This is a genomic window from Rubrivivax albus (assembly GCF_004016515.1).
In the GTDB taxonomy this organism is placed as follows: Bacteria; Pseudomonadota; Gammaproteobacteria; order Burkholderiales; family Burkholderiaceae_C; genus Rubrivivax; species Rubrivivax albus.
The window spans coordinates 223102-279445 of record NZ_SACT01000006.1 but is presented as its reverse complement, the minus strand read 5'-3'; the positions used below and the strand labels follow the sequence as shown (position 1 = coordinate 279445).

The following is a 56344-nucleotide window of genomic DNA, read 5'->3' as shown; positions in this document are numbered from 1 at the left end:
ACCCGGCCGAACCCGGCAACCCGGCGGCCGCCGCGCCGGCCGACGCCCCGCTGGCCGAGCGCCTGCGCCCGGCGCAGCTGTCGGACGTGATCGGCCAGCGCCACCTGCTGGCCCCCGGCAAGCCGCTGCACGCGGCGCTGGCCGCAGGCCGGCTGCACTCGATGATCCTCTGGGGCCCGCCGGGCGTGGGCAAGACCACGCTGGCGCGCCTGGTGGCCCAGGCCAGCGACGCGCAATTCATCGTGCTCAGCGCCGTGCTGGCCGGCGTGAAGGAGATCCGCGACGCGGTGCAGCGCGCCGAACTGGCGCGGGCCCAGGGCAGCCGCACCGTGGTCTTCGTCGACGAGGTGCACCGCTTCAACAAGGCCCAGCAGGACGCCTTCCTGCCGCACGTCGAAAGCGGCCTGTTCCTGTTCATCGGCGCCACCACCGAGAACCCGTCCTTCGAGGTCAACTCGGCGCTGCTGTCGCGGGCCACCGTGCATGTGCTGAAGTCGCTGGAGGCCGATGACCTGGTGCTGCTGCTGGACCGCGCGCGTGCGCTGATGCAGGCGCCGCCGCTGACGGACGCGGCCCGTACGCGGCTGATCGCGTTCGCGGATGGCGACGCGCGCCGGCTGCTCAACGCCTACGAGAACCTGGTGTCGCTGGCCGGTGAACGGGCCGAGCTGGACGAGCCGCTGCTCGAATCGGCGCTCGGCGAGATGCTGCGCCGCTACGACAAGGGCGGCGACCAGTTCTACGACGCGATCAGTGCCCTGCACAAGAGCGTTCGCGGCAGCGACCCCGACGCCGCGCTGTACTGGCTGGCGCGCATGCTCGACGGCGGCGTGGATCCGCGCTACGTGGCGCGCCGTGTGCTGCGCATGGCCAGCGAGGACATCGGCCTGGCCGACCCGCGCGGCCTGCAACTGGCGTTGCAGGCGGCCGAGGTCTACGAACGCCTGGGCTCGCCCGAAGGCGAGCTGGCGCTGGCGCAGGCCGTGGTCTACCTGGCCGTGGCCCCCAAGTCGAATGCCGTCTACACCGCCTGGAACGCCATGCGGGCCTTCGTGAAGCAGGACGGCACCCGCCCGGTGCCGACGCACCTGCGCAACGCGCCGACGCGGCTGATGAAGGACCTGGGCTTCGGCGCCGGCTACCGCTACGCCCACGACGAGACCGACGGCTACGCCGCCGGCGAGAACTACTGGCCCGAGGGGCTGGCCCCGCAGCGCGTCTACCAGCCGGTGTCTCGTGGACTGGAGCAGCGCATCGCCGAGAAGCTGGCCGACCTGCGCGCCCGCGACGACGAAGCGAACAACCGCGGCTGATCCGGCCCGCCCGCCGACGATTGTTCGGGTCGCGGCGGGAAACTCCCCGAAAGTCCCCGTGCGGTGCAAACCTACAATGCGCCCGGCCCGTGCGAGGCCGGCTTCTTGCTACGGGTTCCGTGCGCAAGGTGCGACAACCCGGAGACCCCCGAATGGACATCTTCATCCAGCAGCTCATCAACGGGCTGGTGCTCGGCAGCATGTATGCCCTGGTGGCCCTGGGCTACACGATGGTGTACGGCATCATCGGCCTGATCAACTTCGCCCACGGCGAGGTGATGATGGTCGGCGCGCTGACCAGCTGGACCGTGATCTCCGTGTTGGCCGCCAGCGGCATGCCTGGCTGGCTGCTGATCCTCATCGGCACGCTGTGCGCCATCGTCGTCTGTTCGGTGCTGAACTTCAGCATCGAGAAGGTGGCCTACCGGCCGCTGCGCAACGCCCCGCGCCTGGCGCCGCTGATCACCGCCATGGGCATGAGCCTGATGCTGCAGACGCTGGCGATGATCACCTGGAAGCCCAACCCCAAGCCGTATCCGCTGCTGCTGCCCACCGAGCCCATCGAGATCGCCGGCGCCGTGATCAGCGTGACGCAGGTGCTGATCCTGGCCACCACCGCCATCGTGCTGGCCGGCCTGAGCTACATGGTCAGTCGCACCAAGCTGGGCCGCGCGATGCGGGCCACCGCCGAGAACCCGCGCGTGGCCGCGCTGATGGGCGTTCGCCCCGACATGGTGATCTCCGCCACCTTCGTCATCGGCGCGGCGCTGGCCGCCGTGGCCGGCGTGATGTGGGCCGCCAACTACGGCACCGTGCAGCACAGCATGGGCTTCCTGCCCGGCCTGAAGGCCTTCACGGCGGCGGTGCTGGGCGGCATCGGCAACCTGCCGGGCGCCGTGGTTGGTGCGCTGCTGCTGGGCCTGGTGGAGGTCTTCGGCGCCGGCTACCTGGGGCCGCTGACCGGCGGCGTGCTGGGCAGCCACTACGCCGACATCTTCGCCTTCGTGGCGCTGATCCTGGTGCTCACGCTGCGGCCCTCGGGCCTGCTGGGCGAGCGTGTGGCCGACCGCGCCTGATGGGGAGAGCACCATGGTGAAGAACAACAAGCTCGTCGTCTTCTTCCTGGCCGCCATCGCGCTGATCGCGCTGCCGCTGTTCGTGCAGCAGCTCGGCGCCGGCCCGGTGCGCATCATGGCGCTGGCGCTGCTGTACGTGCTGCTGGCGCTGGGCCTGAACATCGTGGTCGGCTACGCCGGCCTGCTGGACCTGGGTTACGTGGCCTTCTACGCCGTGGGCGCCTACATGTTCGCGCTGATGGCCAGCCCGCACCTGTTCGAGACCTTCCCGTGGATCGCGCAGATGCTGCCCAACGGTCTGCACACGCCGATCTGGATCATCGTGCCGTTGGCGGCCTTCCTCGCCGCCATCGCCGGCGTGCTGCTGGGCACGCCGGTGCTCAAGCTGCGCGGCGACTACCTGGCCATCGTCACGTTGGGCTTCGGCGAGATCATCCGCGTGTTCATGAACAACCTGGAGCACCCGGTCAACATCACCAACGGTCCGCGCGGCCTGGACCGCATCGACTCGATGCGCATCTTCGGCTTCGACTTCGGCAAGGGCATCGAGATCGGCGGCTTCGCGATCCCGTCGGTGACGCTGTACTACTACCTGTTCCTGGTGCTGGTGGTGGTCAGCGTGGTCGTCTGCCACCGGCTGGAGGTCTCGCGCATCGGCCGCGCCTGGATGGCCATCCGCGAGGACGAGATCGCGGCCAAGGCCATGGGCATCAACACCCGCAACATGAAGCTGCTGGCCTTCGGCATGGGGGCCACCTTCGGCGGCGTGTCGGGCGCGATGTTCGCGGCCTTCCAGGGGTTCGTTTCGCCGGAGTCGTTCAGCCTGATGGAGAGCATCATGATCGTGGCCATGGTGGTGCTCGGCGGCATCGGCCACCTGCCCGGCGTCATCCTCGGCGCGGTGCTGCTGGCCGCGTTGCCGGAGATCCTGCGCTACGTGGCCGGCCCGCTGCAGCAGATGACCGACGGCCGCCTGGATGCCGCCATCCTGCGGCAGTTGCTGATCGCCACCGCGATGATCACCATCATGCTGCTGCGCCCGCGCGGCCTGTGGCCGAGCCCCGAGCACGGCAAGGCCGCGCCCACGCCCACCCGCTGAAGACGGAGACCGACCATGAGCGACACCGTGCTTCGCGTCCAGGGCGTCAGCAAGCGCTTCGGCGGCCTGCAGGCCCTGTCCGACGTCGGCATCACCATCCACAAGGGCCAGGTCTACGGCCTGATCGGCCCCAACGGCGCCGGCAAGACCACGTTCTTCAACGTCATCACCGGCCTCTACACGCCCGACAGCGGCAGCTTCGAACTGGGCGGCACGCCGTACCGGCCCGAGGCGGTGCACCAGGTGGCCAAGCAGGGCATCGCGCGAACCTTCCAGAACATCCGCCTGTTCGCCGAGATGACGGCGCTGGAGAACGTGATGGTCGGCCGCCACGTGCGCACGCATTCCGGCTTGGTGGGCGCGATCTTCCGCACTGCGTCGTTCAAGGCCGAGGAGGCCGCGATCACGCAGCGGGCGCAGGAACTGCTGGACTACGTGGGCATCGGCCACTACGCCGAGTACAAGGCGCGCACGCTGAGCTACGGTGACCAGCGCCGCCTGGAGATCGCCCGCGCGCTGGCCACCGACCCCAAGCTGATCGCGCTGGACGAACCCGCCGCGGGCATGAACGCCACCGAGAAGGTGGTGCTGCGCGAACTGATCGACCGCATCCGCAACGACGGCCGCACCATCCTGCTCATCGAGCACGACGTGAAGCTGGTGATGGGCCTGTGCGACCGCGTGACCGTGCTCGACTACGGCAAGGCGATCGCCGAGGGCACGCCGGCGGAGGTGCAGCGCAACGAACAGGTGATCGAGGCCTACCTCGGCGCCGGACACAAGGCAACGGCATGACGACAACGCTGCTCAAGGTCACCGGCCTGAAGGTCGCCTACGGCGGCATCCAGGCCGTCAAGGGCGTGGACTTCGAGGTCCGCGAGGGCGAGCTCGTCAGCCTGATCGGCGCCAACGGCGCCGGCAAGACGACGACGCTCAAGGCCATCACCGGCGTGCAGCCGGTGGCCGCCGGCGAGATTGAGTACCTGGGCCAGGCCATCGGGGGCCGCGGCGCCTGGGACCTGGTCAAGCAGGGCCTGGTGATGGTGCCGGAAGGCCGTGGCGTGTTCGCGCGCATGACCATCGTCGAGAACCTGCAGATGGGCGCCTACACGCGCACCGACACCAGCGAGCTCGACGCCGACATCGACAAGGTCTTCGCGATCTTCCCGCGCCTGAAGGAGCGGGCCAAGCAGCTGGCCGGCACGATGTCCGGCGGCGAGCAGCAGATGCTGGCCATGGGCCGGGCGCTGATGGCGCGGCCTAAGGTGCTGCTGCTGGACGAGCCGTCGATGGGCCTGTCGCCGATCATGGTCGACAAGATCTTCGAGGTCGTCAACGACATCCACCAGCGCGGCACCACCGTGATGCTGGTGGAGCAGAACGCCAGCCGCGCGCTGGCCCTGGCCAACCGCGGCTACGTGATGGACTCGGGCGAGGTCACGATGAGCGGCGACGCGAAGGCGCTGCTGAACGACCCGAAGGTGCGCGCCGCCTACCTGGGCGAGTAGCCCGTCGTCTGCCGGCGGCGAGGCGTGCCCGCGCCGGGGCAGCTCGCGTACGCCGGCCGTTGCCACGTGGTGCGCCGGGCTGTGCCCGGCGGCGCCGGTTGATGCCGGCTTGCGACTGCTTTCATCTGGCACACACCGCTCACGCTTGAGGTCAGCAGTGCGCCGCCCGGTGGCCGATCTCCTGGCGTGATCGGCCCATCCCGGGCCGGCGCCTGCCCGGATCGCCGCGTCCATGTTCCAGTCTTCTCTCCGCCTCTGGCCGCGCCTGTGCTGCGCGGCCGCCCTCCTGGTCACGTCCGGCCTGCCGGCCACCGCCACGGCAGCGACTGCAGGCCGGCAGGTCATCGCCGTGTCCGCCGCGACCACCGCCAGCGCCAACATCCTGACCGTCGGTCTGAAGCTGCCTGGTCACCCGCACACGGTCGACATCTACCGCCCTGCCGGCGCCACACGCGCCATCGTTTTCCTGCACGCGCATGGCGGGCGCAGCTGGCAGCTCGCCTACGATCTGGGCATCAACCGCAAGTACCGCCCTGCCAGCGACCGCAACGTCGACTGGGCGACGCTGGAGCGTCTGGGCGTGATCGCGATCTTTCCGCAGGGCCAGGTGCCCTCCGGCAGCACGCTGCCGACCTGGAGCAACCAGGTCTTCGATTCGGGCCAGGACGACGTGGCCTTCCTGGCCGCGCTGTCGATGCATGCGCGCAGCGCCTGGGGCGCCCGTTCGGTGGCAGTCGCCGGCCACTCCGCCGGCGGCACGATGACGGCGCGGATGTGGTGCGAAGGCACGCCGGCCTACGACGCCTTCTTCTCGATCGCCGGGCCGATGCCGTCGCCGGATTACCCCTTGTATGGGGCCACCTGCACGCCGCTGGCACCGGCGCCCTACGCCGTCGTCATCGGTGACCGGGACAGCAAGCTCGGCCTCTTCGCTGCCGGGGTGACGGAGCCGTCGCCCGAGCAACTGGCCGCCGGCCTGACCGACACCATCCTGGTCTCGGAGTGGACACGGCACGCCGACCGTGGCGAAGTCGTCTGTGGCGACATGAGCACGCTGGGCGCGGCCCAGGCCACGCCCAAGGGCACCCTGTGGTCGGTCTGCGGTGGCGCGCTGCGCTACACCGTGGTCCCCGGGGCCGACCATCCCATCGCGTCGATCGAGCAGCAGGCCGGCCTTCGCCTGCTCGACTGGGTGAACGACTTCGCCGAAGCCGCGGCGCCTACGCCGACAGCGGCTGCAGCAGCAGCCGTTCGATGAACGACGCCCGTTCCTGGCGCTGCGCCTCGCCGCCCTGCGGCGCCAGCAGCGAGGCCGCCACCTCGTAGCTGTAGAGCAGCTGGGCACGCGCACGGGCTTCCGCGATGCCGAAGCCCAACGCCGAGAACACCTGCGCGATGTAGCCGATGCGCGCGGCGTCGGCCTCGTCGACGAAAGCCCGCGCCATGGCGTCCCGGCGGGCCCAGGCGCGGATGGCCAGCTCGATGCGCGCCGCACGCACGGCACTGCGGCCACGGAAGGGCAGGGAGAGCAGGTCGCGCAGCTGTTCGCGCGGGTCGTCGTGGGCGCGCTCCAGGCGCGCCGTCAGCTGTTCGGTGGCGCGCGCCCGCCAGGCCTGCAGCACCGCGCGCAGCAGGTCCTCCCGGTCCTTGAAGTGCCAGTAGAAGCTGCCGCGCGTGACGTTCAGCTGCTTGGCCAGCACGTCCACCCGCACATGGTCGATGCCCTGGTCCACCAGCACCTCGGTGGCGGCCTCCGTCCAGCGTTCGGGAGTCAGGGCGGTGCGGGCGCGGTCGATGTCGGTGGGCATTGAATGGAGCATGTCGCCATGCAGTGATGTATGGAGCCAGGGGAAACCCGAATTTTCATGCAGAAAAGTGCGTCTACGATGCCGCTCCAAACACATACACATGTGTATGGACTGGTGGTGGAGACCCGCATGACCGGCAGCTTCCTCGACGATCCGGCGCTCATCGCGCCGCCGCGCACGGTGCGCATCCCGTTCGACGACGGCAGCTTCGTGCTGCGTTCGCCCGAGCCGTTGAAGCCCTATGCCCGTTGCATCGGCGAGTGGCTGGACCACTGGGCCGCCGTGACGCCCGACGCACCGGCCTTCAGTGAGCGCGCCGTGGACGGCCCGCACGACGCACCCTGGCGCCGCCTGACGTGGCGCCAGGCGCGCGAGCAGGTGGGCCGGGTCGCGCAGAGCCTGCTGGGCCTGAAGCTGCTGCCGCAGGCGCCGGTGGTGGTGCTGTCGGACAACGCCATCGACCACCTGCTGCTGATGCTGGCAGCCATGCACGTGGGCCGCGCGGTCTGCACCGTCTCCAGTGCCTACTGCCGCCTGACCAAGGACCACAGCAAGATCCACGGCATCCTGAACACGCTGGGCCCGGCGCTGGTGTACGCGTCCGACGCCAAGGTCTACGGCCCGGCCATTGCTAGCGCCGGCCTGCACGCCGTCACCGTCTTCAGCCAGGGCGCGGAGGACTTTCCCGGCGCGCTGAGCTTCGACAGCCTGCTGCGGACCGCCGAAGGGCCGGCCGTGCAGGCCGCGTTCGAGACCATCACGCCCGACACGCACGCCAAGTACCTGCTGACGTCCGGCTCCACCGGGCACCCCAAGGTGGTGATCAACACCCACCGCATGCTGTGTGCCAACCAGCAGATGATCGCCCAGGCCTGGCGTTTCCTGGACACCGAGAAGCCGGTGCTGGTGGACTGGCTGCCCTGGAGCCACACCTTCGGCGGCAACCACAACCTGAACATGGTGCTGCGCAACGGCGGCCACCTGGTGATCGACGAGGGGCGCCCGGCACCGGGCCTGATCGACAAGTCGGCACGCAACCTGGCCGAGATCCAGCCCACGATCTACTTCAACGTGCCGCGCGGCCTGGACCTGCTGCTGCCGATCCTGGAGGCAGACGACGCGATGGCCCGCCGCTTCTTCGAGCGGTTGCGGGTGGTGTTCTACGCGGGCGCCGCGCTGCCCCAGGCCACGTGGGACCGGCTGCAGGCCCTGGCCCGCAAGGTGCGTGGTTCGGAGATCTGGCTGACGACCTCCTGGGGCTCGACCGAAACCTCGCCGGCCATCACCAGCGCGCACTGGCGGCTGGAGAAGGCCGGCGTCATCGGCTTGCCGCTGCCGGGCACCGAGCTGAAGTTCATTCCGAACGGGGGCAAGCTCGAGATGCGCGTGCGCGGCGTCAACATCTTCCCCGGCTACCGTGACGCGCCGGAACTCACCGCCAAGGCCTTCGACGCCGAGGGCTACTACTGCATCGGCGACGCCGGCCTGCTGGCCGACGGGGCGCACCCGGAGCAGGGCGTGGTCTTCGACGGCCGCGTGGCCGAGGACTTCAAGCTCACCACCGGCACCTGGGTCAGCGTGGGCACGCTGCGCGTGCGCGTGGTCTCGGCGCTGGCGCCGTACGCGCAGGACGTGGTGATCACCGGGCACGACCGCGACGAGGTCGGCGTGCTGGTGTTCCCGTCGCCCGCCGCGGCCCAGCTGTCGCCAGAGGCACTGGCCGACACGGTCGCCACCGCACTGCGCGGCATGAAGGCCGCCGGCGGTGGCTCGTCGCAGGTGCCCACGCGCGCGCTGATCCTGGCCGAGCCGCCGAGTACCGACGCCGGCGAGATCACCGACAAGGGATACATCAACCAGCGTGCCGTGCTGGCACGGCGTGCCGAACAGGTGCAGCAGCTCTACGCCGGCGGCCCCGGCGTCATCCGACCATGAACGTTTCGTACGACCTGCTGAGTGTCAGCATCGACGCCGGCATCGCCCACCTGCGGTTGAACCGGCCGAGCAAGCGCAACGCCATCAACAACACCCTGGTCCGCGAGCTGCAGACCGCGTTCGTCAACCTGCCGGACGACGCCCGCGTGGCCGTGATCAGCGGCGAGGGCGAGCACTTCTGCGCCGGGCTGGACCTGTCGGAGGTCACCGAGCAGAGCGTGGCCGAGGGCATCCACCACTCGCGCGGCTGGCACGCGGCCTTCGACCAGATCCAGTACGGCCGCGTGCCGGTGATCGCCGTGCTGCACGGCGCGGTGGTCGGAGGCGGGCTGGAACTGGCCGCCACCGCCCATCTGCGCGTGGCCGAACCCAGCACCTTCTACGGGTTGCCGGAAGGCCAGCGCGGCATCTTCGTCGGCGGCAGCGGTTCGGTGCGCATCCCGCGCCTGATGGGCGTGGCGCGCATGACCGACATGATGCTCACCGGCCGCGTGTTCGACGCGGCCGAGGGTCAGGCCGCCGGCCTGTCGAACTACCTGGTGGGCGAGGGTGAAGGCCTGGCCAAGGCCATGGCGCTGGCGGCACGCATCGCCAGCAACGCGCCACTGTCCAACTACGCCATCGTGCAGGCGCTGCCGCGCATCGCCGAGATGGCGCCGGCCGAGGGCCTGTTCGTCGAGAGCCTGATGTCGGCCATCGCGCAGGGCGACGACGCGGCCAAGCAACGCGTGCGCGACTTCCTGGAAAAGCGCGCCGGCAAGGTGGGGAAATCGTCATGAGCCGAGGCCTGTACCAATCCTTCGACGACGTCTGGATGCTCGACGGCGTGCGCACGCCGATGGTCGACTACTGCGGCGCCTTCGCCGACGCGAACCCGATCGACCTGGGCATCAAGGCCGCGAAGGCGGTGCTCGCGCGCAGCGGCGTGGCCGCCAGCGACATCGACTCGGTGATCGCCGGCAACATGGCACCCGGCGGCTTCGACCAGTTCTACGTGCCGCGCCACATCGGCCTCTATGCCGGGGTGCCCGTGGACGTGCCGGCCATCATGGTGCAGCGCATCTGCGGCACCGGCTTCGAGCTGTTCCGCCAGGCGGCCGAGCAGATCGGCAGCGGCGCCGTGCAGCGCGCGCTGGTGGTGGGCACCGAGTCGATGACGCGCAACCCCATCGCGGCCTTCGAGCACCGCCAGGGCTTCAAGCTCGGCCAGTTGCCGCAGTTCAGGGACTACATGTGGGAGGCGCTGACCGACCCTGCCGCGGCGATCTCGATGATCCAGACCGCCGAGAACCTGGCGCAGAAGTACGGCATCACGCGAGCCGACGTGGACGCCTTCGCGTCGATGTCCTTCGCCCGCGCGGTGGCGGCGCAGGAGAGCGGCTTCCTGGCTGGCGAGATCGTGCCGGTGGAGAACGAGACCTTCGCGCTCGAGGGCTACAAGCCGCGGCGGCTGAAGTTGGCCGGCAAGGCGCCCGTGGCCGATCGGGATACCCATCCGCGCCTGTCGCCTCCGGAGGTGCTGGCCAAACTGCGTGCGGTGTTCGACGGTGGCGTTCAGACCGGCGGCAACAGCTCGGCGCTGACCGATGCGGCGGCGGCGGCCGTCGTGGCCTCCGGCGACGCCATGCGCGCCTGGGGCGCCAGGCCGCTGGGCCGCATCGCCGCTGCGGCCGCTGTCGGCGTGCCGCCGGAGATCATGGGCATCGGCCCGGCGCCGGCGATCAGGCGGCTGCTGGAAGGCGCTGGCCTGCAGCTGTCCGACATCGCCCGCTTCGAGATCAACGAGGCGCAGGGCGCGCAGACGCTGGCCGTGCAGCGTGAACTGGGCCTGGACCTGGACAAGCTCAACGTGCACGGCGGTGCCATCGCGCTGGGCCATCCGCTGGCCGCCACCGGCGTGCGCCTGACGATTACCGTCGCGCGCCAACTCAAGGAAATCGGTGCCCGCTGGGGCGTATCGTCCGCCTGCGTCGGCGGCGGCCAGGGCATTGCGCTGCTGATCGAGAACCCCGACGCGCGCTGACATTCAGGAGAACCAGAGCATGAAGATCGAAGGACAGGTGGCCCTGGTCACCGGCGGCGGCAGTGGTCTGGGCGCCGCGACGGCCGTGGCGCTGGCGCAGGCGGGTGCCAAGGTGGCGGTGCTGGACGTCGGTGCCGACAAGGCGCAGGCGGTGGCGCAGCAGATCGGCGGCCTGGCGCTGACCGGCGACATCACCGACACCGCCAGCGTCGAGGCGGCGCTGGACGCGGTGGAGAAGGCCTGGGGCACGCCGCGCATCGTGATGAACATCGCCGGCATCGGCACCGCCAAGCGCGTGTTGAACCGCGACGGCACGCCCAGCCCGCTGGACGGCTTCGAGCGCGTGATCCGCGTCAACCTGCTGGGCACCTACAACGTGCTGCGGCTGGCGGCGGCGCGCATCGCGAAGCTGGACCCGCTGGAGGACGGCGAGCGCGGCGTGATGCTGATGACGGCCTCGGTGGCCGCCTACGACGGCCAGGTCGGCCAGCAGGCCTATTCCGCCAGCAAGGGCGGCATCGTCGGCATGACGCTGCCGCTGGCGCGCGACCTGGCGCAGTTCGGCATCCGCGTGGCCACCATCGCGCCGGGGCTGTTCTCGACGCCGCTGATGAAGGAGCTGCCGGAGGAGGTGCAGGCCTCGCTGGCGAACTCGATCCCGTTCCCGAAGCGCCTGGGGCATCCGGAGGAGTTCGCGGCGCTGGCGGCGCACATCGTGACCAACACGCACCTGAACGGCGAGGTGATCCGCCTGGACGGCGCGCTGCGCATGGCGCCCCGCTGAGCACGTCGCGATGAGCAAGTCCCACATCCACCGCGTCACCATCCGCTTCGGCGACTGCGACCCGGCCGGCATCGTCTTCTTCCCCAATTTCCTGAAGTGGATGGACGAGGCCTCGCTGGCCTTCTTCATGGCCCATGGCGTCGAACCCTGGCGCGTGCTGGAGAAGACGCGCGGCATCGTCGGCACGCCGCTGCTGGAGATCCAGACCACCTTCGTCAAGAGCGCCACCTACGGCGAGACCATCGAGGTACACACCACGGTGGAGGAGTGGAACGCCAAGACCTTCAAGCACCGCCACGTGGTCAAGCGCGGCGACGACCTGATCTGCGAAGGCACCGAACTGCGTGTCTTCGTGCAGCGCGACGCCGAGAACCGCGACCGCCTGCGCTCGATCCCGATTCCCGAGGACATCAAGGCGCTGTGCCAGTGAGCCTCATCCACCCCCGAGGAGACGACCCCGTGAAACTGCTGAAGAAGACCCTGGCTGCTGCGGCGGCGCTGCTGGCGACCTCCGCCTTCGCCGACGTGAACATCGGCGTGACCCTGTCGCTCACCGGTCCGGCCTCGGGCCTGGGCATCCCGGTGGGCAACCAGTTCAAGCTGTTCCCGAAGGAGATCGCCGGCGAGAAGATCAACCTGATCGTGCTCGACGACGCGTCCGACCCGGGCAAGGGCGTGACCAACGCGCGCCGCTTCGTCACCGACGACAAGGTCGACATCCTGTTCGGCGGCTCGATCACCGTGGTGTCGGCCGCGGTGGCGCCGGTGGCGCTGGAGAGCAAGACGCCGCAGCTGTCGATCGCGCCGGTGGGCGTGCCGCCCGACCAGGAGCGCTGGGTCTACCGCCTGCCACAGGGCGCCAACGTGATGGCTTTCCCCATCATCGAGCACATGAAGAAGAACGGCGTGAAGACGCTGGGCTTCCTGGGCTACAACGACGGCTACGGCGAGCTCTGGCTCAAGCAGATGAACGCCGACCTGGGCGCCGCCGGCATCACCCTGGTGACCACCGAGCGCTTCGCCCGCACCGACACCAGCGTCACGCCGCAGGCGCTGAAGCTGGTCTCGGCCAACCCGGACGCCATCCTCGTCGTGGCCTCCGGCTCCGGCGCGGCGATGCCGCACAAGGGCCTGATCGAGCGCGGCTACAAGGGCAAGATCTACCAGACCCACGCCGCGGCGACGCCCGACCTGGTGCGCATCGGCGGCAAGGACGTCGAAGGCGGCTACGTGGTCAGCGGCCCGGCCGTGGTGGCCGAGCAGCTGCCGGCTAACCACCCGTCCAAGGCGGTGGCGGTGGACTTCGTGACCAAGTTCGAGGCCGCCTACGGCGCGGGTTCGCGCAACCAGTTCGCGGGACACGCCTACGACGCGCAGATCGTGATGGAGAAGGTGCTGCCGGTGGCGCTGAAGAAGGCCAAGCCGGGCACGCCTGAGTTCCGTGCTGCGCTGCGTGATGCCATCGAGACCATGGGCCGCACGATCTTCTCGCACGGCGTGATGAACTGGACGGCCACCGACCACTGGGGCTACACCAACGAGACGGGTGTGCTGCTGCAGGTCAAGGGCGGCAAGTTCGTCGTCGTGCAGTAAGGCCACGGGCAGCGCACGATGGACGCGACGATCGCCAGCATCCTGGCCCTGGACGGCCTGACCAACGGCGCCATCTACGCGCTGCTGGCCCTGGCCACGGTGCTGGTGTTCGCCGTCACGCGGGTGATCTTCATCCCGCAGGGCGAGTTCGTCGCCTTCGGGGCGCTGACCCTGGCGCTGCTGCAGACCGGGCAGGTGCCGGGCACCGTGTGGTTCCTGCTGGTGCTGGCGGCGGCCGTGGTGCTGCAGGACCTGGCCACCGGCCTGCGCCACCGCCAGCCCCTGGGCCGGCTGGCCGTGCAGGCTGGGCGCACGCTGGCCTACCCGGTGGCCGTGAGCGCGCTGACCTGGTGGGTGGCTCCGATGCAGTTGCCGCTGCTGGCGCAGGCCGCGCTGACGGTGGCGCTGGTCACGCCCTTCGGCGCGCTGCTGTACCGCCTGGCCTACGAGTCGCTGGCCGACGCCACCGTGCTCGTGCTGCTGATCGTCTCCGTCGGCGTGCACTTCGCGCTGCTGGGGCTGGGCCTGTTCTTCTTCGGTGCCGAGGGCTTCCGCAACCCCAGCTTCTGGGACGCGCGTTTCTCGCTGGGCGCGCTCACGCTGTCGGGGCAGACGGTGATCATCTTCGCCGCGTCGCTGGCGCTCATCGGCAGCCTGTGGCTGTTCTTCGAGAAGAGCCTGACGGGCAAGGCCCTGAGGGCCACCGCGGTCAACCGGCTCGGCGCACGGCTGATGGGCATCTCCAGCAGCAGCGCCGGGCGCCTGTCGTTCACGATGGCGGCCTTCATCGGCGCGCTGTCGGGCCTGCTGATCGGGCCCACCACCACGGTGTTCTACGACAGCGGCTTCCTCATCGGCCTGAAGGGCTTCGTCGCCGCCGTGTTCGCCGGCCTGGCCAGCTACCCGCTGGCGATGGTCGGTGCGCTGGGCGTGGGGCTGCTGGAGGCCTTCGGCAGCTTCTGGTCCAGCCCGTACAAGGAAGTCATCGTGTTCTCGGCCATCCTGCCGATCCTGCTGTGGCGCAGCCTGCGCGACCCGCACGGCGAGGAATACTGATCATGCAGCGCTGGACCTTCCCCGCCTTCGCGGCGGTCATGATGCTGTTGCCGCTGGCCCCGGTGCCGGACTTCTGGATCACGCAGAGCATCTACATCGGCCTGTATGCGCTGGTGGCGCTGGGCCTGGTGCTGCTCACCGGTGTGGCCGGGCTCACGTCCTTCGGGCAGGCGGCCTTCGTCGGCATCGGCGGTTACGCCGCGGCGTACCTCGCCACGCAGACCGGGCTGCCGCCGCTGGTGACGCTGGCCGTCGGCGTGGGGCTGGCCGTGCTGACGGCGCTGCTGCTGGGCGCGCTGACGCTGCGCATGTCCGGCCACTACCTGCCGCTGGCCACCATCGCCTGGGGCCTGGCACTGAACTACGCCATGGCCAACACCGAGGCGCTGGGCAAGTACGACGGGCTGCTCGGCATTCCGGCGATGAGCTTCTTCGGCGTGGACCTGGGCACCGGGCGCGGCCTGCACCCGCTGGTGTGGGCCATCGCGCTGCTCGCGGCACTGGGCGTGATCCGCCTGCTGGATTCGCGGCCCGGGCGGGCCATCCGCGCGCTCAAGCACGGTTCGACGATGGCCGAGGCCATGGGCATCTCCACCTTCCGCTACAAGCTCACCGCCTTCGTGCTGGCGGCGGTGCTGGCGGCTGTGTCGGGCTGGCTGTTCGCGCACTTCCAGCGCAGCGTGAGCCCGTCCCCCTTCGGCATCAACAAGGGCATCGAGTATCTGTTCATGGCCGTGCTCGGTGGCGTCGGCCATGTCTGGGGCGCCTTCCTGGGCTCGGCCATCGTCCGCCTGGTGGAGGACGAACTGCAGGTGCTGCTGCCGCAGCTGCTGGGCACCAGCGGCAGCTTCGAGATCATCGTCTTCGGCATCGTGCTGGTGGTGGTGCTGAAGTTCGCGCCCGATGGGCTGTGGAGCTTCTTCGCGCGCTGGGCCCCCACGGTCACCCGGCCGCGTGACTGGGCCGATGCAGCCCCGCTGCCGCAACGTCAGCGGCCGGCGGCCGGCGAACGGCTGCTGGAAGTGGACGCCGTGCGCAAGCAGTTCGGCGGGCTGGTGGCGGTCAATGACGTGAGCTTCGCCGTCGACGCCGGGCAGATCGTCGCGCTGATCGGCCCCAACGGCGCCGGCAAGTCCACCACCTTCAACCTCGTCACCGGCGTGCTGCCGCTGACCGCCGGCGCGGTGCGCTGGCGCGGCCAGGCCATCGGCGGGATGCCGTCGCGCGCCATCGCGCGGCTGGGCATCTCGCGCACCTTCCAGCACGTGAAGATGATCCCGGAGATGACGGTGCTGGAGAACGTGGCCCTGGGTGGCTACGGTCGCACGAAGGCCGGCGTGCTGCAGGCCATGCTGCGGCTGGACCGTGCCGAGGAGCGTCGTCTGTTCGCCGAGGCCGAGCGCCAGCTGGCGCGCATCGGCATGGCCGCGCAGATGCACGAACTGGCCGGCAACCTGGCACTGGGCCCGCAGCGGCTGATGGAGATCGCCCGGGCGCTGGCCACCGACCCGGCGCTGCTACTGCTGGACGAGCCGGCCGCCGGCCTGCGCCACCACGAGAAACACGCGCTGGCCGAGGTGCTGCGCCAGCTCAAGGCCGAGGGCATGAGCCTGCTGCTGGTGGAGCACGACATGGACTTCGTGATGGGCCTGGCCGACCGCGTGGTGGTGATGGAGTTCGGCACCCGGCTGATCGAGGGCACGCCGGCCGAGGTGCAGGCCAGCCCCGAGGTCCGCGCCGCCTACCTGGGGACGGAACACTGATGGCACGGCTCCTCGACGTCAGCGACCTGCACGCCGGCTACGGCCGTGCCGAGGTGCTCACCGGCCTGAACTTCCACCTCGACGAGCGCCAGGTGATCAGCGTCATCGGCCCCAATGGCGCCGGCAAGTCCACCACGCTGGCGGCGCTGATGGGCATCCTGCCGTCCCGAGGGCGCATCGTGTTCGACGGCCAGGACCTGGCCGGCAGCACGCTGGAGGACCGCGTGATGCTGGGCATGGCCCTGGTGCCCGAGAAGCGCGAGCTCTTCGGCACCATGCCGGTGGAGGACAACCTGGTGCTCGGCGGCTACCGCGCGATGAAGCAGAAGGTGCCGCACTGGAAACGCGAGATCGAGCGCGTCTACACGCTCTTTCCGCGCCTGAAGGAGCGCCGCGTGCAGCTGGCCGGCACGCTGTCGGGCGGTGAGCGCCAGATGCTGGCCGTGGGCCGGGCGCTGATGTCGGCCCCGCGGCTGCTGATGCTCGACGAACCCAGCCTGGGCCTGGCACCGCTGATCGTGCGCGACATCTTCGCCACCATCGAGCGCCTGCGGGCCGAAGGCACCAGCATCCTGCTCATCGAGCAGAACGCACGCGCCGCGCTGGCGGTGTCGGACCACGGCTACGTGCTGGAGACCGGTGCCATCGTGCTCGATGGCCCGGCGCAGCAGCTGGCCGCCGACACGCGCGTCATCGACACCTATCTCGGCAGTCAGAAGTCATGAGTCTCTTTTCCTACGCCGCCCCGCTGGACGAGATGCGCTTCGTCATCGAGCGTGTGCTCAAGGCACCGGCGCAGTGGGCCGCCATCCCCGCCTTCACCGACCTGGACGCCGACACGGCCGCCGAAGTGCTGGCCCAGGCGGCACGCTTCACCAGCGAGGTGCTGCAGCCGCTCAACGGCCCGGGTGACCGCCAGGGATGCCGCATCGTCGACGGGCGCGTGAAGACGCCCGATGGCTTTCCCGGCGCCTGGCAGCAGTTCGTCGAAGGCGGCTGGCCGGCCCTGGCCTGCGACCCCGACTGGGGCGGTCAGGGGCTGCCGCAACTGCTCAACGCCGCGCTGTTCGAGATGCTGGTGGCGGCCAACCACGGCTGGACCATGTACCCCGGGCTGCTGCACGGTGCCTACGAGACGATCAAGGCGCATGGCAGCGATGCGCTCAAGCAGCGTTACCTGCCCAAGCTGGTCAGCGGTGAATGGCTGGCCGCGATGGGCCTCACCGAACCGCAGGCCGGCAGCGACCTGGGGCTGGTGCGCACCAAGGCCGAACCACGCGGCGACGGCAGCGTGGCCGTCACCGGCGGCAAGATCTTCATCTCCGGTGGCGACCACGACCTCACCGACAACATCGTGCATCTGGTGCTGTGCCGCCTGCAGGACCCGTCGAACCCGGCGCCACCGGGCACCAAGGGCCTGTCGCTGGCCCTGGTGCCCACCGTGCTGCCCGACGGCACGCGCAACACGATGGCGGCCGACGGCCTCGAGCACAAGATGGGCATCCACGGCAGCGCCACCTGCGTGATGCGCTACGAGGGCGCCACCGGCTGGCTGGTTGGCGAGCCGCACCGCGGCCTGCCGGCGATGTTCCTGATGATGAACGCGGCGCGACTGCACGTGGCGCTGCAGGGCCTGGGCCACCTGGACATGGCCACGCAGAACGCCGAGCGCTACGCCGCCGAGCGCGTGCAGTTCAAGGGCCCGATCGCGCGGCAGCCGGCGATGCAGCGCACGCTGGGCCGGCTGCGCGCCGTGTCCGACGGCCTGCGCGTGGTGATGTACCGGGCCGCGATGCGGCTGGACGAGGCGGAACACCATCCTGACGCCGCGGTGCGCGAAGCCGCTGCGGCCGAGGCCTCGATCCTCACGCCGGTGCTCAAGGCCTTCGGCACCCAGCAGGGCTTCCAGGGCGCCAGCGACGCGCTGCAGGTCTGGGGTGGCTACGGTTACGTGGCCGAGTACGGCATCGAGCAGACGGTGCGCGACGCGCGCATCGCGATGATCTACGAGGGCACCAACGAGATCCAGGCCATCGACCTCGTGCAGCGCAAGCTGCTGGGCGGGGCGGCGCCGGCGTTCGAGCGTCTGCTCGACGGGCTGCTCGCCGGCGCCGACGACGGTGAGGCCGGCAGGGCTCTGCGTGCGCAGGCGACGATGGCACGCGAAACCCTGGCCGCCGTCCGCAGTGCCGCCGGCGGCGACGCCGAGGCGCCACTGCGTGCTGCCGACGACGTGCTGGCCGGCGTGGGCCACCTGCTGCTGGCCTGGGCATGGACGGCGATCCTGCAGGCCGCGCCGGATGATGCCGCGCGCCACCTGGTGGTGCACGCGGGCCTGCTGCACAGCGCCCCCGAGGCCGAGATGCACTGGCGGCGCGCGCAGCGGGCCCTGGCGCAGGCGCCGGCAACGGCCTGACCGCGCGGCGCCGCCCTGTCGTCGTCAGGCCCCCGACCAGAGGTCCTGCGCGCGCGCATAGGCCGCATCGCCGCACCGGCGGCCCAGGTCCAGGCCGACGACGTTGCCCTCGTAGAAGTGGATGCCGCCGTACAGGCGTGATTCACCGGCCTCCTGGGCCGCGGCGGTGAAGGTGGGCCACGACATCACGATGCCGCCGACCTGTTCGCCCGGCTCGGCACGCAACGGTCCGGGCTGCGTGTAGCTGGCGCCGAAGACGTCGCTGCCGGTGAAGCGCCTGAGCACCACGGCGGCGGCCATCGAGAAGGCGCTGTGGCCGGAGGTGAACTCGGCGAACGGCGGCGTCGGGAAGTTGTCGGCCTGGAAGGGCCGCCACGACTCGCCGAGGATGGACTGCGTGCCCAGCCCCGGCCCGCCCCAGGCCTGCACGCGCTGGCCGCGGAACAGGTGCCGGATGGCCGTGACGGGACGCACGTAGTCGTAGTGCCGCTTGCAGTCCCAGGTGGCGATGCTGGCGTCCATGATCGCGTTGGCCAGCGCGAAGTACAGCTTCACCGCGGCCGACAGGTCCAGGCCGTCGCGCTGCACGACGAAGTCGGCGAACGTGGTCCAGTGCCCGGGCGGCAGTTCGGAGCGCGGGCCGTCTGCCCAGTACTCGGCGATCACCTTCTGCGTGGGCGTCAGGTTGGCCTGCACGTCCAGCACGTGCCGCGCCTGGTCCAGGAAGCCCTGCGACAGCACCGACTGTGGCGCCCCGGGCCGAAGCGCGCTGCCGCTGGACAGCGAGAACGGCTTCACCTGCCCCCAGTGCGGTGCGATGAAGCCGGGTGTGCGCATCTCGTCGGCGGCGTTCAGGTACGACAGCGGCTGCCAGCGGCCCGGCTCGGCGATCACGTCGGCGCGCGCCGGGATCATCACCGCCATCGGCGGATTGACCGGTGCGTAACCCGTGGTGTCGGCGTACAGGCCCGTCTGGTTGGCGCCGTCGGTGTGGCGGAAGGCCAGCACGGCGTCCACCGCCACGTTGGCCAGGCCCACCGGTTGCGCCAGCGTGTGGCTGGTGTCGCCGTAGGCGATGCCCTCGGCGGCCAGCAGGTCGGTGAGCCGAGCCACGTAGCGCGCCTGGAAGGGTGCCTCGAACGCAGCCGGCGGGAACTGGTCGACCAGGCCGCGGTAGGCGGCCTGGCTGACGGCCTTGCGGCGGTTGGCTTCGGTGCGCTGCGCCGGCGGGCGGCGCAGCGAGGCCGGGTTGTGCGCGAACTTGGCCGTGCCGTCGTACGCGGCCCAGGCCTCGTAGATGCCCGTGTAGATGACACCGAGCGAGCGGGCCACCTGGGGCGGCCCGCCGCGCGAGCGGTGGGGGTTGCTCTCCGGCAGATGGCCGAGCTCGCGGATCGCTTCAAGCGCGATCTCGTTCCAGGACAGAAGCAGGTTCATACGGAATCCTCTGGTGGGCGCCGTTCGTGGCGCGCCGCCATTGGATGCCTTGTCCCTGCGCCGCGAATCCCCCGGCAGAAGGTCCCCGCGCCGGCAGCCTAGGGAGCTGCCGAGCGCTGCAGGCTGCGCGGTCAGCCCACCCGCGCGCCAGTGGCCTTGACGATGCCCTCGTACTTCGCCAGCTCCGCCTTCACGAAGGCGGCGAACTCGTCGGGCGTGGTCGGCGCAGGCTCGGCCATCATCGGCGCCAGCTTGGCCTTGACGTCGTCGCTGCGCAGCGCGGCGGTGAAGGCCGCGTTGAGCGCCTGCACGCGCGCGGCCGGCACGCCGGCGGGGCCGAAGAGGCCGAACCACGTGTCCACGGCCACCGCGGGCAGGCCGGCCTCGGCCATGGTCGGCAGGTCCGGCATGGCGCCGGCCCGCCGCGCGGTGGTCACCGCCAGCGCCTTGAGCTTGCCGGCGCGGATGTTGCCGGCAGCGGAGGCGAGGTTGTCGAAGCTGAAGTCGATCTGTCCAGCCAGCAGCGCCAGCTGCATCGGTGCAGCGCCGGCGTAGGGAATGTGCACGGCAAAGACGCCGGCGCTGGACTTGAAGAGTTCGCCCGCCAGGTGGCCGGCGCTGCCGTTGCCACCGGAACCATAGTTCAGACGCGCCGGGTTGGCCTTGGCGTAGGCCACGAGGTCGGCCACGCTGGCGATGTTCAGCCGGCCGGCGGCCTCGGCGTTCATCACCAGCACGTTGGGCACCTGGGCCACGCGGGTGATGGGCGTGAAGTCCTGGATCGGGTCGAAGGGGATCTTGGCGTACAGCCAGGGGTTGATGGCATGCGTGGCGACAGCGCCCATCACGATGGTCTGGCCGTCGGCCGCGGCACGCGCCACCTGGCCCACGCCCAGGTTGCCGCCGGCGCCCGGCTTGTTCTCGACGATCACCGTGCCCAGGCTGTCCTTCACCGCGTCGGCCAGCATGCGGGCGATGCGGTCCAGCGGTCCACCGGGCGCGTACGGCACGACGAGTTTCAGCGTCCCGCTGCCCTGGGCCCAGGCGGGCAGGGCGAGCGTGGCGGCGGTGGTGGCGGCAGCGCCGATGAGGTGGCGGCGGGACAGCGTCATGCAGGGTCTCCTTGTTTGTCGAGTTCTGAGGTGAAGGCGTCGGCGAAGAACTGGTCTTCGGGCAGGCCGCAGGCCGCGATGAAGTCGCGCTGGGCCGAGTCCACGACCACCGGCGCGCCGCAGGCGTAGACCTGGTGGCCGGACAGGTCGGGGAAGTCGGCCATCACCGCTCGGTGCACGAAGCCGGTGCGGCCGGCCCAGGCGTCTTCGGGCAGCGCGTCGCTGACCACCGGTTCGTAGGTGAGCCAGGGCAGCTCGGCGGCCTTGTCGCGGCACCAGGCGTCCATGTACAGGTCCTGCGGGCGCCGGCCGCCCCAGTACAGGGCCACCGGCCGGGCATTGCCCTTCATCTGCAGGTGCTCGACCAGCGCCTTGATCGGCGCGAAGCCGGTGCCGCTGGCCAGGAAGACCATCGGCCGTGCGCTGTCCTCGCGCAGGAAGAAGCTGCCGAACGGGCCTTCCATGCGCAGGATGTCGCGCACCTTCATCGCGCCGAACACGTGGTCGGTGAACTTGCCGCCGGGCATGTGGCGGATGTGCAGTTCGATGGCCGGCGGGTTGCCCAGCGCGTGCGGGGCATTGGCCATGCTGTAGCTGCGCCGTGCGCCGCCCTGCAGGATGAACTCCACGTACTGCCCGGCGTGGTACTGCAGGTTCTGGTTGGCCGGCAGCTGCAGCTTGAGCACCATCACGTCGGGCGCCGCCTGCGTCAGTTCGAGCACGCGGCTGGGCAGCTTGAGCACCGGGAACTGGCCCGCACCCGGCACGCTGCGCGCCTCGACCACGCAGTCGGTCTGCGGCGTGGCGCAACAGGTCAGGATGAAGCCTTGCTCTTCCTCCTGCAGCGACAGCGCCTTGAGCTGGTGGGCCCCGTGGATCACGCGGCCCTCGAGCAGCCGGCTCTTGCAGGAGCCGCAGGCGCCGTCGCGGCAGCCGTAGGGCAGGCCCACGCCCTGGCGGATGGCGGCGGCGAGCATGGGTTCGTCGCGCTCGACGGCGAACGACACGTCGGCGGGCTGGATGTTGACCTGGAAACTCATCGGGGCGGCGCTCGTAAACTCAGCCTGAATTGTGCCCTCCGCGATGAAGTCCCCTCCGATGTTGCTGGTCGTCGGCTGCGGCGACGTCGGCCTGCGCCTGCTGCCCTGGGTGGCGGGGCGCTGGCGGGTGAGGGTGCTCACCTCGTCGCCGGCGCGCGTGCCGGCCCTGCGGGCCGCCGGTGTCGTGCCGCTGGTGGGCAACCTGGACGACGCGGCGACGCTGGGGCGCCTGGGTGGCCTGGCCGATGCCGTGGTGCACCTGGCGCCGCCGCCGGGGCAGGGCGTGCGGGACGTCCGCTCGCGGCATCTGGGCCGTGCGCTGCTGCGCGGCGGGCGCGTGCGGCGGCTCGTCTACGTCAGCACCACCGGTGTCTACGGCGATGCGGGTGGTGCCTGGATTGACGAGACATCTCCCGTCGCGCCGGCCACGGCCCGCGCCCAGCGGCGGGTCGATGCGGAAGCCTACTGGCGCTGGTTCGGCCGTTGCAGTGGCGCGCGGGTGAGCATCCTGCGGGCGCCCGGCATCTATGCCCTCGACCGGGATGGTGGCGACCCGCGGGAACGCGTCCGCCGTGGCGCACCGGTGCTGAACGCCAAGGACGACGTCTACACCAACCACATCCATGCCGACGACCTGGCACGGGCCTGCATGGCGGCGTTGTACCGGGGCGGCCCGCAGCGCGTGTTCAACGCCTGCGACCACACCAGCCTGAAGATGGGCGACTACTTCGACACCGTGGCCGACCGCTTCGGCCTGCCCCGGCCGCCGCGGCTGTCGCGGGCGGAGGCGCAGGCGACGCTGTCGCCGATGACGCTGTCGTTCATGTCGGAGTCCCGCCGCATCGGCAACCGCCGGCTGACGGAGGAACTGCGCCTGCGGCTGCGCTACCCGACGCTGGACGACGGCCTGGCGACCGCTTAGCGACGGCGTGAGCCGAACGGCGGCTGTCGCCGCCAGTAGCGGATCATCAGCCAGCCGCCGACCATGCCGCCCAGGTGGGCGAAGTGCGCGACGCCGCTGCTGCCCATCAGGCCCAGGCCCAGTTCCAGCGCGCCGAACACCATCACGAAGGTGCGTGCCTTCATCGGGATCGGCGGGAACAGCGGCATGATCACCCGGTTGGGGAACAGCATGCCGAAGGCCAGCAGCAGCGCGAACAGGCCGCCCGAGGCACCCACCGTGGGGTAGCGCGAGCCGGCCAGGTACGTGATCAGCAGTTGCGCCACCGCGGCAGCCAGCACGCCCGCCAGCAGGAACTGCAGGTAGCGCTTGGGCCCCCACAGGCGTTCGAGCTCGGAGCCGAACATCCACAGGCCCAGCATGTTGAAGAACAGGTGGCCCATGCCGCCGTGCAGAAAGCCGTAGCTCACCACCTGCCAGGGCAGGAAGCGCCCGCTGGCCACCGGCCACAGGGCGAAGAAGGCGTCGAGCAGGGGCGTGAAGAGCTGCAGGCAGAACACCGCCGTGCAGATCAGCATGAGGTTGCGGGTGACCGGTGGGATCGGCGGCATTGGGTCAGAATGGCGGTGCTGGTGCCCGGGAACGGACTCGAACCGTTACGCCTTGCGGCGGGGGATTTTGAATCCCCTGCGTCTACCGATTTCGCCACCCGGGCCGTGGGTTGCTGCCGACGGCAACACGCGAAGGCGCCGATGATAACTGCAGGAGAACCGCCCCGATGTCCGCCTCACGCCCCGCCTACCCGACGCTCGAGGAGGTGATCGGCCGCACGCCGCTGGTGCGCCTGCAGCGTGTGCCCGGCGAGGCCAACGCCGCACGCGGCAACGTGATCCTGGGCAAGCTCGAAGGCAACAACCCGGCCGGCTCGGTGAAGGATCGGCCGGCCATCAGCATGATCAAGCGCGCCGAGGAGCGCGGCGAGATCAAGCCCGGCGACACGCTGATCGAGGCCACCAGCGGCAACACCGGCATAGCGCTGGCCATGGCCGCGGCCATCCGCGGCTACCGCATGCTGCTGGTGATGCCGGAGGACCTGTCCATCGAACGCGCGCAGACCATGAAGGCCTTCGGGGCCGAGCTCATCCTCACCCCGCGCAGCGGCGGCATGGAGTACGCGCGCGACCTCGCCGAGCAGATGCAGAAGGACGGCAAGGGCCGCGTGCTGGACCAGTTCGCCAACGGCGACAACCCGCGCGTGCACGAGGAGACCACCGGCCCCGAGATCTGGCAGGACACGGCCGGGCAGGTGACGCACTTCGTCAGCGCCATGGGCACCACCGGCACCATCACCGGCGTGTCGCACCACCTGAAGGCGCAGAACCCGGCGGTGCGCATCGTCGGCGCCCAGCCCAGCGAGGGCTCGCGCATCCCCGGCATCCGCAAGTGGCCGGAGGCCTACCTGCCGAAGATCCACGACCCGAAGGCGGTGGACGAACTGGTCTACGTCAGCCAGGCCGACGCCGAGACCATGGCGCGCCGGCTGGCGGCCGAGGAGGGCCTGTTCTGCGGCATCTCCGCCGCCGGGGCCTGCTGGGTGGCACTGCAGATCGCGCAGCGGGTGGAGAACGCCACCATCGTCTTCATCGTCTGCGACCGCGGCGACCGCTACCTGTCCACCGGCGTGTTCCCGGCATGACGGCCTTCAGGTTCTGCCCGGCCTGCGCGACGCCGCTGGCCGAGATCTCGCAGGCCGAGGACGGCGGCGACAAGGTCCGCCTGCGCTGCCCGGCCTGTGGCTGGACGCACTGGAACAACCCGGTGCCGGTGCTGGCGGCGATCGTGGAATGCGTGGACCAGGGCGGCCGCGTGCTGCTGGCGCGCAATGCCGCCTGGACGCACCGCATGTTCGCGCTGATCACCGGCTTCATGGAGGCGGGCGAATCGCCGGAGGACGGCATCCGCCGCGAGGTGGCCGAGGAGACGGCGCTGGAGGCGCTGGACACCACGCTGGTGGCCGTGCACGAGTTCCTGCGCATGAACCAAGTGATCATCACCTTCCACGTGCGCGCCCGCGGGGAAGTCCGCTTGTCGCCGGAACTGGCGGAGTACAAGCTGTTTGCCCCGGAGGACATCCGCTGCTGGCGCGCCGGCACCGGGCTGGCGCTGGCACAGTGGCTGCGGTCGCGCGGCCATGAGCCGCAGTTCATCGACCTGCCGCCGCGGGCCTAGGAACCTAGAATCGACCCATCATGCAAGCCGACAAAGAGCTCGACACCCGCGGTCTGAACTGCCCGCTGCCCATCCTGAAGGCCAAGAAGGCTCTGGCGGAGATGGGCAGTGGCGAAACGCTGAAGGTCGTGTCCACCGACCCCGGCTCGATGCGTGACTTCAAGGCCTTTGCGCGCCAGACCGGCAACGAACTGCTCGACCAGCAGGCCCAGGGCAGCGACTTCATCCATGTCCTGAAGCGCCGCTGAGCGACGCTTCAGGCGGGGCACGGCGTCAGAGCGCCAGGCCCTTCAGGAAATCGCGGAAGCCCGGGCCCAGTTGCGGGTGGGCCAGTGCGAGTTCCACGTTGGCCTCCAGGAAACCTTCCTTGCTGCCGCAGTCGTAGCGGCGGCCCTCGTAGCGGTAGGCGAAGACCTTCTCCCGGCGCAGCAGCGACGCGATGCCGTCGGTGAGCTGGATCTCGCCGCCCACCCCCCGCGGTTGGGTGGCGATCTCGTGGAACACGCCAGGCGTCAGGATGTAGCGCCCGGCCACGCCCAGCCGCGACGGTGTGGCTTCAGGCGTCGGCTTCTCGACGATGCGCGAGACATCCACCAGGCGGTCGTTGACCTCGGTGCCGGCGACGATGCCGTAGCGACGCGTGTGCTCCGCGGGCACCTCCTGAACCGCCAAGATGCTGGCGCGCCATTCGCCGTACTGCTCCACCATCTGCTGCAGCACAGGGGGCTGCCCGACCATCAGGTCGTCGGCCAGCAGCACGGCAAACGGCTCGTCACCCACCAGGCGCTGGCCGCACAGCACCGCGTGGCCCAGGCCCAGGGCCTGCGCCTGGCGCACGTAGATGCATTCCATGTCGTCGGGCTTGACGCTGCGCACCACCTCCAGCAGGTCGTGCTTGCCCGACTGCTCCAGCGCCACCTCGAGCTCGAACGTCATGTCGAAGTGGTCCTCGATCGGGCGCTTGTGGCGGCCGGTGACGAAGATCATCTCGCGCACGCCGGCGGCGTAGGCCTCCTCCACCGCGTACTGGATCAGGGGCTTGTCGACCACCGGCAGCATCTCCTTGGGCTGCGCCTTGGTGGCCGGCAGGAAGCGGGTGCCGAGGCCGGCGACGGGGAATATTGCCTTCTTGACGTACATCTTCTTACATAGAATGGTGGCACAAGAACTTGCGGCCGATTCTGGCACGCGGGTCTGCCAGGAGTGCGTTAGAAACTCCCCATCACCGCCTTCATGGACCTGCTCATCGTCGAGCCTTTGGAACCGGACGTGGTTCAGTGGCTCGAGGCGCGCTACCCGGTGCGACTGGCCCCGGAGCTGGCGCGCGAACCCCTGGGGCTGCGCCGCGCGCTGTTCCAGGTGCGCGCCATGATCATTCCGCCGTCGGTCGCGGTCGACGAGGCGGCGCTGAAGGCCGCCCCCCATCTGCGCGCCATCGGCCGCCTGTCGGCAGGGGTGGAGAACATCGACCTGGACGCCTGTGCACGGGCCAACGTGGAGGTGGTGCGCCCGACGCACGCGGCGGCCACCGCCGAGGCCGAGTTCGCCATCGGCGCGTTGTTGCAGATGCTGCGCCGGGTGCCTGTGGTCAATGCCGAAGGCCTGCTGGTCGGACGCGAACTGGGCGGTGCCCGCATCGGCCTGGTGGGCATGACGCCGGCGGCCAAGCCGCTGGCGACGCTGCTCAAGGCTTTCGGCGCCGACGTGATCGGCTACGACCCGGGGCTGCACGCCTCCGACCCGTTGTGGGGCCAGTGGGGCGTGCGGCCGGTGCCGCTGCGCACGCTGATGGAGCAGAGCGACGGCGTGTGCATGCTGCTGGCCTTCTTCACGCGCTACCGCGGCCTGGTGGGCGAGCGCTACCTGGCGGACTGCAAGCCCAACCAGGTGCTGGTGAGCCTGACGCACTCCAGCATCTTCGAGGAAGCCGCGCTGGCCGAGGCGCTGGACAGCGGCCGCATGGCTGCGGCCTGGCTGGACAGCCTGGAGCCTGGCGCGCTGGACCCCGGGCGCCCGCTGCACGGTGCCGAGACCCTGCAGGTCACGCCGCGCGTGGCCAGCACCACGCGTGAGTCGCGCCGACGCAGCGCCTGGTCGGTGGCGCGGCGGATCGACGAGATCCTGGCCGACACCAACCCGGCGCCGGTGTTCAGGCCGACGTGGGAAGGCGACGTCGCTGATCTTGCAGACGACTGAGCGTCTGCCCGAACTCCGCGGCGCGCTGCCGCTCCTGCTCCACCACCGCCGCCGGCGCGCGCTGCACGAAGCTGGCGTTGGCCAGCTTGGCCTCGGCCTTGGCGATCTCGGCCTGCAGGCGGGCGATCTCCTTGCCCAGGCGCTCGCGTTCGGCGGCCACGTCGATCTCCACGTGCAGGGCCATGCGCAGGTCGCCGGCCACCGTGACCGGCGCGGCGGCCGTGGCCGTGGCGAACGCGGCGTCGTCGGTGAAGTGGCGCACTTCCGACAGGCGCGCCAGCGCCTTGAGCACCGGCGTGGCCGACGCGACGAACCCGGCATCCCCGGCCACCAGCATTGGCACGCGTTCGCCGGGTGAGAGGTTCATCTCGCTGCGCAGGTTGCGGCAGGCGCCGGTGACGGCCTTCAGCCGCGCCATCCAGGCGTCGGCCACCGGGTCCACCTTGGCCAGCTGCGCCTCAGGGTAGGGCGCGGTCGCCACCGTCCGGTCATCGTCCGCCGCCTTGCGGCCGGCGACCACAGCCACCGTGTCCCACAGCTCGGCGGTGATGAAGGGCGCCACCGGGTGCAGCAGGCGCAGCACCGTCTCCAGCGTGCGGATCAGCGTGCGGCGGGTGGCGCGCTGCTCGGCCTCGGAACCATTCGCGATCTGCACCTTGGCGATCTCCAGGTACCAGTCGCAGTACTCGTCCCAGACGAAGCCGTAGATGGCGTTGGCCACGTTGTCCAGCCGGTAGTCGGCAAAGCCCTGCGCCACCGCGGCTTCCACGCGCTGCAGCTCGCCGGTGATCCAGCGGTCGGCAGGGGAGAAGTGCAGGTAGCCGGCCATCGGGCCGCCGGGCTCGCACTCGGCCTTGGTGTGGTCCTTCAGTCCGCAGTCCTGCCCCTGGCAGTTCATAAGCACGAAGCGCGTGGCGTTCCAGAGCTTGTTGCAGAAGTTGCGGTAGCCCTCGCAGCGCTTGCTGTCGAAGTTCAGGCTGCGGCCAAGCGACGCCATGGCCGCGAAGGTGAAGCGCAGCGCGTCGGCGCCGTAGCCAGGGATGCCGTTCGGGAACTCCTTCTCCGTCGCGGCGCGTACCTTGGGTGCAGTCTCCGGCTTGCGCAGGCCCACCACGCGCTTGTCCAGCAGGGGCTTGAGCGCGATGCCGTCGATCAGGTCCACCGGGTCGAGCACGTTGCCCTCGGACTTGCTCATCTTGTGGCCGTGCGCGTCCAGCACCAGGCCGTGGATGTAGACGTGGCGGAACGGCACCTGCCCGGTGAAGTGCTTGGTCATCATGATCATCCGGGCGACCCAGAAGAAGATGATGTCGTAGCCGGTGACGAGCACGGAACTCGGCAGGAACAGGTCCTGCTCCAGCGTCTTGGCGGGCCAGCCCAGGGTGGAGAAGGGGACCAGGGCCGACGAGTACCAGGTGTCGAGCACGTCCTCGTCGCGCGTCAGCGCGCGGGTGTAGCCGGCGGCCGTGGCCTTGGCGCGGGCCTCGGCCTCGCTGCGTGCCACGAAGAGTTCACCGCCCGTGCCGTACCAGGCCGGGATCTGGTGACCCCACCAGAGCTGGCGGCTGATGCACCAGTCCTGGATGTTCTTCATCCACTGGTGGTAGGTGTTGATCCAGTTCTCGGGCACGAAGGTCACGTCGCCCGAGTCCACCGCCTCGATGGCTTCCTGCGCGATCGACTTGCCGTTGGCGCCCGGCTTGCTCATCGCCACGAACCACTGGTCGGTGAGCATGGGCTCCACCACCTGGCCGGTGCGCGCGCAACGCGGCACCATCAGCCTGTGCTTCTTCGTCTCCACCAGCAGGCCCAGGGCCTCGAGATCGGCCACCACCTGCTTGCGCGCGACAAAGCGGTCCAGGCCGCGGTAGGCCTCGGGCGCGTGGTCGTTGATGGTGGCGTCCAGTGCCAGCACGCCGATGGCCGGCAGGCCGTGGCGCTGGCCCACGGCATAGTCGTTGGCGTCGTGCGCCGGCGTCACCTTGACCACGCCGGTGCCGAATTCACGGTCCACGTAGTCGTCGGCGATCACCGGGATCTCGCGGCCCACCAGGGGCAGCGTCACCGTCTTGCCCACCAGGGCGGTGTAACGCTCGTCCTCCGGGTGCACCATCACCGCGACGTCGCCGAGCATGGTCTCCGGCCGGGTGGTGGCCACCACGACACTGCCGCTGCCATCGGTCAGCGGGTAGCGGATGTGCCAGAGGAAACCGTCCTCCTCCTCGCTCTCGACCTCCAGGTCGGAGACGGCCGACTTCAGCGCCGGGTCCCAGCTCACCAGCCGCTTGCCGCGGTAGATCAGGCCCTCCTCGTACAGCCGCACGAAGGTCTCGACGACCACGGTCGAGAGCTTGTCGTCCATCGTGAAGTACTCGTGCGCCCAGCTCACCGAGTCGCCCATGCGGCGCATCTGGCTGGTGATGGTGGCGCCGGAGCTTTCCTTCCAGTCCCAGACCTGGGCGACGAAGTTCTTGCGCCCCAGGTCGTGCCGGCTCAGGCCCTGCTCCTGCAGCTGGCGTTCGACCACGATCTGGGTGGCGATGCCCGCATGGTCAGTGCCAGGCACCCACAGCGTGTTGCAGCCCTTCATGCGGTGGTAGCGCGTCAGCGCGTCCATCACCGTCTGGTTGAAGGCATGGCCCATGTGCAGCGTGCCGGTGACGTTGGGCGGCGGCAGCTGGATACAGAAAGACGGCCTGGCCGGGTCCAGCGTCGGCGCGTAGATGCCGCTGGCCTCCCACAGCGGGGCCCAGCGGGCCTCGATGGCGGCGGGTTCGAAGGACTTGGCGAGTTCGGTCATGTCAGTACCGCCCGGCCGTCCGAAGGGACTGACGCGCCCCTCGGGGGCAGCGAACGAAGTGAGCTTGGGGCATTTTCATGGCTGGGGCACAGGAGGGTCGTGACGGGGCACCTCGTGGGCACCCTGTCAACGGGAACGGCAGGCCGGGGGTTGCAGGCATCATTGTAGGAGGCCGCCCCTTGCCGGGCCGGCCTATGGAACCTCTGCTCGGAGACCTGCCCGATGAAGATCCGCCACCTGGCTGCCCTGTGTGCCTCGGCCGTGTTGCTCGCCGCCTGCGGTGGCGACAGCGACGGCACGCCGCCCCCGCTGACCTGCAGCGTGCCCGACCAGAACGCCTGGCTGCGCGACTACTTCGACACCTGGTACCTCTGGTACGCGCTGGCACCGCGGCCTGCGCCCACCGGCTTCGACACCGTGCAGGCCTACTTCGACGCCTCGCTGTTCGGCGGCAACGCCGACTTCCCGTCCGACCGCTACAGCTCCTTCGGCCCCACGGCGGACTTCGAGCGCTTCTTCGGCGACGGCATCACCCGCGGTTACGGCCTGTTCGTGGCCGGTGTCGAGGTCGAGGGCCGGCCCGACCTGCCGCTGCGCATCCGCTACATCGAGCCGCAGTCCGACGCTGCCACGAAGGGCCTGGTGCGTGGTGAGCAGATCCTGTCGATCAATGGCCGGCCGGCGTCGGAGATCATCGCTGCCGACGACTACGACGTGCTGGTGCCCGACAACGTGGGCGACCAGCTGCAGCTGGTGGTGCGCGGCGCTGGCGGCGACCGCAGCGTGACCCTGCTGGCGCGGGACTATGCGCTGACGCCGGTGACCGGCGCGCGGGTCGTGGATTCGCCGCTGGGCCGCAAGGTGGGCTACGTGGTGATCAAGGACATGATCAACCAGGTCGACGCACCGCTGGACAGCGCCTTCGCGCAGTTCCGCGCCCAGGGCGTGTCCGAGGTGGTCCTGGACCTGCGCTACAACGGCGGCGGCTTCGTGCGGACCGGGGCCACGGTGGCCTCCTACGTGGGCGGTGCCCGCACCAGCAACCAGACCTACGTCAGCCTGCTCTACAGCGACCAGCGTTCATCGTCCAACCAGACGGTACGCTTCACCGCCCCGGCCAACGCCGTGGGCCTGAGCCGCGTCTACGTGCTCAGCGGCCCGCGCACCTGCTCGGCCAGCGAGCAGGTCATCAACGGCCTGCGCGGCGCGGGCATCGAGGTGGTGCAGATCGGCGACGTCACCTGCGGCAAACCGGTGGGCTTCAACCCGCAGAACGGGGGCTGCGGCCAGACCTACAGCGTGGTCACCTTCGAATCGGTGAACGCGCGCAACGAGGGCCGCTACTTCGACGGCCTGGCGCCGCAGTGCGACGTGGCCGACGACCTCGACAACCCGCTGGGGTCGACGGCCGAGGGCATGCTCTCGGCCGCGCTGACGCACGCCGATTTCGGTGCCTGCCCGGCGGGTGCCCGGCGTGCGCAGCCGTTGTCGGCCACGCGACCCGACGGCACGCCGCGGCGCCTGAAGATCGAGCCGGGCGAGTTCCAGGGCATGTTCACGCGCTGACGTCAGCCGGCCGCGACCACGCGGTCCTTGCCGGCCCGCTTGGCCTCGTACAGCCGCCGGTCGGCCAGCGCCAGCAGCGCGGCCGGGTCGGCGCAGCCCTCGGCTGCGGCCACGCCGATCGACAGGCTCACCCGCAGGGCGGGATGCTCGGCCGCCCAGTCGTGCGCCGCCACCGCCGCGCGCGCGGTTTCGCAGGCGCGCCGAGCGGCGTCGAGGTCGGCCTCCAGGAACACGAGGCAGAACTCCTCGCCGCCGTAGCGGGCCACGAGGTCGATGTCACGGCAGGTGGCGCGCAGCAGCGCGGCGGTGCGCTGCAGCACGAGGTCGCCGGTGGCGTGGCCCAGGCGATCGTTGATCTGCTTGAAGTTGTCCAGATCACACATCGCCAGCGCCAGTGGGTGGCCCAGGCGCTGGCTGCGGGCGAACTCCGCGGCAAGGTGCTCGTCCAGCGCGCGGCGGTTGGCCAGCCCGGACAGCGGATCGGTGCGCGACTGCGCCGCCAGCCGCTCGAGCAGGCGTGACTTCTCGACGTCGGCCGCCAGCAGCGCGTCGTGCAGCGCCTGCAGGCGGTCGTGCGCCTGCGCCAGCTCGCCGTGGCGCAGGCGGTAGACCTCGGCCTCGTGGCGCGCCTGGGCCAGATCGGCCTGCACCGTCAGCGCCTGGATGCGGCGTGCGGCCTCGTCGTCCAGCCGGCGGCGGTCCAGCGCATGGAAGGCCTGGTGGTGCGCCAGGGCGGCAGCAAAGTCGCCGCGCTCGGCCGCCAGGGTGGACAGCGACAGCCGCACGTTGGCTTCGGTGTCGATGCGCTGCAGCCGCTGGGCGGCGTCCAGCGCGCGCTGCAGTTCGGCGTTGGCCTCGTCGAGCCGGCCTCGGCCGCGCAGCACCTCGGCGCGCATCCAGCGGGCGTTGGCCTCGTGGGCGTTGCGAGCCTTCGGGTCCAGCGCGCCGAGTGCGGCGTCGACCTCGGCCTGGGCCTCGTCCAGCCGACCCAGGCGCCACAGCGGCTCGGCCAGGTTGGTCTGCACCAGCGGCAGCGACACGGCCTCAGGCCGGCCGGCCATCAGGGCCTGGGCGCGCCGCAGCGAGACCACCGCCTCCTCCAGCCGCCCCAGGTTCTTCAGGTTGATGCCGATGTTGTTGAGGATGCTGATGCTCGCGCCGATGCGACCACCGGCTTCGTGCAGCTGCAGCACCTCGCGGTAGTTGGCCAGGCCGCCGTCGGTATCGCCGGCCTTGGACCGGGCCACGCCGCAGGAGTGCAGGGCGTCGGCCAGCAGTGATTCGTCGCCAGCGCTGCGCGCCGACGCCGCGGCACGGACGGCCCAGGCCAGCGCGTCGTCGAGCGCATGCAGCTGGTCGTGCACGATGGACAGTGCCCGTTCGACCTTCGCCCGCAGTGCATGGTCCTGCGCGTCTGCCAGGGCCAGCGCCGTGCGCAGCGTGTCGACCCCGCGTCGGGCGTCGCCGGCGTGGCCCTGGGACAGGCCCAGGATCCGCAGCACCTGCGCGCGCCAGGCCGGCGGCGCATCGGCCTGGGCATCGAGCAGCCCGAGCGCGCGTTCGGCGCCGGCGAGTGCCGCACTGGGGTCACCGATCAGACGGTCGGTGGCGGACGCGAGCAGCGCGGCAATCGCCTCGGGCAGCGGGGGCGGCACCGCGTCGGCAGTGGCCATCACATGAACAGGTGCTCGCCGGCGTTCTCGCCGCCCAGGATCACGTAGTTGACCTTCTTCAGGTCGGCCAGCACGGTGCCGCCGGCGTAGCTGATGCTGCTCTGCAGGTCCTCGCGCATCTCGCGCAGCGTGTCGGCCAGGTGGCCCTTGATCGGCTCGAGGATGCGCTTGCCCTCCACGTGCTTGTACTCGCCCTTGTTGAAGTCCGACGCCGAGCCGTAGTACTCCTTGTAGCGCTGGCCGTCGACCTCCACCGTCTGCCCCGGGCTCTCCTCGTGGCCGGCAAACAGGCTGCCGATCATCACCATCGTGGCGCCGAAGCGCACGCTCTTGGCGATGTCGCCGTGGTGGCGGATGCCACCGTCGGCGATGATGGGCTTGGTGGCCACGCGCGAGCACCATTTCAGCGCACTGAGCTGCCAGCCGCCGGTGCCGAAGCCGGTCTTGAGCTTGGTGATGCAGACCTTTCCCGGGCCCACGCCCACCTTGGTGGCGTCGGCGCCCCAGTTCTCGAGGTCGATCACGGCCTCTGGCGTGGCCACGTTTCCGGCGATGACGAAGGTCTGCGGCAGCTTGGCCTTGATGTGCTCGATGGTGCGGCGCACGCTGTCGGCATGGCCGTGGGCGATGTCGATGGTGATGTAGTCGGCGCCCAGGCCTTCGGCCGCCAGCCGGTCGATGACGTCGAAGTCGGCCGGCTTGACGCCGGAGCTGATCGACACGAACAGCCCCTGCTCGCGCATGCGGCGCGCGAAGGCCACGTTGTCGAGGTCGAAGCGGTGCATCACGTAGAAGTGGCCGCTGCGCGCCAGCATCTGCGCGATCGGCTCGTCGAGCACCGTCTTCATGTTGCTAGGCACCACCGGCAGCGCGAAGCGCCGGCCGCCGAAGACGATGGACGTGTCGCACGCGCTGCGGCTGTCCACCCGGCACTTGCGCGGCAGCAGCAGGATGTTGTCGTAGTCGAAGATCTCCATCGCGGCACGCTCCGGGCAAAAAAAACCGGCCAAGACGACATGTCCGGGCCGGTGCCGCATTTTACGCCGCACGAGTCATTCGGCCTCAAGAGACGCCCTGGTCTGCCGACAAATGACGGAGCGGGCCGGCGCCTGGTCAGCCTGTGAAACCTCTACTGCGCCTCGATGAGATCAGCCTCCTTCGATGACGACCCGGGCGGGTCGCGCCGCTGGTTCGCGCGCCGACGGCGTGACGATGCGCTCGATGCCCTGGCCAGCAGCGACTGTGGTGTCGTGGTCTGCGACAGCGCGGGCAGGATCACCAGCGCCACCGATGTGGCGGCCCGCCTGCTGGGCGAGGCGCCCTCCGCGCTTCAGGGGCAGTTGTTGTCCAACTGGCTGGTGGGGGATGGCATCCTGTTGCCCACGCAGACCGGGCCCCACTGGCGCATGCTGCGGGGACCACGGGGCAAGGTGTGGTCGGCACTGCTCGTCCATGCAGGCACCTGGAACGGCACCGAGGGTCTCGGTGTCTACCTGATCCAGCCGGGCGCACCCCCGGTCGTGGGCCGATCGTCCGAGACGGCGCGACCAGCCCGCCGCACCGACCCGCTCACCGGTCTGAACGACCGCAGCGCGTTCCAGGACGACCTGGCCTCGGCCATGGCCGGCGCCCGCGCCAGCGGTGTCGCGCTGGCCCTGATGTTCCTGGACCTCGACGACTTCAAGCGCATCAACGACAGCCTGGGGCATGCGGCTGGCGATGCGCTCCTGCGCCACGTGGCCGACACGCTGTGTCTTGCGCTGGGCGAGGGGCGGGCGCATGTCTCGCGCATCGGCGGCGACGAGTTCACGGTCATCGTCCCGGGCATCGGCTGTGCCGAGGACGCGGCCCTGGTGGCGCAGCGGGTGCTCGACGCCTTCGAGCCCACGTTCCGGCTGGGGCGCACCGAACTGCAGGTGTCCACGAGCATCGGCATCGCGCTCTACGACGGCGGGCATGACGACCCCGACCGCCTGCTGCGCGAGACCGACATGGCGATGTACCGGTCCAAGCAGCGGGGCAGGGGCACCTACAGCTTTTTCAGCCCGGAGATGGGTGCGCAGGCGGCAGCCCGCGTCGAGCTCGAGAGCGGCCTGCGTGGTGCGCTCGAACGCGACGAGTTCGTGCTGCACTACCAGCCCAAGGTGTCACTGGAGACCGGCCGGGTGGTCGGCGTGGAGGCCTTGCTGCGCTGGCGCCGCCCGGGGCGCGGTCTGATACCGCCCGACCGGTTCGTCCCGGTGCTCGAAAGCACCCGGCTGATCCTGACTGTCGGTGCCTGGGTGCTGCGAACCGCGTGCGCCGACTTGGTGTCCTGGGACCGCCTGGGGCTGCCGCCGCTGGTGATGGCCGTCAACCTGTCGCCGCGCCAACTCGCGCAGCCCTTTCTGGCGCGGATGGTGGACGACACGGTACGAGAGCACGGCCTGGACCCGGGCCGGTTGGAACTGGAACTCACCGAAAGTCTCCTGCTCGAGGAGCGCACGGGCACGACCGATGTGCTGGACGCCTTTGCGCGCATGGGCGTCCGGGTGGCGATCGACGACTTCGGCACCGGCCACTCGTCGCTCAGCCGGCTCAAGCGGCTCGATGTGGACACGCTGAAGATCGACCGATCCTTCGTGGCGGAACTGCCTCATGACCGGGAAGACCTGGCCATCGCCTCGGCCATCGTCGCCATGGGACGCAGCCTTCAGATGCGTGTCGTGGCCGAAGGCGTGGAGACGCCCGCCCAGGCGCGTTGCCTGGCTCGGCTGGGGTGCCACGAGGCGCAGGGCTGGCTGGTGGGCCGGCCGATGCCCGCGGCGGAACTGGTCGCCTGGCTCCAGGACCGTGATCGGCCCCGGCGGGACGGGTGGGACGGCGACACCGAGCCGATGACGCTGATGTCGCTCGAGACGCTGGGCACCCACGACCTGGAGATCTGAGCAGAACGTGGCGCCCGGGCCGAGGGCTTGGATGGGGCCTCCTAGAATGCCCAGATGAGCATTGCCCCGGCCACCGAAACGCGCCTGTTGCAGGGCCTGAACCCCGAACAGCTGGCCGCGGTGACGCTGGGCCCGGAGCCGGCGCTGATCCTGGCCGGCGCCGGGTCGGGCAAGACCCGGGTGCTGACCACGCGCATCGCCTGGCTGCTGCAGACAGGGCAGGTCTCGCCCGGCGGCGTGATGGCCGTGACCTTCACCAACAAGGCCGCGCGCGAGATGCTCACCCGGCTGTCCGCCATGCTGCCGGTGGCCGTGCGCGGCATGTGGATCGGGACCTTCCATGGCCTGTGCAACCGATTCCTGCGGGCGCACTGGAAGCTTGCCGGCCTGCCGCAGGGCTTCCAGATCCTGGACAGCAGCGACCAGCTCTCGGCCGTCAAGCGCGTGATCAAGGCCATGGGCCTGGACGAGGAGCGCTTCGTGCCCAAGCAGGTCACGTGGTTCATCGCCGGCAGCAAGGAAGAGGGCCTGCGCCCGCGCGACGTGGAGGTGCGCGACGAGCACGGCCGCACCCTGGTGCGCGTGTACGAGGCCTACGAGGCGCAGTGCGAACGCGAGGGCGTGGTCGACTTCGCCGAACTGATGCTGCGCAGCTACGAGCTCATGCGCGACAACGACGCGCTGCGCGAGCATTACCAGCGCCGCTTCCGCCACCTGCTGGTCGACGAGTTCCAGGACACGAACCGGCTGCAGTACGCGTGGCTGAAGATGTTCGCGCCCCCAGGCAGGGAGCAGGCGGTGTTCGCCGTCGGCGACGACGACCAGAGCATCTACGCCTTCCGCGGCGCCCGTGTGGGCAACATGGCCGACTTCGAGCGCGAGTACCGTGTCGAGCGCGTGGTCAAGCTGGAACAGAACTACCGCAGCTTCGGCAACATCCTCGATTCGGCCAACGCGCTGATCGCGCACAACCGGCAGCGCCTGGGCAAGAACCTGCGCACTGACGCCGGCGCCGGCGAGCCCGTGCGCGTGCACGAGGCCACCAGCGACTATGCCGAGGCGCAGTGGCTGCTGGACGAGGCGCAGCAGCTGCATCGCGCCGGCACGGCGCTGGCGGAGATTGCCGTGCTCTACCGCAGCAACGCGCAGAGCCGGGTGATCGAGAGCGCGCTGTTCAATGCCGGCATCCCGTACCGCGTCTACGGCGGCCTGCGCTTCTTCGAGCGTGCCGAAGTCAAGCATGCGCTGGCCTACCTGCGGCTGATCGAGAACGCCAACGACGACACCAGCTTCCTGCGCGTGGTGAACTTCCCCACGCGCGGCATCGGCGCGCGCACCATCGAGCAGCTGCAGGACGCGGCGCGGGCCAGTGGCCGCAGCCTGGCGCAGAGCGTGGGTGCGGTGGCCGGTCGCGGTGGTGTGGCGCTGGCCGGTTTTGTGGCACTGATCGACGGCCTGCGCGAGCGCACCCAGGGCCAGACGCTGCGCGAGATCATCCGCCAGATGCTGGAAGACTCCGGCCTGATCACGTTCTACCGCACCGACCGCGAGGGCCAGGACCGGATCGAGAACCTCGAGGAACTGGTCAACGCCGCCGAGGCCTTCGTCACCCAGGAAGGCTTCGGCAAGGACGCGGTGGCGCTGCCGGTGGACGAACAGGCTCCCGACGCCGCCGCGGGCGTGGTGCCGGATGCCGACACCGGCGAGATCATGAGCCCGCTGGCGGCCTTCCTGACGCACGCCAGCCTGGAGGCCGGCGACAACCAGGCCCAGGCCGGCAGCGACGCCGTGCAGCTGATGACGGTGCACAGCGCCAAGGGGCTGGAGTTCGACGCCGTGTTCATCACCGGCGTCGAGGAGGGCCTGTTCCCGCACGAGAACGCGCTGTCCGACGCCGACGGGCTGGAGGAAGAGCGCCGGCTGATGTACGTGGCGATCACGCGCGCCCGCCAGCGCCTGTACCTGAGCTTCAGCCAGACGCGGCTGCTGCACGGCCAGACGCGCTACAACGTCAAGAGCCGCTTCTTCGACGAGCTGCCGGAAGGCGCGCTGAAGTGGCTCACGCCGCGCCAGCAGGGCTTCGGCAGCGGCTACGCGCGCAGTTACCAGGAGGCCTGGGCGCGCGGCAGCGGGTTGTCGGGCATCGTCGGTGCCGGGCGCGTGGAACCGGCGCCGGTGCCCGCGGCGATGGCGTCCTCACGCAGCAGCCATGGCCTGAAGGTGGGGCAGTCGGTGTTCCACACCAAGTTCGGCGAAGGCGTGCTGCTGACGCTGGAAGGCGAAGGCGACGACGCTCGCGCCCAGGTCAATTTCGGCCGCCACGGCCTGAAGTGGCTGGCGCTGTCGGTGGCGAAGCTGACGCCGATCGAGTGATCCGTCAGCCGGCGTCGGGTGCGGGCGTGCCCGCCTGCCCGAAGCAGTCGTGGAAGCTGAACACCAGCGACACGTAGAACGCGGTGGAGAACATCAGCCCGAACACCAGGGCCATCAGGCCGACGAGCTGCGGCGCCCCCAGCAGCCCGAGCAGCAGCGCCGTGATCAGGCCCGACGCCGCGGCCATGCCGAACCAGGCCAGCGCATAGACCAGGAAGGCGCCCTTGGCGCGCCAGACGGCCAGCGTGCTGGAGAACAGCGACTGCGCCACGCCCTGGCCACCCCAGTACACCAGGGCCGGTGCGTGCCAGAACGGCACCGACAGCAGCCCGGCGGCCAGCAGCGCGAACACGGTGCCGACGAAGACGCCACGGTCGGCGGCCATGGCGTCGATCTCCGGCTGCGAGGCCTCGCCCGTGCCCACCAGCCGCTGCAGTTCACCGAGCTGCCCGCCGGAGACCACATTGGCCAGCAGCAGCACGCCGATGGCCCCCACGCCATAGGCCAGGCACAGCGCCAGCAGCCGGCCACGGCGCTGTGCGTCGCCGCCCAGCGGCTCGACGAACTGGCCCGGGTGCACCGGCCCGCCCTGCAGCGCCGAGGCCGACGCCACCATGAAGCCCAGCGACAGCATCGGCAGCATCGCCATCTGCAGCAGCGGGCCGACCACGGGCACCAGGCCGATCAGCAGGGCGACGAACAGGAACACGAAGAACAGCCCGGCAAAGGCCATCGGCCGCTTGGCGAAGAGGCGGAAGGCGTCGCGCACCCACTGCGCACCGCGGGCAGGATGAGGGGTCTTCAGGGACAGCGGCATGGGTTTCAGCTGGGCGGGTGCCACGGGCGCTCCAGGCGCTCGCGCAGCACACGCTCGAAATGCGTGGGGTCGTGGGGCTTGAGCAGCGCCGCCGGCCGCGGCAGGTGCAGGTCCCACAGGCGGGACAGCCAGAAGCGGAACGCCGCGGCACGCAGCATGGCCGGCATCAGGCGGTGTTCCGCCGGTGTCAGCGGGCGTTCGGCGGCGTAGGCGGCGACGAAGGCGGTGGCGCGGGCTTCGTCCAGGCGGCCGCTGTCGAGGTCGATGCACCAGTCGTTCAGGCACACGGCGATGTCGAACAGCCACGCGTCGGTGCCGGCAAAGAAGAAGTCCAGCAGGCCGGTGAGCTTCTCGTGCGCCGGCAGGCCGTCGAACATCACGTTGTCGCGGAACAGGTCGGCGTGGATCGGGCCGCGCGGCAGGGCCAGGGAGTCGGCCGAGCCGGCCACGGCCTGCTGGAAGGCCAGTTCGTCGCGCAGCAGGGCGGCGTGGTCCGCGCCCAGATACGGCAGGACCGTCGGCACGGTGGCTTCCCACCAGGCCAGCCCGCGCGGGTGGTCCTGCTCGTGGTGGTAGTCCCGCGCGGCCAGGTGCAGGCGCGCCAGCACCGCGCCCACCTGGGTGCAGTGGTGCAGGTCGGGCGCCAGCCGGTGGCTGCCGTCCAGCCGCGTCAGCAGTGCGGCGGGCTTGCCCTGCAGCGTGAACTGCAGTGCGCCGGCCGCGTCGGGCTGCGGGTCGGGCACCGGGATGCCGCGCGCGGCCAGGTGCTGCATCAGGCCGAGGTAGTACGGCAGTTCGGCGGGCTGCAGGCGCTCGAACAGCGTCAGCACATAGCGGCCGGTCCCCGGGCCACCGTCGGTGTCGACGAACCAGTTGCTGTTCTCGATGCCGCCGCGGATGCCCTCGAAGCGGGTCAGGCGGCCCAGCCCCAACCGGGCCACGAGCGCGCGGGCATCGTCCTCCGGGACGGCGGTGTAGACGGCCATGGTGGCCTCAGAACGAAAAGAGCCGCCAGACGCGCTGGCCGGCGCTGCGCCGGTCCTGGGCGGCGTCGCGGCCGGGGTCGGCCGGCAGGATCTCGTAGGCGGGCGCGCTGGCCGCCTTGGGCTGCACCACCAGGCGCTGGTTGACGCCGCGCACCCGCAGTTCCTCCAGGCGCACGTTGTCGTCTTCCTGCACGCTGCGCTGCACCGCGGGTTCGGGGGCGGCCAGGGCCTCCAGCGGCGCCAGGGCCAGCAGCGCCAGCAAGGTGGCGGTCGTCGCGCGTAGCATGGTCGTGATTCTACGAGCCGCGCCACAATCCCCCGATGGATGCACCCCTGATGCTGCTGGTCGACGGCTCCAGCTACCTGTACCGCGCCTATCACGCGATGCCGGATCTGCGCTCGCCCGACGGTTTTCCCACCGGCGCCATCCACGGCATGGTGGCGATGATGAAGTGGCTGCGTGAGCGCTACCCGGCCGAGCACGCAGCCTGCGTGTTCGACGCCAGCGGCCCGACCTTCCGCGATGACTGGTACCCGGCCTACAAGGCCAACCGCGCGCCGATGCCCGATGACCTGCGCGCGCAGATCGAGCCCATCCACGAGGTGGTGCGCCTGCTCGGCTGGCCGGTGCTGGTGGTGCCCGGCATCGAGGCCGACGACGCCATCGGCACGCTCGCCCGCACGGCGTCGGCCAGCGGCCACCGGGTGATGATCTCCACAGGCGACAAGGACCTGGCGCAGCTGGTCACGCCGCAGGTCAGCCTGATCAACACCATGGCCAAGCCACCGGAGCTGCTGGACGAGGCCGGTGTACAGGCCAAGTTCGGCGTGCCGCCTGACCGCATCGTCGACTACCTGACGCTGATCGGTGACACCGTGGACAACGTGCCCGGCGTCGACAAGGTCGGCCCGAAGACCGCGGTGAAGTGGATCGGCGAGCACGGCAGCCTCGACGGCGTGGTGGCTGCGGCCGACACGATCAAGGGCGTGGCTGGCGAGAACCTGCGCAAGGCGCTCGATTGGCTGCCCACCGGCCGCAAGCTGATCACCGTGGTGACCGATTGCGACCTGGACGGCCACGTGCCGGGCTGGCCGGCGCTGGAGGGACTGGCGCTGGGGCCGGTGCAGCGCGAGGCGCTGCTGGCGTTCTACGACCGCCTCGGATTCCGTACCTGGAAGCGTGAACTCGAGAGCGATCTGGGTGTGGACCCGCAGGCGGCGCCCGCCGCCGAAGCGCCAAAGGTCGAACTCGCACGCGAATACGAGACCATCACGTCGATGGACCGTCTGCAGGCCTGGGTCGATCGACTGATGGCGGCCGACCTGGTTGCGGTGGACACCGAGACCGATTCGCTGGACCCGATGGCGGCGCACATCGTCGGCATCAGCTTCGCGGTCGAGCCGGGCCGCGCCGCCTACGTGCCGACAGGGCACACCGGCCCCGACGCGCCCGAGCAGCTGCCGCTGGCCGACGTGCTGGCGGCCCTGAAGCCCTGGCTGGAGAATGCCAACCGGCCCAAGGTCGGCCAGAACCTGAAGTACGACCTGCACGTCTTCGCCAACCACGGCATCGCGTTGGGTGGCGTGGCGCACGACACCATGCTGGAGAGCTACGTGCTCGAGGCCCACCTGGGCCACAGCCTGGAGAAGCTGGCCGAGCGCCACCTGGGCCGCAAGGGCCTGAGCTACGAGGACCTGTGCGGCAAGGGCGCGCACCAGATCCCGTTCGCGCAGGTGGACGTGGCCACCGCCACCACCTACAGCGGCGAGGACAGCGAGATGGCGCTGCAGGTGCACCAGACGCTGTGGCCACGGCTGCAGGCCGAAGGCCGCCTGGCCACGGTGTACGAGCGCATCGAGATGCCGGCGATGCAGGTGCTGCAGCGCATCGAGCGCCACGGCGTGCTGGTCGACGCCGACGTGCTGGCCGCGCAGAGCCGCGACCTGGCCGAGCGCATGGTGGCGCTGGAACAGCAGGCCTATCAGATCGCCGGCCAGCCCTTCAACCTGGGCAGCCCCAAGCAGATCGGCGAGATCCTGTTCGGCAAGCTGGGTCTGCCGGTGAAGAAGAAGACCGCCAGCGGCGCGCCCAGCACCGACGAGGAGGTGCTGCAGGAACTGGCCGCCGACTACCCGCTGCCGGCGCGCATCCTCGAGCACCGAAGCCTGGCCAAGCTCAAGGGCACCTACACCGACAAGCTGCCGCTGATGGTCAACCCGGCCACCGGCCGCGTGCACACCAACTACGCGCAGGCGGTGGCGGTGACGGGCCGGCTGGCCAGCAACGACCCCAACCTGCAGAACATCCCCATCCGCACCGCCGAGGGCCGTCGGGTGCGCGAGGCCTTCGTGGCACCGGCGGGCCACCGCATCGTCTCGGCCGACTACAGCCAGATCGAGCTTCGCATCATGGCCCACATCAGCAGCGACCCCGGCCTGCTGCGCGCCTTCGCCGAAGGCATCGACGTGCACCGCGCCACCGCCAGCGAGGTCTTCAACGTGCCGCTGGATGCCGTCAGCAGCGAACAGCGCCGCTACGCCAAGGTGATCAACTTCGGCCTCATCTACGGCATGGGCGCCTTCGGGCTGGCCAGCAACCTGGGCATCGAGCAGAAGGCGGCCAAGGACTACATCGAGCGCTACTTCGAGCGCTTTGCCGGCGTGAAGCGCTACATGGCCGAGACCAAGGCCAAGGCGGCGGAGCAGGGCTACGTGGAAACCTTCTTCGGCCGGCGCGTGTGGCTGCCGGAGATCAAGGGCGGCAATGGCCCGCGTCGCGCCGCGGCCGAACGACAGGCCATCAACGCGCCGATGCAGGGCACGGCGGCCGACCTGATCAAGCTGGCGATGGTGGCCGTGCAGGAGGCGCTGGACCGCGAGGGCCGCGCCACGCGGATGATCATGCAGGTGCACGACGAACTGGTCCTCGAGGTGCCCGAGGCAGAGCTGGACTGGGCGCGCGAGGCCGTGCCGCGCCTGATGGCCGGCGTGGCCGAGCTGCAGGTGCCGCTGGTGGCCGAGGTGGGCGTCGGCGCCAACTGGGACGAGGCGCACTGATGCACCGCCTGCCCTGGGTGCCCGTGCTGGCAGGCCTGGCCGTGCTCGGCGGCTGCGCCGTGCCCGAGATGCCCACGCTGTCGGACCCGCCGCCACCGGTGCACCTGAGCGAACGCTTCGAGGCCACGTCGTCGCACGCGCACCGCTACCCGCGCAGCGCCGAGGACGTCTGCGAAGGCGCGCGGCGGGCGCTGCTGAGCCAGGGTTACGTGCTGTCGCGCAACGACCGCGTGGTGCTCGTGGGCAGCAAGTTCTTCCAGCCGGAGAAGGACCGCCACGTCGAACTCAAGCTGCAGGTCACCTGCGTGCCCGACGACGCGGCCGACCGCGCCGCCAGCGCCTACGTCACCGCCTGGGAAGACCAGTACGTGGTGAAGAAGTCCACCTCGTCGTCGAGCCTGGGGGTCAGCGCGATCGGTTCGATCTCGCTGCCGATGGGCTCCAGCGAAGATTCGCTGGTCAAGGTGGGCGTGCAGACCGTGCGCGACCCGGCCTTCTACGACCGCTTCCATGCGCTGATCAAGCTCGTGCTGCCGGCCGAGCGCTGACAAAACCCCAGGAGCCGCCATGCAGACGACGATGATGGACGTGGGCCTGTCGTTGAACGGGCTGCTGGAACGCGCGGGGCGGACGTTCTCTGCGCAGCAGATCGTCTCGCGCCTGCCTGACAAGTCGCTGCGCACCCACACCTATGCGCAGTGGCACCGCCGCACGCGCGCACTGGCCTCGGTGCTGCAGCGGCTGGGCCTGCAGCCCGGCGACGTGGTGGCCACGCTGTGCTGGAACCACCACGTGCACCTGGAGGCCTACTTCGGCATCCCGGCCGCCGGCGGCGTGATGCACACGCTGAACCTGCGCCTGCCGCCGGGCGAGATCGGCGCCATCGCCGCCGACGCCGGCGACCGTTTCCTGATCGTCGACGACATCCTGTGGCCGCTGGCGCAGCAGGTGATGGCGCACCACCGCTTCGAGCGCGTGATCGTGTTCCCGTTCTCCGGGGCGCCGGTGCCGGAGGGTTGCGACGACTACGAGGCGCTGCTGGACGCCGCCGACCCCGACGGCTTCGCCTTCGTGCCGCACGACGAGCACGCGCCGGTGTCGATGTGCCACACCAGCGGCACCACCGGCAGTGCCAAGGGCGTGGTGTATTCGCACCGCTCCACGGTCCTGCATGCGCTGGTGGGCTGCATGGGCGACCACTGGGGCCTGAAGAACACCGACGTGCTGCTGCCGGTGGCGCCTATGTTCCACGCCAATGCCTGGGGCACGCCCTATGGCGCCATCATGGCCGGCACCAGGCTGGTGTTTCCCGGGCCGCACCTGCACGCCGACGACCTGCTGGACCTGATGCAGCTCGAGCCGCCTACGCTGGCCCTGGGGGTGCCGACGATCTGGCTGACGATGATCCAGGCCTACGAACGCGCGCTCACCGAGCAGCCCGGCCGCTGGACGATGCCCCAGGGCCTGCGCTCGCTGGTGGGCGGCGCGGCGGTCCCGGAGTCGCTGATCCGCGCTTTCGACCGCCACGGCGTGTGGCTGCAGCAGGGCTGGGGCATGACCGAGACCTCGCCGTTGGCCACCGTGTCCTACCCGCGGGTCGAGCTCCAGGGCGCCGGTGCCGACGAGCGCTACCGCCGCGCCGCGATGGCCGGCGTGACGGTGCCGCTGGTGGACCTGCGCCTGCGCGACGACGAGGGTGCCGACGTGCCACACGACGGTCGCAGCATGGGCGAGATCCAGGTGCGCGGGCCCTTCATCACCGGTGCCTACCACGGCGTCGGATCGCCGGCCGACAAGTTCACGCCCGACGGCTGGCTGCGCACCGGCGACGTGGCCACGCTGGACGACCTGGGCTTCCTGCGCATCACCGACCGCAGCAAGGACCTGATCAAGTCCGGCGGTGAATGGATCAGCTCGGTGGACCTGGAGAACGCGCTGATGAGCCACCCGGCCGTGGCCGAGGCGGCGGTGATCGCCATCCCCGACGAACGCTGGAGCGAACGGCCGCTGGCCTGCCTGGTGCTGAAGCCGGGCGAAGGTGGCGTCGAGCCGGAGGCGATGCGTGAACACCTGATGGCCGCCGGCTTCGCGAAGTGGCAGTGCCCCGACCGCTACGAGATCATCGACGCCATCCCGCGCACCAGCACCGGCAAGTTCTGGAAGCTCAAGCTGCGCGAGCGCTTCACCCGCTGAATCTTGCCGGGCGCCGTCAGAAGTAGCCTTCCTGCTTCTTGCGTTCCATCGACGCCTGGCCGTCGCGGTCGATCACGCGGCCCTGGCGTTCGCTGGTGCGCGTGAGCAGCATCTCCTGGATGACCTCGGGCAAGGTGGTCGCGCGCGAGTCCATCGCCCCGGTCAGCGGGTAGCAGCCCAGCGTGCGGAAGCGCACCCAGCGCTGCTCGGGCACCTCGCCCGGGCGAAGCGGAAAGCGCTCGTCGTCCACCATCAGCAGCGTGCCGTCGCGCTCCACCACCGGCCGCTCGGCGGCCAGGTACAGCGGCACGATGGGAATCTGCTCCTGGTGGATGTACTGCCAGATGTCGAGTTCGGTCCAGTTGCTGATGGGGAACACGCGCAGCGACTCACCCGGCCGCTTGCGGGCGTTGTACAGCCGCCAGAGCTCGGGCCGCTGGGCCTTGGGGTCCCAGCGGTGCTTTGCGCTGCGCACGCTGAAGATGCGCTCCTTGGCGCGGCTCTTCTCCTCGTCGCGCCGGCCGCCGCCGAAGGCGGCGTCGTAGCCACCGGCTTCCAGCGCCTGCTTCAGGCCCTGGGTGCGCCACAGGTCGGTGTGGATCTCGCTGCCGTGGTCGAAGGGGTTGATGCCCTGGCGCACGGCTTCCGGGTTGTGGTGCACCCGCACCTCGACCCGGTAGCGTTCGGCCACCTGGTCGCGCAGCGTGTACATCTCGCGGAACTCCCAGGTCGAGTCGATGTGCAGCAGCGGGAACGGCGGCGGGGCGGGCCAGAAGGCCTTCTTCGCCAGGTGCAGCATCACGGTCGAATCCTTGCCGATGCTGTAGAGCATCACCGGGTTCTCGCACTCGGCCACCACCTCGCGCAGGATGTGGATGGCCTCGGCCTCCAGGCGCTGCAGGTGGGTCAGCATGCGGGCGCTTCCACCACAGCCTCCCAGCCGCCGCCGGGCCGCCGGCGGTGGAACACGGGGGTCGCGTCGTCGCCCTCGACCGCCAGCAGGTGCAGCCAGCCGTGGTCCACCAGCCGGCGCACCGTCTCGTGCGCAGCGATCACGCCGTCGATCGCGTCGCGCGGCGCCTCGACGAAGACCGACAGCCGCCGCGGCGTGTGGCGCAGTCTCTCGCCGTCGTGCACCGACTGCCAGGGCAGGCCGATGCGAAGGTCGCCGCCGTTGCCCTCGAACACGCCCACGCCACCGCCGACCACGTTGTGCAGCAGCTTGTTGCCGCTGCCCTGGCGCTGCGTGTCGACGCTGGAGGCCAGGTACTGCAGGTTGATCCAGTGCGCCACCACGACCGGCGCGGTCAGGATCAGGGTCAGCACGCTGCGGTCTGGGTCCAGCCTGTGGTCGTAGTCGTGCAGGAAGGTGCGGCCGCCCAGGTCGGCGCCCCGGGTGCGGGCGCGCGGCGCGGCCACGAAGGCGGCGTTGTCGGCCAGGGCCCATTCGGGCCGCGTCTCGGCCCAGTGGTTGGCGCGTTCCTGCAGGGCGCGCTTGAGCGCCGGGGCGCCCATCGCGGGCAGGCCCAGGCCCGGCGCGCGCTCGGCACGCACCGCGTCGCCGGCCGCCGCCAGCGCCTGCTGCAGCGCCGCCAGGTGCGTACGCAGCGCATCCGGCACGCCCGCGGTGTCGTAGAGCGTCACCTCGTCGGTCGTCGTGCCGTGCAGGCCGGCCAGCACGTGGGTGCCGGCGGGGATGTCAATGCCCTCGGCACGCAGCGCGTCGCGCACGGCGGCGTCGTTGAGCAGCGTTGCCAGCGCGCGGGCGTTGACCTCGCCGGTCTGCCCGCCGCAGGCGCCGCAGTCCAGGCCGGCGGCATGCGGGTTGTTGGCGCTCTGGCCGCCGTGGCCGCACAGCAGCACCAGGGGCGCGAAGCCGCCCGTCATGCCCATCGCACGCAGCACGCCGGCGGCCAGGCGGGCCCCCGCCGCGGGGTCGATCTGCAGCGCCGGGCGCAGGGCCGCGGCCTCGTCGGCACGCAGGCCGGCCACCTGCCAGGGCTGCGGCGCGGCCGTCGACGGCAGGCTCTGGCGCAGCAGGTCGGCCGCGTACAGCAGGCCGCAGGATTCGACGAAGCCGAAGCCGTGGGCCGGCGTGCCGCGCCAGCCGTCCCAGGACGCGTCGGCGGCCAGCCGGGCACGGCGGCGCGCCACCAGGGCCTCGCCGAGCGAGCGGTCGGCCGGGCCGTCGTCGATGGTGACCGCCGGCGCCAGCAGCCCCGGCAGCTGGGGCTGCTGCCAGTCGCTGCCCAGCGGCCGGTGGGCGGCCGGCAGGCCGAAGAAGCCGGCGAAACCGCGGGTGTGGATCGTGGGGTCGGCGGCCTCGAGCGCGCGCCGCAGCGGCTCGGAGCGCACGTCGATGCAGAACACGGCCTGCACACGCGGCGCCGGCGGGGCGGCGAGCACGCGCGCCGACTGCGTGATGGCCGCCATCACGTCGCGCTGCGCGATGGCCTCGGATGCGCCCATGCGCGCCCAGCCGGCGGCCTGGCGCGCGCGCTCGGCGGCGATGGCCGCGGGCACCGTGCTCCAGGCGCTGGCCCAGTCGGCCACCTGCGGGCCGGGCAGGGCGTCGGCCAGCAGGGCGTCCCAGGTGGCGCGCATGGCCAGCAGGTCCGTGCGCAGGTCGATGCGCAGGTCATGCGCGTCCTGCTGCGCCAGGCCGGCCTGCCAGTGACGCCAGGCGCAGGCCGAGGCCCAGCCGTTGAGGTCCATCAGCCAGGCGGTCAGGCAGGCGCCGCGGCCGTCCGCCGGCACCTGCAGGCGCTTCAGGGCCGCGTCGATGGCGGCCATGGGCTCGTCGGGCCAGTCGGCCAGCAGCGCCAGTGCTGCGGCGCGCCGCGGCGGCCAGGCCATGCCCCGGTCGTGCGGCAGCTGGCGGCGCCAGCCGGCGTACAGGCCCTCGTCGACGGCGGCGTGCCAGCGCGCCTGGCCGTCGTCGAAGTAGGCGGCGCAGTGCTGGCTGATCTGGTGCACCACGGCGTCGCGGCGGCCGACCAGGTCGGCCAGCAGCGGCCGGCGGGCGGGGGACGCGTCGGGCACCAGGCGCATGCCGGCCAGCACGCCCACCGTGGCGGCCGCCTCGGCGATCGGGCGGTCGGTCCAGCCCCAGTGCGGGTTGACGGCGATGAAGCGGTCCAGCGGCCAGCTTGGCGCGATGCGGCTGCAGGCGTCGGCGACGGCGTCGGCCAGGGTCTGCGCGTGCAGCGCATCCGGGTTCAGGGGGGCGTTCATGCGCGGGCTCCTTCGGTGGCGGGCGACGGTGGCAAGGCGGCCGGGGCCGGTGGAATGGGCCAGCGGGCGAACAGCCACGCACTGACGTGCTCGTCGAGGTGGAAGCCGCCGTAGGCCCAGGGGTGCAGGCGCCGGACCCAGGCGGCGGCAGGGCGCAGCGCGATCAGCGCCTGCAGCACGAACAGGGCGGCCAGGGCCACGGCGACGATGATCACCAGCCCCGCGGGCGCCGCGGCCACCGGCGTGACGACGGCCGAGGCCAGCGCGTGACCGGCCAGCCAGCCCGCGGCCACGCCGAGCGCCGGCGCGACGCGGCCGGCGGCCAGCAGCGGCGACAGCGCGGCGGCCAGCACGGCACCTGCCAGCGCGGCCGCGGGCGTGGGCAGCGTGCCGGTGGCCAGCCCGGTGCCGACCACCGTGGCCACGCTGGCCATGGCCGCCAGGGCCCAGCGCGTGGCCGACGGCGGCGCCGCCGGTGCCGTCAGCCGCAGCGCCTGGCGCCGCTGCGCCACGCCGCCGGCCGACAGGAAGGCGTGCGCCTTGTACAGCGAGTGCGCCACCAGGTGCAGCAGCGCCATTGCCGGCAGCCCGAGCGCGACCTGCAGCAGCATGAAGCCCATCTGCGCCACCGTGGACCAGGCCAGCATCACCTTCACGCTGATGCGCGTGCCCATCACCAGCGTGGCCATCACCACGGTGGCCGTGGCCGCGACGGCCAGCAGCACCTGGGCCGGCATGGCTTCGGCCAGCATCGGCGCGAAGCGGATCAGCACGAAGCCGCCGAGGTTGACGACACCGGCGTGCAGCAGCGCGGAGACCGGTGTCGGGGCCTCCATGACCTGGATCAACCAGCCGTGCAGCGGCATCTGCGCGCACTTCAGCAGCGCGGTGACCACCAGCAGCAGGAGGCCCGCCTGGGCCAGCGGCGGCACGCCCTGGGCGGCGGCGGCGGCCAGCATCGCGTCCAGCGACAGCGTGCCGTAGGCGGCCCCCAGCACCGCGATGGCGCCGAGCAGCGCCGCGTCGGCGATGCGGCCGGCCAGGAACTTCTTGTGCGCGGCCATGCGCGCCGCGGGGCGCTCGGCGTAGAAACGCAGCAGGCGGTGCAGCGTCAGGCTGGTGCCGATCCAGGCCGCGGCCAGCAGCAGCAGGTGGTCGGCCACCAGCACCAGCGACACGGCCGCCAGCGTGGCCGATATCAGCGCCAGGTAGCGGCGCTCGCCGCGCTCGCCCTGCAGGTAGCGGTGCGAGAAGCGCACGATGACCCAGCCGACGAAGCCCACGAGCAGCAGCACGGTGGCGCCGGGGGCATCCAGGCGCAGACCGGCAGAGACCGTGGTGCCCGAAAGCAGCGCCAGCACCAGCAGCAGCGCCCCCAGCCCGGCGCCGACCGCCGACGCGGCTTCGGCGCGCCACCAGGCGGTGTCGCGTGGGCTGCGGTGGGCCGTGAGGGCCGCCACGCCGTGCAGCGCGGCAGGCAGGGCGAGCAAGAGCGCCAGGAGAGGGGAGGGCAGGGATTCGAGCATGGCGGCGATCGTGCGCGATGCCGTTCGGTCTGTAAAATTCAATGTGTCTTAGAAATCGTTAATTAGAATAGAACATGTCTCGCCTGAACTACCTGCACCTGCACGCCTTCTGGGCCGTGGCGCGGGAGGGCCACCTGACGCGCGCGGCCGAGCGCCTGCACGTCTCGCCGTCGGCGCTGTCCACCCAGATCCGCCAGCTCGAGGACCAGTTCGGCCAGCCGCTGTTCGAGCGGCGCCAGCGCCAGCTGCGGCTCACCGAGGCCGGGCAGCTGGCGCTGAGTTACGCCGAGTCCATCTTCAGCGCCGGCCACGAGCTGCTGGCGCTGCTGCGCGAGGGCCAGGGGCCAGGGCGGCAGGTGCTGCGCATCGGCGCCGTGGCCACGCTGTCGCGCAACTTCCAGGACAACCTGCTGCGCCCGCTGGTGCGCCGCGACGATGTGGAGCTGCTGCTGCAGTCCGGCAGCCTGGACGAACTGCTGGGGCGGCTGCAGGTGCACACGCTGGACCTGGTGCTGGCCAACCAGGCCGTGGACGGCACCGGCGACGCGCCGTGGCGTTGCCGGCGCATCGCGCGCCAGCCGGTCAGCCTGGTGGGGCCGGCCCGCGGCGAGGCCTTCGCCTTTCCGGACGACATCGCCACCCGGCCGCTGCTGCTGCCCAGCCGCGCGCACGGCATCCGCGCCGGCTTCGACCTCTGGTGCGAACAGCGCGGGCTGCGGCCGCAGGTGCGCGCCGAGGTGGACGACATGGCCATGCTGCGCCTGCTGGCACGCGACGCGGGGGCCCCGGCCCTGCTGCCCACCGTGGTGGTGCAGGATGAGCTGCGCAGCGGTGTGCTGCGCGAACTGGCTGTGGTGCCGGGGTTGCACGAGCAGTTCTACGCCATCACCGTCAAGCGCCACTTCATGCCGCCGCTGCTGAAGTCGCTGCTGGCGCAGGGTGAGGCCGAGGTGCTGGCCGGTCCCGACCCGGCCCCGCGCTGAGGCTCGCGGCGCCCTCCGGCGGCGCGCTGCCGCCCCGGCGCGGGCCGGTGGTGCCGGGCCGCGCCACGCCTTGGGCGAAAATGCGCGGTTTCCCTGTCCCGTGCCCGCCGCTGCGCCCATGCCCGACCTCTTCGACCCCGCCGAGCCCGAACCCGCAGCGCCTGCCGAGCCGTCCGACGCCATCTCCCTGGCCCAGTACGCCGAGCGCGCCTACCTGGAGTACGCGCTGTCGGTGGTCAAGGGCCGTGCGCTGCCCGACGTCTGCGACGGCCAGAAGCCGGTGCAGCGCCGCATCCTGTATGCGATGCAGCGCATGGGGCTGGGCTTCGGCGGCAGCGGGGCGCCCAAGCCGGTCAAGAGTGCGCGCGTGGTCGGTGACGTGCTCGGCCGCTTCCACCCGCATGGCGACCAGGCGGCCTACGACGCCCTGGTGCGCATGGCGCAGGACTTCTCCCAGCGCTACCCGCTGATCGACGGGCAGGGCAACTTCGGCAGCCGCGACGGCGACGGCGCCGCGGCGATGCGCTACACCGAGGCGCGCCTGGCGCCGATCGCCCGCCTGCTGCTCGACGAGATCGACGAAGGCACGGTCGACTTCCAGCCCAACTACGACGGCAGCACCGAAGAGCCGCACCTGCTGCCGGCGCGCCTGCCCTTTGTGCTGCTCAACGGCGCCAGCGGCATCGCCGTGGGCCTGGCCACTGAGATCCCCAGCCACAACCTGCGCGAGGTGGCGGCCGCCGCTGTGGCACTGATCCGCGACGAGAAGCTGTCCGACGAGGCGCTGTTCGAGAAGCTCCCCGGGCCGGACTTTCCTGGCGGCGGTCAGCTCATCAGTTCACCCGCGGAGATCCGTGCCGCGTACTCCACCGGTCGCGGCAGCCTGAAGCTGCGCGCGCGCTGGGTGATCGAGGACCTGGCCCGCGGCCAGTGGCAGCTGGTGGTGACCGAGCTGCCGCCGGGCACCAGCGCACAGAAGGTGCTCGAGGAGATCGAGGAACTCACCAACCCCAAGGTCAAGGCCGGCAAGAAGAGCGTCACCCAGGAACAGCAGCAGCTCAAGGCCAGCGTGCTCGCGGTGCTGGACGCGGTGCGCGACGAATCGGGCAAGGAAGCGGCGGTGCGCCTGGTCTTCGAGCCCAAGAGCCGCAGTGTGGAAGTGGGCGACCTCGTGACCACATTGCTCGCGCACACCAGCCTGGAGACCAGCGCGCCCATCAACCTGACCATGGTGGGCGCCGACGGCCGCCCGGTGCAGAAGACGCTGCGCCAGATGCTGGCCGAATGGATCGGCTTCCGCCAGGCCACGGTGGAGCGGCGCACGCGCCACCGGCTGGCCAAGGTGCTCGACCGCATCCACGTGCTCGAGGGCCGGCAGCTGGTGCTGCTGAACATCGACGAGGTGATCCGCATCATCCGCAACGCCGACGAGCCCAAGCCGGCGCTGATCGAGCGCTTCAAGCTCAGCGAACGCCAGGCCGAGGACATCCTGGAGATCCGGCTGCGCCAGCTGGCGCGGCTGGAGGCGATCAGGATCGAGCAGGAACTGTCGGACCTGCGCGCTGAGCAGACCAAGCTCGAGGAAATCCTCGGCAGCCCGGCGGCGCTGCGGCGGGTGCTGATCCGCGAGATCGAGGCCGACGCCAAGGCCCACGGCGACGACCGCCGCACGCTGATCCAGGAGGACAAGCGCGCGGTGGCCGAGATCAAGGTGGTGGACGAGCCGGTGACGGTGGTCGTCAGCCAGAAGGGCTGGGTGCGCGCGCTCAAGGGCCACGAGGTGGACCCGGCGGCGCTGCAGTTCAAGCCTGGCGACGCGCTGCACGGCGTGTTCCCCTGCCGCAGCGTGGACCCGCTGGTGGTCTTCGGCAGCAATGGCCGCGTCTACAGCACGCCAGTCTCGGCGCTGCCCGGCGGGCGCGGTGACGGTGTGCCCATCACGTCCCTCATCGAGCTGGAAAGTGGCACCCGTCCCCTTCACTACCTGGCCAGTGCGCCGTCCACCCGCCTGGTGCTGGCCGGCAGCGGCGGCTTCGGGCTGCTGGCGCAGCTGGGCGACCTGGTGGCGAAGCAGCGTGGCGGCAAGACCTTCCTGACGCTGGAAGGCGAGGAGCAGCCGCTGGCGCCGGCTCCGGTGCCGGCCGGCGAGGCCGCCGGCGTGCTGCTGGCCTGCCTGAGCCAGGCCGGGCGTCTGCTGCTGTTCCCGGTGGACGAGCTCAAGCACCAGCCCAAGGGCGGCCGCGGCCTGACCCTGATGGACCTGGAGGGCAAGGATCGACTGCAGGCCGTGGCCACCGCCACCACTCAACTGGTGGTGCACGGCACGGCGCTGCGGGGCGGCAAGCCCAAGGACGAGCTGCTGCGCGGTGCGTCGTTGCAGGCGCACCTGGGCAAGCGGGCACGCAAGGGTAAGCCGTTGGAAGGCCTGAAGGCGCCGCAGCGGCTGTCTGCGGGCTGACCCGGCCGGCCATGGGTGCGGCGGCCTTGGGGCTGCCGCGGCGATGTCGGCACAGCCTGCGCAGCCGGGTGTGAACTCCGGCACGGCCGTCCTGCACACGGCAGCTTGACCCTTCGATTGCGGGTGTCGATGTCCTGGAGGCCATCCCTAGACTGACGACATTCGTTTCCAGATGTGTCAAACATGTCCATTCATTACTCCCTTCCGTCGGCGGCGACCACCGCACTCGTGCGCCTGACGGCCGCGCTCGGCGGCTCGCTGCTGCTGGCCACGTCGGCGGCCGCCGGCACGCTGACCATGAACGGCTGGCTGTTCGGCGCCGGCCACGCGGTCAACGTCACCAGCCCCAACTACAGCGGCCAGGCCGGCGGGTTCCGGGGCACGCTGTCGGGCATGACCGATGCGCGCTTCAACCTCGACGCGGTGGAGATGTACTGCGTCGACCTGGGGCAGACGATCAACATCAACGCCGGGACCGCCTACACGGTCAAGCTCGATGGCGAGGTCGGCAGCACCACCTTCACGATCAAGCCGGTGGCCGAGGTCTTCGGCGCCGGACGCGCCGACCGCCTGTCGCGCCTGGTGAGCTATGCCGAGTCGGCCGATGCGCTGGTGAACAGCTCGCAGCGTTCCACCGCGATGCAGCTGGCCATCTGGAACATCGTCTACGACAGCGATGCCACGCTGAACGCCGCCACGGGCGCGCTGTTCTCCGACACCACGGCGAACCGGACCTACGCCAACGACCTGCTGACCGCCGCCAGCAGCTTCGGCATCGACCGCCAGCTCTACGTGATGACCTCGTCCACCCGCCAGGATCAGCTGTTCTGGCTGGACGCGCAGCAGGTGCCCGAACCCGCCAGCCTGGCGCTGGCCGCGATGGCCCTGGGCGCGGCCGGCCTGGCGCGCCGCCGGACCCGCAGCTGAACTCAGGCGGGCAGCCCGCTGCCCGTCAGCTGCCGCGTGATCACGCCGCGCACCAACCTGCGCAGCCCGGGCGCCTGCCCGGCCAGGGCCAGCACGGCCGGCCGAAGCACGCGCGCCAGCGGGCGCTCGTCGGTGAACAGCGACACCACCGCGTTCGTGCCCTGGTAGATCGGCCAGGTGAGGCGACGGTGTTCGGCCTCGTAGGCCGCCAGCGCGGGGGCCGGGTTCAGGTCCAGGGCGCGCCGCCGGCGCTGCAGCTCGCGCGCCAGCACCTCCACGCCGTAGAGCCCGAAGTTGAAGCCGTGCGCCGTCACCGGGTGCATGCCCACCGCGGCGTCGCCGACGAGCGCGAAGCGCGGGCCGGCGAAGCGCTGCGCGTACACGCCCACCAGCGGGTAGTGGTGGCGCGGGCCGGCCGCGTGCAGCCCGCCGAGCACGCCACCGGACGCCGCGTGCACCCGGGCGGCGAAGCTGTCGTCGTCCAGGGCCAGCCAGTCGGGTGCCAGCTCCGACGGCAGCGTCACCACGGCCGAACTGCAGCCGCCGTTCATCGGCAGCAGCGCCAGCGTGTGGCCGTGGCGGAAGCACTCCCAGGCGATGCCGCGGTTCGGCGCCTCGTGCGCCACCCGGCCGACGACCACGCTTCGGCCGAAGTCGCGCATCGACGCGCCGATGCCGGCCAGGCGCCGGACGGCGGAGAAGCGGCTGTCGGCGGCCACGACCAGCGGCGCGCGGCGCGTCTGTCCGTCGGCCAGCGTCAGCGTGGCAGCGGTGGCGTCGCGGGCCAGGGCCGTGACCGCCACGCCGGTCTCGATCGTCACCCGGGGGCGGGCGCCGGCGGCCGCCCATCCGACGGCGCGCAGGCGGTGGTTGGGCACCAGCCAGCCCAGCGGCGCCTGCACGCCAGGGCCGAACCGCAGCCGCGCCGGTGCATCGCCATCGGCCACGCGGGCCTCGTTGAGCGGGGCGATGTCTTCGGCCGTCAGGCGTTCCCACCAGCCCAGGCGCTGCAGGATGCCGCGCGCCCGGTGGGTGAGGGCGATCTCGCGGCCGTCCTCGGCCGGCGCGGCCAGCGTATCGCGGGGCTGGCGTTCGAGCACCAGGGCGTGCAGGCCGGCGTCGGCCAGGGCCGCCGCCAGCGCCAGGCCGGCGGGGCCGGCACCGACGATCAGCACGTCCGCGTCGAAACGGTGGGTGTCGGGCATCGGGCGATCCTGCCCGATGCGGCCGGGCCCGGCCTTGACCCGTGTCAGCGCCGGCGCAGCATGGCCGCCATGGCCACCAGCGTGGCGGCGAACAGGGCACCGCTCCAGGCTTCATAGGGCAGGCCGAAGAGGTCCACCTTGGCGTCGGCGCAGCTGCTCATCGCCATGAAGACCTCGGGGAACTGCCCGTCCAGCCCGGTGGCGGCCATGATGCGGTCGGCCAGCGTCAGGTCGCAGGACTCGGCGCTGGCGGCCACGAAGTGCTGCCACAGCGCCGCGGCCAGGCCGCTGGCGGCCAGCAGCCCCGCGAGCACGGCACCGCCGGTGGGC

General features: G+C 71.0%; 47 protein-coding genes and 1 tRNA gene (2 of these 48 running past the window's edge). 30 read left to right on the top strand and 18 right to left on the bottom strand.

The genetic code is table 11. The features are described from left to right. The 6 genes from ENE75_RS17945 to ENE75_RS17920 form a co-directional block, all read left to right on the top strand. Window positions 1-1313, top strand: the 3' portion of a protein-coding gene (locus ENE75_RS17945; RefSeq protein WP_128199699.1) for a replication-associated recombination protein A. The gene continues 22 nt to the left of window position 1, outside the view; the window shows 1313 of its 1335 coding nt (coding positions 23-1335); the start codon falls outside the window, past its left edge; it ends in the stop codon at window positions 1311-1313. A gap of 152 nt (window positions 1314-1465) precedes the next feature. Beyond that, a complete protein-coding gene (locus ENE75_RS17940; RefSeq protein WP_128199698.1) occupies window positions 1466-2389 on the top strand; it encodes a branched-chain amino acid ABC transporter permease in 924 nt (307 codons plus the stop codon). 13 nt (window positions 2390-2402) lie between these two features. Continuing rightward, on the top strand, window positions 2403-3488 hold the full coding sequence (locus ENE75_RS17935; protein ID WP_128199697.1) for a branched-chain amino acid ABC transporter permease: 1086 nt from the start codon (window positions 2403-2405) through the stop codon (window positions 3486-3488). 15 nt (window positions 3489-3503) lie between these two features. Further along, window positions 3504-4283: an ABC transporter ATP-binding protein gene (locus ENE75_RS17930; protein ID WP_128199696.1), complete on the top strand. Its 780-nt coding sequence runs from the start codon at window positions 3504-3506 to the stop codon at window positions 4281-4283. Next, window positions 4280-4996: an ABC transporter ATP-binding protein gene (locus ENE75_RS17925; RefSeq protein ID WP_128199695.1), complete on the top strand. Its 717-nt coding sequence runs from the start codon at window positions 4280-4282 to the stop codon at window positions 4994-4996. The genes ENE75_RS17930 and ENE75_RS17925 overlap by 4 nt, the downstream gene beginning before the upstream one ends. Before the next feature lie 232 nt (window positions 4997-5228). Continuing rightward, a complete protein-coding gene (locus ENE75_RS17920) occupies window positions 5229-6254 on the top strand; it encodes an alpha/beta hydrolase family protein (protein WP_158288990.1) in 1026 nt (341 codons plus the stop codon). On the opposite strand, the gene ENE75_RS17915 is transcribed toward ENE75_RS17920, so the two are convergent. After that, complete coding sequence (locus tag ENE75_RS17915; RefSeq protein ID WP_233259152.1) at window positions 6217-6804, bottom strand: TetR/AcrR family transcriptional regulator; 588 nt, start codon at window positions 6802-6804, stop codon at window positions 6217-6219. The two genes, ENE75_RS17920 and ENE75_RS17915, sit on opposite strands and share 38 nt — an antisense overlap. 129 nt (window positions 6805-6933) lie before the next feature. Here ENE75_RS17915 and ENE75_RS17910 point away from each other — a divergent pair, with 129 nt between their 5' ends. From ENE75_RS17910 to ENE75_RS17865, 10 genes are read left to right on the top strand one after another with little or no spacing between them, the layout of a single operon-like run. Beyond that, entirely contained in the window at window positions 6934-8739 is a 1806-nt protein-coding gene (locus ENE75_RS17910; protein ID WP_128199692.1) for a feruloyl-CoA synthase, read from the top strand. Next, window positions 8736-9518 (top strand): crotonase/enoyl-CoA hydratase family protein, encoded by a 783-nt coding sequence (locus ENE75_RS17905; protein ID WP_128199691.1) that lies wholly within the window; start codon window positions 8736-8738, stop codon window positions 9516-9518. Before ENE75_RS17910 ends, ENE75_RS17905 begins: the two co-directional genes overlap by 4 nt. Further along, on the top strand, window positions 9515-10762 hold the full coding sequence (locus ENE75_RS17900) for a thiolase family protein (protein WP_128199690.1): 1248 nt from the start codon (window positions 9515-9517) through the stop codon (window positions 10760-10762). Before ENE75_RS17905 ends, ENE75_RS17900 begins: the two co-directional genes overlap by 4 nt. Before the next feature lie 19 nt (window positions 10763-10781). Continuing rightward, window positions 10782-11546, top strand: a complete 765-nt coding sequence (locus tag ENE75_RS17895; RefSeq protein ID WP_128199689.1) for an SDR family NAD(P)-dependent oxidoreductase — start codon at window positions 10782-10784, stop codon at window positions 11544-11546. Between the two features lie 10 nt (window positions 11547-11556). Continuing rightward, a complete protein-coding gene (locus tag ENE75_RS17890) occupies window positions 11557-11976 on the top strand; it encodes an acyl-CoA thioesterase (protein ID WP_128199688.1) in 420 nt (139 codons plus the stop codon). A gap of 29 nt (window positions 11977-12005) precedes the next feature. After that, complete coding sequence (locus ENE75_RS17885) at window positions 12006-13139, top strand: ABC transporter substrate-binding protein (RefSeq protein WP_128199687.1); 1134 nt, start codon at window positions 12006-12008, stop codon at window positions 13137-13139. 18 nt (window positions 13140-13157) lie between these two features. Further along, window positions 13158-14195, top strand: a complete 1038-nt coding sequence (locus tag ENE75_RS17880; protein WP_128199686.1) for a branched-chain amino acid ABC transporter permease — start codon at window positions 13158-13160, stop codon at window positions 14193-14195. 2 nt (window positions 14196-14197) lie between these two features. Further along, window positions 14198-15958 (top strand): branched-chain amino acid ABC transporter ATP-binding protein/permease, encoded by a 1761-nt coding sequence (locus ENE75_RS17875; RefSeq protein WP_128199685.1) that lies wholly within the window; start codon window positions 14198-14200, stop codon window positions 15956-15958. Further along, window positions 15958-16683: an ABC transporter ATP-binding protein gene (locus ENE75_RS17870; RefSeq protein ID WP_375138497.1), complete on the top strand. Its 726-nt coding sequence runs from the start codon at window positions 15958-15960 to the stop codon at window positions 16681-16683. Before ENE75_RS17875 ends, ENE75_RS17870 begins: the two co-directional genes overlap by 1 nt. Continuing rightward, window positions 16680-18374: an acyl-CoA dehydrogenase family protein gene (locus tag ENE75_RS17865; protein WP_128199683.1), complete on the top strand. Its 1695-nt coding sequence runs from the start codon at window positions 16680-16682 to the stop codon at window positions 18372-18374. Before ENE75_RS17870 ends, ENE75_RS17865 begins: the two co-directional genes overlap by 4 nt. Before the next feature lie 24 nt (window positions 18375-18398). Here the strand turns inward: ENE75_RS17865 and ENE75_RS17860 are convergent, their stop codons facing one another. The 3 genes from ENE75_RS17860 to ENE75_RS17850 all read right to left on the bottom strand — a co-directional run bounded on the left by ENE75_RS17860 (window position 18399) and on the right by ENE75_RS17850 (window position 21963). Next, window positions 18399-19811, bottom strand: a complete 1413-nt coding sequence (locus ENE75_RS17860) for a vanadium-dependent haloperoxidase (protein ID WP_128199682.1) — start codon at window positions 19809-19811, stop codon at window positions 18399-18401. Window positions 19812-19942: 131 nt separating this feature from the next. After that, the gene (locus ENE75_RS17855; protein WP_128199681.1) at window positions 19943-20923 is read right to left on the bottom strand and encodes a Bug family tripartite tricarboxylate transporter substrate binding protein; all 981 of its coding nucleotides are present in this window, start codon (window positions 20921-20923) and stop codon (window positions 19943-19945) included. After that, window positions 20920-21963 carry a CDP-6-deoxy-delta-3,4-glucoseen reductase gene (locus ENE75_RS17850; protein ID WP_128199680.1) on the bottom strand — a complete coding sequence of 348 codons (1044 nt, stop codon included), beginning with the start codon at window positions 21961-21963 and terminating at the stop codon, window positions 20920-20922. The genes ENE75_RS17855 and ENE75_RS17850 overlap by 4 nt, the downstream gene beginning before the upstream one ends. A 58-nt stretch (window positions 21964-22021) precedes the next feature. Between ENE75_RS17850 and ENE75_RS17845 the strand changes: the two genes are divergently transcribed. Beyond that, the gene (locus tag ENE75_RS17845; protein WP_233259151.1) at window positions 22022-22885 is read left to right on the top strand and encodes an SDR family oxidoreductase; all 864 of its coding nucleotides are present in this window, start codon (window positions 22022-22024) and stop codon (window positions 22883-22885) included. On the opposite strand, the gene ENE75_RS17840 is transcribed toward ENE75_RS17845, so the two are convergent. After that, window positions 22882-23475, bottom strand: coding sequence for a rhomboid family intramembrane serine protease (locus ENE75_RS17840; RefSeq protein ID WP_128199678.1), 594 nt, complete (start codon window positions 23473-23475; stop codon window positions 22882-22884). The genes ENE75_RS17845 and ENE75_RS17840 overlap by 4 nt on opposite strands. A 19-nt stretch (window positions 23476-23494) precedes the next feature. Beyond that, window positions 23495-23579: transfer RNA gene (locus tag ENE75_RS17835), tRNA-Leu, on the bottom strand. 63 nt (window positions 23580-23642) lie between these two features. Here ENE75_RS17835 and cysM point away from each other — a divergent pair. From cysM to ENE75_RS17820, 3 genes are read left to right on the top strand one after another with little or no spacing between them, the layout of a single operon-like run. Next, on the top strand, window positions 23643-24560 hold the full coding sequence (cysM, locus tag ENE75_RS17830) for a cysteine synthase CysM (protein ID WP_128199677.1): 918 nt from the start codon (window positions 23643-23645) through the stop codon (window positions 24558-24560). After that, window positions 24557-25093 (top strand): NUDIX domain-containing protein, encoded by a 537-nt coding sequence (locus tag ENE75_RS17825; protein ID WP_128199676.1) that lies wholly within the window; start codon window positions 24557-24559, stop codon window positions 25091-25093. The genes cysM and ENE75_RS17825 overlap by 4 nt, the downstream gene beginning before the upstream one ends. Before the next feature lie 20 nt (window positions 25094-25113). Beyond that, window positions 25114-25341 carry a sulfurtransferase TusA family protein gene (locus tag ENE75_RS17820; protein ID WP_128199675.1) on the top strand — a complete coding sequence of 76 codons (228 nt, stop codon included), beginning with the start codon at window positions 25114-25116 and terminating at the stop codon, window positions 25339-25341. 25 nt (window positions 25342-25366) lie between these two features. Here ENE75_RS17820 and galU read toward each other — a convergent pair whose 3' ends face one another. Beyond that, window positions 25367-26233: a UTP--glucose-1-phosphate uridylyltransferase GalU gene (galU, locus tag ENE75_RS17815; RefSeq protein WP_128199674.1), complete on the bottom strand. Its 867-nt coding sequence runs from the start codon at window positions 26231-26233 to the stop codon at window positions 25367-25369. Between the two features lie 93 nt (window positions 26234-26326). Here galU and ENE75_RS17810 point away from each other — a divergent pair, with 93 nt between their 5' ends. Continuing rightward, entirely contained in the window at window positions 26327-27289 is a 963-nt protein-coding gene (locus ENE75_RS17810) for an NAD(P)-dependent oxidoreductase (RefSeq protein WP_128199673.1), read from the top strand. On the opposite strand, the gene ENE75_RS17805 is transcribed toward ENE75_RS17810, so the two are convergent. Beyond that, window positions 27243-30089 carry a valine--tRNA ligase gene (locus ENE75_RS17805; RefSeq protein ID WP_128199672.1) on the bottom strand — a complete coding sequence of 949 codons (2847 nt, stop codon included), beginning with the start codon at window positions 30087-30089 and terminating at the stop codon, window positions 27243-27245. The two genes, ENE75_RS17810 and ENE75_RS17805, sit on opposite strands and share 47 nt — an antisense overlap. A gap of 222 nt (window positions 30090-30311) precedes the next feature. On the opposite strand from ENE75_RS17805, the gene ENE75_RS17800 reads away from it, so the two are divergent. Next, window positions 30312-31655 carry a S41 family peptidase gene (locus ENE75_RS17800; RefSeq protein ID WP_128199671.1) on the top strand — a complete coding sequence of 448 codons (1344 nt, stop codon included), beginning with the start codon at window positions 30312-30314 and terminating at the stop codon, window positions 31653-31655. A gap of 2 nt (window positions 31656-31657) precedes the next feature. On the opposite strand, the gene ENE75_RS17795 is transcribed toward ENE75_RS17800, so the two are convergent. Further along, entirely contained in the window at window positions 31658-33328 is a 1671-nt protein-coding gene (locus tag ENE75_RS17795) for a GGDEF domain-containing protein (RefSeq protein WP_128199670.1), read from the bottom strand. Further along, window positions 33328-34305, bottom strand: a complete 978-nt coding sequence (locus tag ENE75_RS17790; RefSeq protein WP_128199669.1) for a GMP reductase — start codon at window positions 34303-34305, stop codon at window positions 33328-33330. Before ENE75_RS17790 ends, ENE75_RS17795 begins: the two co-directional genes overlap by 1 nt. 165 nt (window positions 34306-34470) lie before the next feature. Between ENE75_RS17790 and ENE75_RS17785 the strand changes: the two genes are divergently transcribed. Both ENE75_RS17785 and ENE75_RS17780 read left to right on the top strand, forming a co-directional pair. Next, window positions 34471-36255, top strand: a complete 1785-nt coding sequence (locus ENE75_RS17785) for a putative bifunctional diguanylate cyclase/phosphodiesterase (protein WP_128199668.1) — start codon at window positions 34471-34473, stop codon at window positions 36253-36255. 54 nt (window positions 36256-36309) lie between these two features. After that, complete coding sequence (locus tag ENE75_RS17780) at window positions 36310-38628, top strand: UvrD-helicase domain-containing protein (protein WP_128199667.1); 2319 nt, start codon at window positions 36310-36312, stop codon at window positions 38626-38628. 4 nt (window positions 38629-38632) lie between these two features. On the opposite strand, the gene ENE75_RS17775 is transcribed toward ENE75_RS17780, so the two are convergent. From ENE75_RS17775 to ENE75_RS17765, 3 genes are read right to left on the bottom strand one after another with little or no spacing between them, the layout of a single operon-like run. Continuing rightward, entirely contained in the window at window positions 38633-39445 is an 813-nt protein-coding gene (locus ENE75_RS17775) for a BPSS1780 family membrane protein (protein ID WP_128199666.1), read from the bottom strand. A 5-nt stretch (window positions 39446-39450) separates the two neighbouring features. Continuing rightward, window positions 39451-40431 carry a homoserine kinase gene (locus ENE75_RS17770; protein ID WP_128199665.1) on the bottom strand — a complete coding sequence of 327 codons (981 nt, stop codon included), beginning with the start codon at window positions 40429-40431 and terminating at the stop codon, window positions 39451-39453. Between the two features lie 7 nt (window positions 40432-40438). Further along, a complete protein-coding gene (locus ENE75_RS17765) occupies window positions 40439-40717 on the bottom strand; it encodes a hypothetical protein (protein ID WP_128199664.1) in 279 nt (92 codons plus the stop codon). Between the two features lie 35 nt (window positions 40718-40752). On the opposite strand from ENE75_RS17765, the gene polA reads away from it, so the two are divergent. Genes polA through ENE75_RS17750 form a run of 3 tightly spaced genes read left to right on the top strand, consistent with a single transcriptional unit; the run spans window position 40753 to window position 45681 of the window. After that, window positions 40753-43488, top strand: a complete 2736-nt coding sequence (gene polA / locus ENE75_RS17760) for a DNA polymerase I (protein ID WP_128199663.1) — start codon at window positions 40753-40755, stop codon at window positions 43486-43488. Continuing rightward, entirely contained in the window at window positions 43488-44036 is a 549-nt protein-coding gene (locus ENE75_RS17755; protein ID WP_128199662.1) for a DUF2242 domain-containing protein, read from the top strand. Before polA ends, ENE75_RS17755 begins: the two co-directional genes overlap by 1 nt. A 19-nt stretch (window positions 44037-44055) precedes the next feature. Next, window positions 44056-45681 (top strand): long-chain-fatty-acid--CoA ligase, encoded by a 1626-nt coding sequence (locus tag ENE75_RS17750; protein ID WP_128199661.1) that lies wholly within the window; start codon window positions 44056-44058, stop codon window positions 45679-45681. A gap of 16 nt (window positions 45682-45697) precedes the next feature. On the opposite strand, the gene cysD is transcribed toward ENE75_RS17750, so the two are convergent. The 3 genes from cysD to ENE75_RS17735 are packed head-to-tail and all read right to left on the bottom strand — an operon-like array spanning window position 45698 to window position 50441. After that, window positions 45698-46594 (bottom strand): sulfate adenylyltransferase subunit CysD, encoded by an 897-nt coding sequence (gene cysD, locus ENE75_RS17745; protein ID WP_128199660.1) that lies wholly within the window; start codon window positions 46592-46594, stop codon window positions 45698-45700. Continuing rightward, window positions 46588-48915 carry a YbcC family protein gene (locus ENE75_RS17740; RefSeq protein WP_128199659.1) on the bottom strand — a complete coding sequence of 776 codons (2328 nt, stop codon included), beginning with the start codon at window positions 48913-48915 and terminating at the stop codon, window positions 46588-46590. Before ENE75_RS17740 ends, cysD begins: the two co-directional genes overlap by 7 nt. After that, window positions 48912-50441 (bottom strand): NADH-quinone oxidoreductase subunit L, encoded by a 1530-nt coding sequence (locus tag ENE75_RS17735; protein WP_128199658.1) that lies wholly within the window; start codon window positions 50439-50441, stop codon window positions 48912-48914. The genes ENE75_RS17740 and ENE75_RS17735 overlap by 4 nt, the downstream gene beginning before the upstream one ends. Before the next feature lie 74 nt (window positions 50442-50515). Between ENE75_RS17735 and ENE75_RS17730 the strand changes: the two genes are divergently transcribed. From ENE75_RS17730 to ENE75_RS17720, 3 genes are all read left to right on the top strand, one after another. Next, complete coding sequence (locus ENE75_RS17730; RefSeq protein WP_128199657.1) at window positions 50516-51424, top strand: LysR family transcriptional regulator; 909 nt, start codon at window positions 50516-50518, stop codon at window positions 51422-51424. Between the two features lie 118 nt (window positions 51425-51542). Next, entirely contained in the window at window positions 51543-53882 is a 2340-nt protein-coding gene (gene parC / locus ENE75_RS17725) for a DNA topoisomerase IV subunit A (RefSeq protein ID WP_128199656.1), read from the top strand. A 183-nt stretch (window positions 53883-54065) separates the two neighbouring features. Then, on the top strand, window positions 54066-54809 hold the full coding sequence (locus ENE75_RS17720) for a PEP-CTERM sorting domain-containing protein (protein ID WP_128199655.1): 744 nt from the start codon (window positions 54066-54068) through the stop codon (window positions 54807-54809). 2 nt (window positions 54810-54811) lie between these two features. Here the strand turns inward: ENE75_RS17720 and ubiM are convergent, their stop codons facing one another. After that, window positions 54812-56014 (bottom strand): 5-demethoxyubiquinol-8 5-hydroxylase UbiM, encoded by a 1203-nt coding sequence (gene ubiM, locus ENE75_RS17715; protein WP_128199654.1) that lies wholly within the window; start codon window positions 56012-56014, stop codon window positions 54812-54814. A gap of 44 nt (window positions 56015-56058) precedes the next feature. Beyond that, window positions 56059-56344 carry the 3' portion of a disulfide bond formation protein B gene (locus ENE75_RS17710; protein WP_128199653.1) on the bottom strand. 176 nt of this gene lie beyond the right edge of the window, so 286 of the gene's 462 nt are visible here — the last part of the coding sequence; its start codon lies off the right edge, out of view; it ends in the stop codon at window positions 56059-56061.

Bases quoted from the DNA above. Each gene is read 5' to 3' on its own strand.
- ENE75_RS17940 (WP_128199698.1), top strand. From the start codon at position 1,466: ATGGACATCTTCATCCAGCAGCTCATCAACGGGCTGGTGCTCGGCAGC.
- ENE75_RS17935 (WP_128199697.1), top strand. From the start codon at position 2,403: ATGGTGAAGAACAACAAGCTCGTCGTCTTCTTCCTGGCCGCCATCGCG.
- ENE75_RS17930 (WP_128199696.1), top strand. From the start codon at position 3,504: ATGAGCGACACCGTGCTTCGCGTCCAGGGCGTCAGCAAGCGCTTCGGC.
- ENE75_RS17925 (WP_128199695.1), top strand. From the start codon at position 4,280: ATGACGACAACGCTGCTCAAGGTCACCGGCCTGAAGGTCGCCTACGGC.
- ENE75_RS17920 (WP_158288990.1), top strand. From the start codon at position 5,229: ATGTTCCAGTCTTCTCTCCGCCTCTGGCCGCGCCTGTGCTGCGCGGCC.
- ENE75_RS17915 (WP_233259152.1), bottom strand. From the start codon at position 6,804: ATGCCCACCGACATCGACCGCGCCCGCACCGCCCTGACTCCCGAACGC.
- ENE75_RS17910 (WP_128199692.1), top strand. From the start codon at position 6,934: ATGACCGGCAGCTTCCTCGACGATCCGGCGCTCATCGCGCCGCCGCGC.
- ENE75_RS17905 (WP_128199691.1), top strand. From the start codon at position 8,736: ATGAACGTTTCGTACGACCTGCTGAGTGTCAGCATCGACGCCGGCATC.
- ENE75_RS17900 (WP_128199690.1), top strand. From the start codon at position 9,515: ATGAGCCGAGGCCTGTACCAATCCTTCGACGACGTCTGGATGCTCGAC.
- ENE75_RS17895 (WP_128199689.1), top strand. From the start codon at position 10,782: ATGAAGATCGAAGGACAGGTGGCCCTGGTCACCGGCGGCGGCAGTGGT.
- ENE75_RS17890 (WP_128199688.1), top strand. From the start codon at position 11,557: ATGAGCAAGTCCCACATCCACCGCGTCACCATCCGCTTCGGCGACTGC.
- ENE75_RS17880 (WP_128199686.1), top strand. From the start codon at position 13,158: ATGGACGCGACGATCGCCAGCATCCTGGCCCTGGACGGCCTGACCAAC.
- ENE75_RS17875 (WP_128199685.1), top strand. From the start codon at position 14,198: ATGCAGCGCTGGACCTTCCCCGCCTTCGCGGCGGTCATGATGCTGTTG.
- ENE75_RS17870 (WP_375138497.1), top strand. From the start codon at position 15,958: ATGGCACGGCTCCTCGACGTCAGCGACCTGCACGCCGGCTACGGCCGT.
- ENE75_RS17865 (WP_128199683.1), top strand. From the start codon at position 16,680: ATGAGTCTCTTTTCCTACGCCGCCCCGCTGGACGAGATGCGCTTCGTC.
- ENE75_RS17860 (WP_128199682.1), bottom strand. From the start codon at position 19,811: ATGAACCTGCTTCTGTCCTGGAACGAGATCGCGCTTGAAGCGATCCGC.
- ENE75_RS17855 (WP_128199681.1), bottom strand. From the start codon at position 20,923: ATGACGCTGTCCCGCCGCCACCTCATCGGCGCTGCCGCCACCACCGCC.
- ENE75_RS17850 (WP_128199680.1), bottom strand. From the start codon at position 21,963: ATGAGTTTCCAGGTCAACATCCAGCCCGCCGACGTGTCGTTCGCCGTC.
- ENE75_RS17845 (WP_233259151.1), top strand. From the start codon at position 22,022: ATGTTGCTGGTCGTCGGCTGCGGCGACGTCGGCCTGCGCCTGCTGCCC.
- ENE75_RS17840 (WP_128199678.1), bottom strand. From the start codon at position 23,475: ATGCCGCCGATCCCACCGGTCACCCGCAACCTCATGCTGATCTGCACG.
- cysM (WP_128199677.1), top strand. From the start codon at position 23,643: ATGTCCGCCTCACGCCCCGCCTACCCGACGCTCGAGGAGGTGATCGGC.
- ENE75_RS17825 (WP_128199676.1), top strand. From the start codon at position 24,557: ATGACGGCCTTCAGGTTCTGCCCGGCCTGCGCGACGCCGCTGGCCGAG.
- ENE75_RS17820 (WP_128199675.1), top strand. From the start codon at position 25,114: ATGCAAGCCGACAAAGAGCTCGACACCCGCGGTCTGAACTGCCCGCTG.
- galU (WP_128199674.1), bottom strand. From the start codon at position 26,233: ATGTACGTCAAGAAGGCAATATTCCCCGTCGCCGGCCTCGGCACCCGC.
- ENE75_RS17810 (WP_128199673.1), top strand. From the start codon at position 26,327: ATGGACCTGCTCATCGTCGAGCCTTTGGAACCGGACGTGGTTCAGTGG.
- ENE75_RS17805 (WP_128199672.1), bottom strand. From the start codon at position 30,089: ATGACCGAACTCGCCAAGTCCTTCGAACCCGCCGCCATCGAGGCCCGC.
- ENE75_RS17800 (WP_128199671.1), top strand. From the start codon at position 30,312: ATGAAGATCCGCCACCTGGCTGCCCTGTGTGCCTCGGCCGTGTTGCTC.
- ENE75_RS17795 (WP_128199670.1), bottom strand. From the start codon at position 33,328: ATGGCCACTGCCGACGCGGTGCCGCCCCCGCTGCCCGAGGCGATTGCC.
- ENE75_RS17790 (WP_128199669.1), bottom strand. From the start codon at position 34,305: ATGGAGATCTTCGACTACGACAACATCCTGCTGCTGCCGCGCAAGTGC.
- ENE75_RS17785 (WP_128199668.1), top strand. From the start codon at position 34,471: ATGAGATCAGCCTCCTTCGATGACGACCCGGGCGGGTCGCGCCGCTGG.
- ENE75_RS17780 (WP_128199667.1), top strand. From the start codon at position 36,310: ATGAGCATTGCCCCGGCCACCGAAACGCGCCTGTTGCAGGGCCTGAAC.
- ENE75_RS17775 (WP_128199666.1), bottom strand. From the start codon at position 39,445: ATGCCGCTGTCCCTGAAGACCCCTCATCCTGCCCGCGGTGCGCAGTGG.
- ENE75_RS17770 (WP_128199665.1), bottom strand. From the start codon at position 40,431: ATGGCCGTCTACACCGCCGTCCCGGAGGACGATGCCCGCGCGCTCGTG.
- ENE75_RS17765 (WP_128199664.1), bottom strand. From the start codon at position 40,717: ATGCTACGCGCGACGACCGCCACCTTGCTGGCGCTGCTGGCCCTGGCG.
- polA (WP_128199663.1), top strand. From the start codon at position 40,753: ATGGATGCACCCCTGATGCTGCTGGTCGACGGCTCCAGCTACCTGTAC.
- ENE75_RS17755 (WP_128199662.1), top strand. From the start codon at position 43,488: ATGCACCGCCTGCCCTGGGTGCCCGTGCTGGCAGGCCTGGCCGTGCTC.
- ENE75_RS17750 (WP_128199661.1), top strand. From the start codon at position 44,056: ATGCAGACGACGATGATGGACGTGGGCCTGTCGTTGAACGGGCTGCTG.
- cysD (WP_128199660.1), bottom strand. From the start codon at position 46,594: ATGCTGACCCACCTGCAGCGCCTGGAGGCCGAGGCCATCCACATCCTG.
- ENE75_RS17740 (WP_128199659.1), bottom strand. From the start codon at position 48,915: ATGAACGCCCCCCTGAACCCGGATGCGCTGCACGCGCAGACCCTGGCC.
- ENE75_RS17735 (WP_128199658.1), bottom strand. From the start codon at position 50,441: ATGCTCGAATCCCTGCCCTCCCCTCTCCTGGCGCTCTTGCTCGCCCTG.
- ENE75_RS17730 (WP_128199657.1), top strand. From the start codon at position 50,516: ATGTCTCGCCTGAACTACCTGCACCTGCACGCCTTCTGGGCCGTGGCG.
- parC (WP_128199656.1), top strand. From the start codon at position 51,543: ATGCCCGACCTCTTCGACCCCGCCGAGCCCGAACCCGCAGCGCCTGCC.
- ENE75_RS17720 (WP_128199655.1), top strand. From the start codon at position 54,066: ATGTCCATTCATTACTCCCTTCCGTCGGCGGCGACCACCGCACTCGTG.
- ubiM (WP_128199654.1), bottom strand. From the start codon at position 56,014: ATGCCCGACACCCACCGTTTCGACGCGGACGTGCTGATCGTCGGTGCC.